The following is a 56,967-nucleotide window of genomic DNA, read 5'->3' as shown; positions in this document are numbered from 1 at the left end:
TGGACGGCACCACGATCTCGAACTTCTCGGGGCCGAATTCCTTCAGCGCCAGGAAGGCTTCGTTTTCCCAGGCCAGCAGCACGTCGCCCACGCCGCGCTGCACGAAGGTGATGGTGGCGCCGCGCGCGCCGGTGTCGAGCACGGGCACGTTCTTGAACAGGTTGCCGATGTATTCCTTGGCCTTGGCGTCGCTGCCGTACTTGCGCTTGGCAAATTCCCACGCCGCCAGGTAGTTCCAGCGGGCGCCGCCCGAGGTCTTGGGGTTGGGGGTGATCACCTGCACGCCGGGCTTGGTGAGGTCGTCCCAGTCCTTCAGGCCCTTGGGGTTGCCCTTTTTCACCAGGAACACGATGGTCGAGGTGTAGGGGGCCGAGTTGTGCGGCAGGCGCTTTTGCCAGTCGGCCTTGACCAGGCCGCCATGCGTGACCAGCGCATCGATGTCGCCGCCCAGGGCCAGCGTGGCCACGTCGGAATCGATGCCGTCGATGATCGAGCGGGCCTGCTTGCCCGAGCCGCCGTGCGACTGCTTCACCGTCACTTCTTGCCCGGTCTTGGCCTTCCAGTACCTGGCGAAGGCCTGGTTGTAGTCCACGTAGAGCTCGCGGGTCGGGTCGTAGGACACGTTGAGCAGCGTCACGGGGCCCTTCGTGGCGGCAGCAGCAGGGGCAGCGGGCGCCTGCGAGAACGTCGGCAACGCCGACAGGGCCAAAGCACCGGCCACGCCGGCACCCAGGGAAAGCTTGATAAAGTCGCGGCGAATGCTCATGGTGTCTTGCTCAAAAAGGCATATCGATGAAGCTGTGTATTCTCAATACGGCATATAGAAACTGGAACGACCAAGTTCTCAGTTCTAAATAGCTAAATCAACTAAGCAACCGCTTTCCCCACTTCCCGTTCAAAGGCAATCGATATGGCACGCATGATTCAGTGCATCAAGCTCGGCAAAGAGGCCGAAGGGCTCGACTTCCCGCCCTACCCAGGCGATCTGGGCAAGCGCCTGTGGGAAAACGTCAGCAAGGAAGCCTGGGCCGCCTGGCTCAAGCAACAGACCATGCTGGTCAATGAAAACCGCCTGAACCTGGCCGACCTGCGCGCCCGCCAGTACCTGGCCCGCCAGATGGAAAAGCACTTCTTCGGCGAAGGCGCCGACGTGGCCCAGGGCTACGTGCCGCCGCCAGCGGCCTGAGCGGCCTTCTCGCTGCTCTCATTTCCCCTGCCGTGGCCGCCGAACCGGCGCAATCGCGCCCCGAGTTCCTGAGCGGCTGCGGACTTCCCCAGGCCTGGGCCGGACAGCCGCAATGGCTGATTCTCGAAACCAGCTTCGGCCTGGGTCTTCATTTCCTGACAACGTGGCACGCATGGCGCTCCGACCCGGAGCGGCCGCGCATGCTGCACTTCGTCTCGATCGACGCGCGCCCGGTCTCGGCCGCGGCGTTGCTGCGCGCGGCGCAGGCGCAGCCTGAACTGGCGTCCCTTGCCGCGGAGCTGATCGCGCAGTGGCACGGGCTGCTGCCCGGCTTTCACCGGCTCGCGTTCGACGACGGCCGTGTGCTGCTCACCCTGTGCGTCGGCGATACGCAGGCGATGCTGCGCGCGCAGCGCTTCGAGGCGGACAGCATCTTCCTGACCGACCCCGGCCCCGGCCCGCAGGACGACCCGGCTTTGTGGTCGCCGGAGACGCTCAAGGCCGTGTCGCGCTTTGCACGCCAAGGCACGGCCATGGTCAGCGGAAGCACGGCCGAACCGGTGCGCGACGCGCTCAGGCAGTTCGGCTTCACGCTCGATGACGGCGGCGACCACCTGCGCGGCGTGTTCGCGCCCGCCTGGACGGTCCGCCGCCGCGAGCCGGCCCCCGAGCGCATCGACACGCCGGGCCGTTGCGCGGTGCTGGGCGCCGGCCTGGCGGGCGCGGCTGTAGCGGCAAGCCTGGCGCGGCGCGGCTGGCAGGTGACGGTGCTCGACGGCGCCGACCAGCCGGCTGCGGGCGCGTCCGGCCTGCCCGTGGGCATGCTGGCGCCGCATGTGTCGCCCGACGACGCGCTGCTGTCGCGGCTCACGCGCGCGGGCATTCGCGCCACGTGGTCCGAGCTGACGCGGCTGCTCGAAGAAGGCCGCGACTGGCGCGCCAGCGGCGTGCTGGAGCGCCGGCCCGATGGCGACACGCGCGTGCCCCCCGGCTGGACGGACAGCGGCCCCAATGAATCGTGGCCGGCGACTGCGGCGCAACGGGGCGATGCGGGCCTGCCCGCCGATGCACCCGCCTTGTGGCACGCACGCGCGGCATGGGTGCGCCCGCACCAGTTGATTGCCGCATGGCTGCGCCAGCCCGGCATCGCGTTCCGTGGCGGCTGCCGCGTGGCGCGCATGGCGCATGCCGATGGCGGCTGGCAGCTGTTCGGTCCGTCTGGCGAGTTGCTGGCCGAGGCGGACCGCGTGGTCGTCTGCGCAGGTTTCGAATCAGGCGACTTCGCACCGACGCTGCCGCTGCAGCCGGTGCGAGGCCAGGTCGCATGGGGCCGAATGCGCGACGGCATTGACTTGCCCGCCACGCCCATCAACGGCGACGGCCATCTGATCGCTCATGTGCCGCATGGCGAAGCTCCGCCCATCTGGCTGGCCGGCGCCACCTTCGACCGCGACAGCACCAACCTGTCGCCCACCGCCGCGGACAGCGACGCCAACCGCGACCGCCTGGCGCGGCTGCACCCCGGCGCGGCCCGCGCTCTGGCGCACGCGCAGGTCGACACCTGGGTGGGCATCCGCTGCGCCTCGGGTGACCGGCGGCCGCTGGTCGGGCCGCTCGATGGCGATGCGCCAGGTCTGTGGGCCTGCACCGCGCTGGGCTCGCGCGGGTTGAGCTTTGCCGCGCTGTGTGCCGAACTGCTGGCCGCGCAATGGCATGGCGAGCCCCTCGCGTTGCCGGCTGCGCTGGCAAAGGCTGTAGGTACGCAGCGCCTTCGACCGGGCCGCTGAGCCCAGGGGATTTTCTTCACGCCGGGCGAGCCCAACGACGTGCAGAAGCGGCATTCTGATTTTGCAATTCGGAGGAATTTACAACTCAATTGACAATTGAGCGAGTGGAGCCGTTTCTCTTTATTGTTCGAAATTTTCAATAGTTCTAATTTATAAATAATCTCGGCGAAAAAATCGAAAGACCGGGTCGAACTATTCATCGAAATGTGTGAATAAATTGGAATTTTCGCGCGATGTACCCCGTCGTTGGCATCCAAAATCCCGCCTACCCCAAGCGTCAGTCTTCCATGGAATGCTGATCGCAGTGCTTTTCTGACACAAACCAATTGCCGAAAATTTGGCGCGCACCGCTGCGGCGGCCGATTATTGTTTTTGGAATATTGCCATGGCCGAGTTTTTTGAATTTTTTAGAACCATCGAGTGGAACGCGATTGCAAAAATCGTCGCCATCGACATCATGCTGGGCGTAGACAATGCGGTGGTCATTGCATTGGCGTGCGCCGGCCTGCCAATGGCCTTGCGAACAAAGGCCATCTTTCTCGGCACTGCGGGCGCAGTCGGTCTTCGCGCCATCCTGCTGGTATTTGCAGGACTTCTTTTCGGCGTGATTGCCATCAAAGCCATTGCCGGCATCTATTTGATCTATATCGGCATCAAACTGCTGCTGGACAATGAAAACGGTGCTCATCTCACCGGCAATCCCACCACGATATTTGCAGCGGTAAAAACGATCCTCATCGCCGATTTCATGATGAGCCTGGACAACGTGCTGGCTGTTGTTGGCGCCGCCCAGTCCGCCGGCGCACATTCCACCGCATACGCCATTGCGGGCATTGCCTTGAGTGTTCCGGTCATCGTGTTTGGCGCGCAGGGAATCATGAAGCTCATGGACAGGTTCCCGGCCATCATCTGGGCGGGTGCCGGCATGCTCGGTTGGGTGGGCGCCGAAATGATTCTGTCCGAGCCCCTGCTCTCCTCCCTGGTTCACGCCGCCGAGGCGCACGGAACCTGGGTGCATATCGGTATCAAGGCGGCAGGTTTCGCGCTCGTTCTGTTCACGGTGTCCGTGATCAAGGGCATCCGCGGGTCTGCAAACAATTAAACAGCGGGCTTATTTCCCAATGAATCCGCGCACCATGGGCTCGTTGACGCCGGGCAATTCGAATTCAAGCGAATTGGGCACAATTGTTGCGCCATCTGCAACCAATATTGCGATCGCGCTTACCCCTGACATATGGAATGAGAAGGTGGTAATTCCACCCGATCTCAACTCCACGCTTCTTGCGTCGGAGCAGTCGAGCGCCATCATTGCGCAGGTAAAGAGCGTGAGCATAAGAACACTCACGCTCACCGATATATCGGCACTCGGCGCCGAATGCGAGACGGCGCTGCACAAGTCGCTCGGGGCTTTTCTCGATCGAATAGATCAAAGCGAATCACCAGCAGTTTTTCGTCTGGTGGCGTCGCTCGACACGGCAATTCGGGCCGAGAACCTCGACGGCCTTGCCGACAAGATCATTCAGGGAGATATCGGCCTGCTGAATCGGCTGCTGGGCGCATTGAGTCCCCGAAAGCTGACTGCAGCGCGCTCAGCCGCTTTCGAGAATCTGCGCATGCTGGTGGCGGGCAAGGCGCGCAAACTCAGTGCGGTCATTGAAACAATGGAAAAACAGGTCGAGGCGGAAAGAGCCAAGGCCATTGACGAGGCAAAAAACCTCGAGCGCCTGAAAGAAAATTACCGGCTTCGATTCTTCGAATTGGCATCAGCCACCGTCTTTCTTGCAACGCTGCTTGCCAAGGCGCGCCAGGAATTGGCCGAAATTGCGGCCGAACAATCAAATGGCGCACAGGGCACGCATCGGGCACTTGGCGGCCAAATCACCCTGCAAGAGGCGCAGGACAAGGTGCAGGCCCTCGAAAGCCGGGCACTGGCCGTCGAAGGCGTGTTCACGAAATTGCCCGCCGAGCAACTGGTGATCCGGCAGATCCAGGCGGCCGCAATCCAAACGGTGCAGGAGGTCACGACGACCACCGCGGGACGGTTCGCGAGCATCAAGATGGCGCTGCTGACACTGCACGCCGCCATGCAGGTTCAGAGCCTCCAGCGCACGGCGCAGCAAGGCGCCGACCTCGATCTGAACCTTTCCCGCGTTCGCGATCGCCTGAGCAAACAGGTGGTGGGCAGCGCGGCCCACGCGCCGGGCGACAACCGGTTGGCACAGGCCCAGCAGATCAAGGCGGCCACCCAGAACATCGGCGAGCTTGTCGAGATCGTCGAAAAGGCGCGCGCCGACAACACCGCCAAGTTTGCACAGGCACGCGCCACGCTGGCACAAGCCCGCGCGGACCTCACCACGCTGGGCGCGGTCATCCGTCCGGACCGGCCCTTCAAGAGCTGACCGTTCCAACCCTTCCACGCTCCCCCTCCCACTTCAAAACCGAAAGAGAAAAATGCCATCTTTGACCATGAACCTCACGAAGCCCGGCGAGAAGGGAGCCAAGCTCTCGCTCAACCTGGCAAAGGACGAAGTCTTCACCGTGCAGCTCCAGTGGGATGGAAGCGTCGACCTCGATCTGCATGCGCTGGCTTGCTTTGGCACGGCAACCGAGCAGCCCAAGGTGACCGACATCGAGCAAGTGCTGTCGACCTACAACGTGAAGCGCAACATCGATGGCCAGTCCGTCGGTGTGCTGAACCGGGCTGTCGACGGCACGTTCGAGATCTTGAACAAAGCGCTGGTGCACAGCTCCGACGCCACCAACGGCACACTGGACGGCGTGGACGAATGGATTCGGGTCGACCCGGCCAAGCTCCACCGGCCAGTTGGCGGCAACGTCGAAATTCCGCTCGTTGCCATGGTGCATCCGCAGAACGTGGGGCAGACGTTCGCCGGCGTGCAGAACGCCGAAGTGGTCATCCTCAACTCGACCGGCAAGGAACTGCTGCGCGCCAATCTGTCGTCGCAATTCGGCAGCTTCGTCGGCGTGCAAATGGGCTCGGTCATGATTGATCAGAGCGGCAAGGCCGAGTTTGTGCAGACCGCCGTCGGCTTCAACGGTGACTTCAATGCCGTTCTCGAAAACTTTTCCTGATCGCCTTGCCGGCATCCCCGCCGTCGAACCGTGAATCGATCGAACGACGCTGCGGAAAAACCCCGGCCAGCCGAGTTGGGCTCGGGGCGAAAGCCGCGGACTTTTGGCGACGGCAAGCCTGCGATCACAACGACCCCAACCAACTCAGCGACCGCCACGGTCTCTGCGCCGCAAGCTGTTGGGCAGGTCCCCAGACTCATGCCCGTCGGCGCACAGACAGCCCCGATCGCACAGACAGCCCCTATCGCGAAGCCCAGGCCGATCGGGCAGACAGCGCAGATCGCCCGAACGAAGCCTGCTCCCCTTGCCTCCCGTCAGGCACGTTCCGCCCCCAAGCCGATGCGCGGCGAAGTGCGCCTTGGCATGAAGGCGGGCATCAAAGAACTACAGCGAGCCTTTCCGCTGCAGGGGCGCGACACGCTGGACGCAGCGGCTGCGGTCATCGGCACGGTGGTGGCGCCGTCGTTGGGTTGGTCACAGGCTCAGAACATCGGGCTCGCCACGCAAAAGCGCTATGGCGCTTTGGTTCAGCGTCTGCTCGACATCGCATCCGCCGACGTGCTGCGCAGCGCGCCGCAGCATCTGTCCCGGCTTCTGGCCATTCTGGAAATGTGCTCGGAAGAACTGGGCCCCGCAACGGGCATTGGCGGTCTTTGGTGGCGCAAGGGCAAGCCGAAGGCGCTGGAAGTCCATCGCAACGAACTCGACCAGCTGAAGGCGACGCTTTCCGCGGCCATGAGCGCACTTGAAGCGCCGATGAACGATGTCATGGCCATTCGTGACGACCTGGCGGCACTGGCCGACGAACTGATGGCGACGGGCCTTGCGTGCGAGTGGCTGTCGCAGAGAAAGGAGTTCGCCCCGGAGGTTGCCTGCGTGTTGGTCGACCGCGCGCTTTCGCTGACGAAAACGGCGGGTCTGGCGCGCCAGGAGGAGCTTCGGTCCAAGGCGACGGCGATTCACCTCGACGCCCTCAGGGACCGGATTCAAGACGGCGTGCTCATCGGCTTGCCGACCTGGCTGGCCGGGCAGGCCACGCTCGCCGTTCAGCCCGGTGAGCCGAATGAAACGCAGCGCTTCGTCGCCCGGGACGAGCTGCAATTGATCATTGATCGTTTGAAAAACTGAAACCGCAAAGGGAGAAGAAACAAGATGGCACTGCAACTCAACCTGGAAAAGTCCAAGGCGACCCTGAAGCTTTCGCTGGAAAAGGCTGGCGTTCAGAAAACACCGGTGCTCGACATTGGCGTGGTGCTCGACGTCAGCGGCTCCTTTCAGGACGAACACGCCAACGGCACGACCACCGACCTGCTGACGCGCCTTGCGCCCTGGGGCCTGACCTTCGATCCGGACCGGAAGATCGACATCTTCACCTTCAGCAGCGGACCGCAGTCGGCCCACCTGGTGGGCCCGCTCAACGAAGCCAACTATCAGAACTATGTGGCGAACCACATCATCCGCAAGGTTCCGGGCTGGAACGGTGGCACGGACTACAGCTACGTGCTCGAACTCGCGCTGAGGGAGTTCGGCTGGATCGACGGGGGCGGCAAAAAGCCGGGTCTGCTGGGCCGCATGTTCGGGCAGAAGGAAACCGCCGAGAAAGAGAAAAAGCGCTCGCTGGTGCTGTTCATTACCGACGGCGACAACGACGACAAGGAGCGCGCGCGGCAGGTGCTGCGCCAGTCGGAGGCGCGCAAGGACGAGGTGTATTTCATGTTCCTGGGCGTGGCCAATGGCGGCGGCGGCTTCCCCTTTCTCGAATCGATCGGCGATGAGTTCGGCAACACCGGCTACAAGAAGATTGCGGACGTGCGCAAGTTCGTCAGGAAATCGGACGAAGAGATCAACGCGTTTCTGCTGGACCGCGAGCTGGTGGACTGGCTCAACCGGGAATGATCCGTCGCGAGGCGCTGCGCCAGCATCGCGCCATGCGACCGGCGCATCGCCGCGGACGAGGGCAGCAGGACCAAGGCCGGGCGGCAAGGCGGCAAGGCGGCAAGGCGGCAAGGTGCGATTTTTGATGCAAACGTGCGTCATCTCCACCGCAATGACCCGCTTGCCACGTGAACACGGGACAATGCACCGCATGGCCACCCAGTACGACATCCTGCATACCACCGTCTATCGCTACAACAAGCCGGTCACCTTCGGCCAGCACCGCGTGATGTTCCGCCCGCGCGACAGCCACGACCTGCGCGTGCTGGCCACCGACCTGCAGGTTAGCCCCAACGCCTTCACGCGGCTCATTCAAGACCCGCACTCCAATTCCGTGGCGCTGGTGCAGCCCATGGGCGAGGCGATGGAGCTGCGCATCGTGTGCTCTTTCACCATCGAGCATGTGCCCGCGCAGCAAGACCAGTTGGCGCTCGACCCCGCCGCGGAGTTTCTGCCCTTCGCCTACACCGTGCAGGAGCGACTGGACCTGGAGCACTACCTGCGCCCGCACCACGACGACGACGGCCAAGGCACGCTGATTCGCTGGGCCCATCAGTTCCTGTACACCGACAAGCCCAACAGCACGCGCGAGGTGCTCACGCGCATGAACGCGCACATTGGCCAGAGCCTGGAGTACAAGGCGCGCGACGAGGAAGGCACGCAAACGCCCCTGCAAACGCTGGCGCTGGGCAGCGGCAGTTGCCGCGACTACGCCCTGCTGATGATGGAAGCCACGCGCCGCCTGGGCATTGCCACGCGCTTCGTGTCGGGCTACATCTACGACGCCGCGCTGGACAACGCGGCGCAGACGCAAGGCGACTCGATGACCGGCGCCGGCACCACGCACGCATGGCTGCAGGCCTACCTGCCGGGCGTCGGCTGGCTGGCCTTCGACCCGACCAACAACCTGATGGGCAGCGGCCAGCTCATTCGCGTGGGCGTTTCGCGCGACCCCGCACAGGCCGCGCCCATCTCGGGCAGCTGGTACGGCGACGCCGAGGCCTACGAAGGCCTGGAGGCCACCGTGGTGGTCACGCGCCGCAAGAACTGACGCGCGCCGCGGCACCGACCTGCCGCCCATCTGCCCATCTGCCCATCTGCCCTCGATCTGCCGCGCCCGCGAGCAGCATCGCTGTCGCGCAGGCGATAGCCCTTGCGGGAAATCCCGCAACAACTCAAATCGCATCACCCCTACGCTGCGGCGCCGGCTCGGTGAAATAGCACGGTCGTTCTGAACGGCCGCGGGACGCAATGCTGCGCCGGTTTTTCTTCCAGGTCCCAAGAACCCACAAAAACGGAGAGAGACATCCCATGCATTCAGCGCGCCTGACATTCATTGCCCTCGCAGCCAGCCTCGTCGTCGCATCGTGCGGCGGAGGCGGCGATGGCAACAACGGCTTCGTGTTCACGCCCGTGGCCCAGGTGCCGCCGGCACCGCCCGCACCACCGCCCCCTCCGCCCGCCGTGGCACCGCCGCCCGGCCCGGCCCCCGAAGAAACCCGCCTGCAGGACAGCCGCACTTCGTTCGCGCCGGCCAACCCGGCGGCCACCACCTTCACCGCCATGGCGGCAGCTGGCGGCGGCGACACCTTCGACTACGCCGGCACCAGCCGCTGGGCCGGCATGCTGGGCGGCGCGCAGTACAACGTGGAGGTGCCGAAGAACTGGAACGGCAAGCTCGTGATGTACGCACACGGCTACGCCGGCGAAAGCAACCTGCTCCAGGTCAATGCACCGCCCATCCGGCGCCACCTGCTGCAGCAGGGCTACGCCTGGGCCGCGTCGAGCTACAGCAAGAACTTCTACGACGTGCGCGTGGGCGTGGAAGACACCAATGCGCTGGCGCTGCAGTTCAACACCATCGCCAAGGCCGGCGGGCGCGAGCTGGCCGCGCCCGACCGCGTCTACATCACCGGCCACTCGATGGGCGGGCACATCACGGCCGCCGCCATCGAGGACGAAACCTACGCCACCGCCAACCACAAGATGAAGTACAACGGCGCGGTGCCGATGTGCGGCGTGGTGGGCGACACCGAGCTGTTCGACTACTTCGCCGCCGCGCAGGTGGCGGCGCAGACGCTGGCCGGGCAGGCGAGCTACCCCACGCCCAAGTGGGCAGACATCGTGGTGCAGGTGACGGGCGTGCTGTTCACCAAGTTCGACACCAGCGCCATCACGCCCACATCGCCGCTGGGCCTGCAGTACGCATCGGTCCTGCAGAACCTCACCGGCGGCGAGCGCCCCCTGTTCAACCTGGGCCTGGGCATGGGTGCATCGTTCACCGCGGTGTGGGGCGTGTTCGGCAGCGACGGCACGGTGACGGGCATTCTGAACAAGAGCACGCTGGACACCAACCGCTTCACCTACAAGATCGACGGCGACACCCCCAACTCCGACGCGCTCAATGCCGCCGCGCAAAAGCTCACGGCCGTGACCGACGCCAACCGCCTGCGCACCGACGGCCTGCGCTGGATTCCGAAGGTGAACGGCGAGTTCAAGATTCCGGTGGTCACGCTGCACACGCTGGGCGACCTGTACGTGCCGTTCAGCATGGAGCAGATCTACAACAAGCGCGTGGCGGCCAAGGGCAACAGCCAGTGGCTGGTGCAGCGCGCCATCCGCGGCATCACGCACTGCGACTTCACGGTCAAGGAGCAGGAGGAAGCCTTCGACGCCATGGTCGGCTGGGAGCAAGGCGGCCCGGTGCCGGCGGGCGACGACGTGGTCACACCGGCCACTGTGGCCGCCCCGCTGTACGGCTGCGCGTTCACGCGCAACGCGACCGGGCCGGACGACGGCAGCACCATTCCGCTGGTTCGCGCCCAGCTGAACGCCGGCTATTCGTGCACCCCGCCGATCTGAGGCAGCGCCAAGCACCAGGCTGACTCGGCCCGCGGGCGGCACCGCCGCCCGCGCCTTGTGGAACGTGGCGTGCGCTGACACGCCCCGCAGCGTCGCGCTTGTAGCATCGGCCGTCCCACAGACGCAAACCTTCGACGCCCCCACCCATGATTGCGAACTTCAGCATCTCCGAAGACGACTACGCGGCCGCCATGAGCGTGTTCGGGCGGCCGACGCGGTGGCGGCGCAGGCTCCTGATCGGACTGCTCGCGGTGCTGGTGCCGGCTGCGCTGTTCGGCGGCGCGCTCGCGCGGCCCGTTGCGCTGGGCGGGCTGGTCGGCGTGGGCATCGTGCTGGCGATCTCGTTCATCGTCGCGCCCATGATGGCCCGCCGCCACTACCGCAGCTACAAGGCCATGCAGGCAGAGTTTGCCGTGGAGCTGCTGGACACCGGCCTGAGGCTCAGCTCGCCGCACGGTGCCGGCACGGTCGTCTGGGAGAACATGCTCAAGTGGCGGCAGAGCGATCGCTTCGTGCTGATCTACCCGATGCCCAGGCTGTTTCACATCGTGCCGAAATCCGTCGCGGCGCAAGGCTTCGACCTGCCGGGCCTGCTCGAGGGCCTGAACCGGCACGTCGGCCCCGAGGTCTGAGCAGACACCTTCAGGCGTTGGCCGCGCCGCCCAGCTGAAAACGGAACACCGCGCCCTTGTCGGGCTGCTGCACCAGGCGGATGTCGCTGCCGTGCAGTTGCAGGATGCGCTTCACGATCACCAGGCCCAGCCCGCCGCTGCTGGCGCTGTCGGTGCGCGAGCCGCTCATGAACACGGGCCGCATGAACAGCGCCTTCTGCAACTCGCCGGGAATGCCGGGGCCGGTGTCGCTCACCTGCACGGTGACGCCCGCGTTGTCGGGGCCGGAGCGCAACTGCACCACGATCTCTCCGCCCGTGGGCGTGTGGCGGATCGCGTTGTCCAGCAGGTTGGTCAGCACGCGCTCGATCATGCCGAGGTCGGCCGACACCACCGGCAGGCCGGGTGCGATGTCGGGCCGCAGCCGCTGGTGGCGCGCCTCGGCCGCCAGCTCGAACTTCTGGAACACGTCCTGCACCAGGTCGGCCAGCGCAAAGTTTTCCTTGTCGGGCTTGACCACGCCGTATTCGAGCCGCGCCAGCTCAAACGCCTCTTGCGCGAGCCGACCGACTTTGCGGCTCTGGCCGAGCGCAATTTCCAGGTAGCGCCGGCGCTCTGCTTCGTCCAGCGTGCCGGCCTTGAGCAGCAACGTTTCCAGGTAGCCGTGCAGAGATGTCAGCGGCGTGCGCAGGTCGTGCGAAATGTTGGCGAAGAGCTCGCGGCGCTGCTGGTCCTGCAGGGTCAGCTCGCGCCACTGCTCGGCGATGCGCCGGGTCATCTGCGTGAAGGCCTGGCCGAGCTGCGCGATTTCGTCGCTGCCCTGTGAAAGGCGCTCCAGCGTGGGCGCCTCGCCTTCGAGCGAGGCGATGCCTTCGGTCTCGAAGCGCTTCACCGCCAAGGTGAGCTCACGCAGCGGCCGCGTGATGAGCCTGAAGGCCGCCAGGCCCGCCAGCAGGCCGAGCAGCGCCACCAGCCCCATCGTCCACAGCGTGGTGCGCAACACGTTGTCGGCCCCCACGTTGGCCACCAGCACGTCGTGGTCTTCGCCCTGCAGCACCACGTACACATAGCCCGCCTCGCGCCCGCCCATGCGCAGCGGCGCCGCGCTGAACACCTTGCGCGCGTCGGGGCTGCGCGGGTCGTCACCGGCAATGGGCAGCGGCGCGCCGGCCAGCAGCTTGCGAATGGGTTCCAGCGCGACCCGGTCGCGCTTCAGGTGGCCGGGGGGCGCGGCCTGGGCCTCGATGCGGCCGTCCAGACCGAGCAGGTAGACCTCCACGCTGGGGTTGACCGCCATGAGCTTGTCGAACAGGTCTTTCACCGCGTCCTGGTTCAGGCCGCCGGGCTTCATGAGTTCGGAGTTCTCGGCAATGTGCCCGGCCAGCCCGCCCGACAGGCGCTGAATGACTTCCTGCTCGTGCATGCCGTTGGAGCGCACCTGCAGCCACACCGATGCGCCGCAGCACACGAGCAGCAACACCGCGAACACGGCCGACAGGCGTCTCGACAACGTGGCCCAGACCATCACGATGCGTCCTCCCCCGTGGCAGTGGCCGACAGCTTGTAGCCCCGCCCCCACACCGTGAGAATGCGCCGCGGCTCCGCCGGGTCGGCCTCGACCTTGGTGCGCAGCCGGTTGATGTGCGTGTTCACCGTGTGCTCGTAGCCGTCGTGCTGGTAGCCCCACACCTGGTTGAGCAGGTCGAGCCGCGAGAACACCTTGCCGGGGTTGCGCGCAAAGAAGTAAAGCAGGTCGAACTCGCGCGGCGTGAGCTCGATGAGCTTGCTGTCCAGGCGCACCTCGCGCGCCAGCGGCTCGATGTCCAGGTTGCCCAGCGTGAGGCTGCCCGACTCCATGCGCGCATTGCGCGCCAGCGCGTCGGTGCGCCGCAGCAGCGCCTTCACGCGCGCCACCAGCTCCAGCACGGAGAACGGCTTGGCCAGGTAGTCGTCCGCCCCCAGCTCCAGTCCCAGAATGCGGTGCACCTCGCTGGACCGCGCGCTGATGATGATGATGGGCGTGTAGCGCGTCATGGCGCGGGCGCGGCGGCAGATCTCAAGGCCGTCCACACCCGGCAGCATCAGGTCGAGCACCAGCGCGTCCCAGTTGCCGCGCTCCAGCTCGCGCAGCCCGGCATGGCCGTCGGCGGCGTGCTCCACCGCATAGCCCTCGTCGCGCAGGTGCATGCGCAGAAGTTCGGCAATGTGGGCGTCGTCCTCGACGATCAGCACGCGCTTGGCAGTGTCCATAGGCCGCCATTGTCCTGCGATAAGGCGTGGGGAGTTATCACGATTAATTGAACTTTGCGTGATGAATCGGCCATGCGGCGCGCCCAACAATGCGACCCATGAACAGCACAGCCACCGCCCCCCTCGATGCACCGGGTGCGCCTACCGCCCCGGCCGACAAGCGCCCCATCCATCCGCTGTGGATGCGCGTGACCCACTGGCTCAATGCGCTGGCGGTGGTGGTTCTGGTCACCAGCGGCTGGCGCATCTATGACGCGGCGCCGTTCTTTCCGTTCACTATTCCCACCGTCATCACGCTGGGCGGCTGGCTCGGCGGCGCGCTGCAGTGGCACTTTGCGGCCATGTGGCTGCTGGTGTTCAACGGCTTCGTGTACCTGGCCGTGAACATTGCCAGCGGCCGGCTCGCCGCCAAGTTCTTCCCGGTCACGCCGCGCGGCGTGGTGCACGACGCGCTGGCGGCGCTGAAGGGCAAGCTCTCGCATGCCGACCCGCGCCACTACAACAGCGTGCAGAAGCTGGCCTACCTGTTCGTGATGCTCGACCTGATCGTCATCGTGCTGTCGGGCCTGGTGCTGTGGAAGTCGGTGCAGTTCGCGGTGCTGCGCGACCTGCTGGGCGGCTACGAGTTTGCGCGCCGCATTCACTTCTTTGCGATGGCGGCCATCGTGGCCTTCGTTGTCGTGCACCTGGTGATGGTGGCGCTGGTGCCCCGCACGCTGCTGACCATGCTGCGTGGCGGCGCGCCCAAGAAGTAACCGAACAGCGAACGAGCCATCATGAAAATCTTCAAAGCCCCCACCCTCACCGGCATCGACGGCGGCGCCGTGCTGCACGAAGCCCGCGCGCTGATCAGCAAACAGCTCGACCAGCCCTCGCGCCGCGCATTTCTGCAGCGCTCGCTCACGCTGGGCGGCCTGTCGATGCTCACGGGGTGCAGCATCAGCGACAACGCGCAGGTGGAGGCGGCGCTCAGCAAAATCTCGCGCCTCAACGACAAGGTGCAGGGCCTGATCTTCAGCCCGTCTCAACTGGCGCCGACTTACACCGAGGCCGAAATCACCCGCCCCTTTCCCTTCAACGCCTTCTACGGCGAAGACGAGGTGCGCGAAGTGGACGAGGCCAGCTACAAGCTCGAAGTGACCGGCATGGTGGCCGACAAGCACGCCTGGACGCTGGCCGAGCTGCGCGCCATGCCGCAGCAAGACCAGATCACGCGGCACATCTGCGTGGAAGGCTGGAGCGCCATCGGCAAGTGGGGCGGCGTGCGCTTTGCAGACTTCCTGCGCCTGATCGGTGCGGACACCACGGCCAAGTACGTCGGCTTCAAGTGCGCGGACGACTACTACACCAGCATCGACATGCCCACCGCGCTGCACCCGCAGACGCTGCTCACGCTCACCTACGACGGGCAGCCGCTGCCGCCCAAGTACGGCTTCCCCATGAAGCTGCGCATGCCGACCAAGCTTGGCTACAAGAACCCGAAGCACATCAAGGCGATGTTCGTCACCAACACCTATTCCGGTGGCTACTGGGAAGACCAGGGCTACAACTGGTTCGGAGGGAGCTGAGGGGCTGCCACAGCCGCTCGACTGCCGAAGAAAGCGCGAGGCCGAGTTCCATGGGACCGGGCCGATCTTGAAAACGAAACCTCAATCAACTGAAAGACTCCCAATGAACAAGCTCACCGCTACCCTGCTCGCTACCTGCATGGCCTTTGCCGGCGCCTCGGCTTTTGCTGCTGACGAAATGGCCAAGGACGGCATGGCCAAAGACTCGATGGCCAAGGACGGCATGAAGAAGGACTCGATGGCCAAGGACTCCATGGCGAAAGACTCCATGTCGAAGGACGGCATGAAGAAGGACAGCATGGCCAAGGACTCGATGGCAAAGGACTCCATGGCCAAGGACGGCATGAAGAAGGACAGCATGGCCAAGGACGAAATGAAGAAGTAAGCGCGACGGCCGATGTCATTGACGCGCGGCCGGTTCCGCGTCAATGTCTCGCCAGCCGCGGCGCTTGCGCCACCAACGAATCGCATCCTTCAAGGAAAACCTGTCATGAAATCCCTCGCACTCACAGCCGGCACGCTGGCTGCCGCCGCGCTGGTGTGGCACGCAGTGCCCTCTTTCGCCGAAACCACCCGCCGCGTGCCCGCGCCCACGGCCGACCTGGTCGCGCCCGCTGCCGCAAAAACCGAAACCGCCGTGTTCGCAGGCGGTTGCTTCTGGGGCGTGCAGGGCGTGTTCCAGCGCGTGCAAGGCGTGAGCAACGCCGTGTCCGGCTATGCCGGCGGCGACGCCAAGACGGCCCGCTACGACGAAGTTGGCTCAGGCCGCACAGGCCACGCAGAAGCCGTTCAGATCACCTACGACCCCAAGCAGGTCAGCTACGGCAAGCTGCTGCAAATCTATTTCTCGGTGGCGCACGACCCCACCGAACTGAACCGCCAGGGCCCCGACACCGGCACGCAGTACCGCTCCACCGTGTTCGCCGAGAACGCCGATCAGGCCCGCATCGCCAAGGACTACGTCGCGCAGCTGAACCAGGCCAAGACCTTCGGCAAGCCGCTGGCCACCACCATCGAAACGGCCAAGCCCTTCTTTGCGGCCGAGGACTACCACCAGGACTACCTGACGCTGCACCCGAACCAGCCCTACATCGCGATCAACGACATGCCGAAGATCGACGACCTGAAGAAGCTGTTTCCGGAGAGCTACAAGGCGCAGCCAGTGCTGGTGAACGCGAAGCGCGGCTAGTCGAAACCCGGAACCCGCCCGCGCGCAGCACCCCTATGCAGCGCGGGCTTTGACGCCGGAAAACCGTTGGTGCCACTTCGCGATCAGAAAATGCGCCATGGCACCAAGCGCGACCACCAAGGCCGCGCCAATGCCCCAGACGACCCAGATGGCCACCGTCAAACCATCGCCCAGGGCGGGGACCAAGCCCTGAAGCGATTCGATGATCGCCATCAGGCTCGCCTTCAGCGCGATGAACCCGTCCGCAAACTCCGCAGGCACCCACGGTGCCAGCCACGCGGGCACCAGCTTTTCGGCATTCGGAACCGCGTTTTCGAAGTTCGCCGCATTCGATGTGGCCCACACGCTGACAGCGTTCAACCCGTAAGCAAAAAGCGACCAGAGCGCAAGCAGCGCGACGACTGCCATCCAACCAAGCACATAGACCATGCCAAACCTTTCATTGAGGGAGTCGGAGTCTGGTCAATATCCTGGTTCAGTAAAAGCAGCATAAAGCTGAATTAGCATTCGGTTTTTCCGAAGCTGGGTCCGCATGCTGAACTACCGACATCTCCACTACTTCTGGGTCGTCACCAAAGAGGGTGGCTTCGCCCGCGCGGCCAAGCGGCTCGACATGGCCGTGCAGACCGTCAGCGGCCAGGTGCGCGAGCTGGAAAGGTCGCTCGGCTATCAACTGCTCAAGCCATCGGGCCGCGGCGTCGCATTGACCGACGCGGGTCAGGCCGCCTTTGCCAGAGCAGAGGAAATCTTTCAGCTGGGGCAATCGATTGCCGACGAGGTCCGCGAGGCGGCAAGCGGCAAGGTGTTTCGGCTGGCGGTCGGCCTGTCGGACGGCATTTCAAAGCTGGCTGCACATGCACTGCTGGAGCCGGTGCTGGCAACGCCGCACCTGCGGCTGGTGTGCCACGAAGGCGAGTGCGAGCAACTGCTGGCCGAGCTGGCGTTGCATCAACTGGACGTGGTGCTGGCCGGGCAGGCCGCCCCGCGCAACCCGAACCTGCGCCTGACCAGCGAGCGCCTGGTGAACGCGCCGGTCGATTGGTACGGCACGGCGGCGCTGTCGCGCAAGGCCGATCGGGACGAGTTTCCCCGGTCGCTCGATCGCTTGCCCGTGCTGCTGCCCACCGGCCACTCCCCGCTGCGATCGGTGCTCGATGCATGGTTCGAGTCAGAGGGGCTGCGGCCCCGCATCGTGGGCGAGTTCGAGGACAGCGCGCTGCTCGCCTTGTTCGCTGCGCGCGGCCTCGGGGTGTTTCCCGTCAGTCGCCTGGGCGTGAACGACATCGGGTTGATGCGAGGCTTGCGCCTGCTCGGCCGGTGCGAGGACGTGAAGGAAGAGATACATGTCATTCGCTCGAGCCGGGGACGCCACCATCCCCTGATGATGCAGATCATGTCGGCCATGGAGCTGAAGAAAAAGATCCAGGCCGACGCGGTGCTGCGCCCTGCAAGGGCGTGAATGGCGCCGCTCTACAAGAGCCCGAGCCGCTTCGCCTGCGTCGTCAACTCGCCCCTGAAATCCGGATGCGCAATGGCAATCAGCTCCCCTGCCCTTTGCTTTGCGGACTTGCCCCGCAGCTGCGCCACGCCGTATTCGGTGACCACGTAGTTGATGTCGTTCTTGCTCGTGCTCACATGCGTGCCGGGCGACAGCGACAGCACGATGCGCGAGATGGTGTCGCCCTTGGCCGTGGAAGGCAGCACGATGAACGCCTTGCCGCCGCGCGATCGGTTGGCCGCGCGCACAAAGTCAGACTGCCCGCCCGTGCCCGAGTACGGCGCGTACCCCAGGCTCTCGGAGCCGCACTGGCCCAGCAGGTCGATCTGCATCGTCGCGTTGATGGCCACGAGGTTGTCGTTCAGCCCCGCCAGCGCGGGGTCGTTGGTGAAGTTCACCGGGTGCATTTCCAGCGCGGGGTTTCGGTCCATGAAGCGGTAGAGCTTGCTGGAGCCCAGCGCAAAGGTGGCAATCGACTTGCCCGGCAGGTAGTTCTTGCGCCGGTTGGTGACCGCGCCGCTTTCCACCAGCGTGAGAATGCCGTCGCCGATCATCTCGGTGTGAATGCCCAGGTCTTGCTTGCCCGTGAGCTGCATGACCACCGCGTCAGGGATGCCGCCGTAGCCGATCTGCAGCGTCGAGCCGTCTTCGATCAGCTCGGCCACGTGCTTGCCGATGGCCTGCTGCACCGGGCCGATCTTCGGCAGGCCGACCTCCATGACCGGCGCGTCGCTTTCCACCAGCGCGGCAATCTGCGAAATGTGCACATGGCAGGCGCCATAGGCAAAGGGCACGTTCGGGTTCACCTCCAGCACCACCGCGCGCGCCTTGGCGATGGCGGCCATGGTGTAGTCCGCGCCCAGGCTCAGGGCGAAGTAGCCGTGCGCGTCCATCGGCGAGGCCATGCTGAAGACCACCTCGGCCGGAATCTGCCCGCGCTCGATCTGCGCCGGAATTTCACTGAAGTAGTTCGGCAGAAAGTCGATCCAGCCCTCCTGCCCGCCCGCGCGCGTGGCGCCTCCGAAGAACAGCGCGACATGGCGCACATGGTCGACGGTCTCGGGGTCGATGTAGGCGTACTTGCGCATCGCAAGAATCTGCGCGACCTTCACGCCGAGAAAATCGCGCCGCTGCTCCGACAGCGCGGTCAGCAGAGAGGGAGGTTCGCCCACGCCGGTGGGCACGATGATCATGTCGCCGTTGCGCACCTGGCGCACGGCATCGGCGGGCGAACAGAGCTTTTGGCGGTACAGGTCCTGGGGCGTCGTCATGCGGGGGTCTATGCCTCTTTGTAGTCGCCGCGGCGCGCGGCCTGGTTGCTGCGGGTGCGAAGCACAAGCGCCTGCTGCGCGACCGACACGTTGGCCGCGTCGCCCTTCCATGCGTCGAGCGCGGGCTGCTGCACCGCACGCGAGAACGAAAAGGTCAGCGCCCACGGCATGCGCGACCTGAAGCGGATGTTCATTTCGTTGAGCCGGGCAGAGGCCAGCTGCGCCGACTGCCCGCCCGAGAGAAACGCCACGCCGGGCACTGCGGCGGGCACCGTGCGCAGCAGGCAGTTCACCGTGGCCTCGGCCACCGCTTCGACCGAATCCTGCGTGGCCGCCTTTGCGGCGGGCAGCACCATGTTCGGCTTCAGCAGCATGCCTTCGAGCAGCACGCCCTGCAGGCGCAATGCGGCAAAGGTCTGCTGGAGCACTTCTTCCGTGACCTCGGCGCAGCGTGCGAGCGAATGGTCGCCGTCCATCAGCACCTCGGGCTCGACGATGGGCACCAGGCCGGCCTCCTGGCACAGCGCCGCATAGCGTGCGAGCGCGTGGGCGTTGACGCTGATGCAGGCGCGCGTCGGCAGGCCCTTGTCGATGGCGATCACACCGCGCCACTTGGCAAAGCGCGCGCCCATGCCGGCGTATTCGGCCAGGCGCTCGCGCAGGCCGTCCAGGCCTTCTGTGACGGTCTCGCCGGGGTGGCCGGCCAGCGGCTTGGCGCCCATGTCGACCTTGATGCCGGGGATGATGCCCACGCCTTCCAGCGCCTTGGCAAAGGGCTGGCCCGCGTTGGTTTTCTGGCGGATGGTTTCGTCGAACAGAATCGCGCCGCTGATGCTGTCGCCCAGGCCCGGCGCGGTGACGATCAGCTCGCGCCAGTCGCGCCGCGCGGCCTCGGTCTGTGGAATGCCCAGCGCGGCAAAGCGCTTGTTGCAGGTGGCGTTGCTCTCGTCCATCGCGAGCAAGCCCTTGTCGCCGGCGACCAGCGCTTGCGCGGTCTCCATCAATGTCTGTGCAGTCATGGGTCGTGGCACCTTTCGTGCGGCCATCCTACGCCCTCTCCCACCATTCCATGGCGTAGCACCGCCACCTGATCGCTGACCGACTTGGCGCGCCATTCAATGCCGTGCGCCGGGTCTTTGCCCCGCCGATGTCAACGGGCGTTAACCTCCGCGCGGGGCACCGTCCTCAAAGGAGATCTGGATGAAGAGCAGGTCACCACAGTGTCATGGGCATCGTGTGGAAACACGGGGTTGGCTGGGTTGGCCGGGCGGGCTTGCGCTTGCCGCGGCCACGGTCTTTGCGCCTTCGGCATTTGCCGAACTGGGCGGCACGCCCACGCTGGGCACGGTCGCCCCGCAGCCGGTTCAACGACGCGCCGACGCCGCGTCGAACAAGATGGCCACCACCGAACAGGCAAGCACCGCGACGGATTGGCACACACGAGAAGCCACGCAGGCAGACGGCCTGGTCGAACGGGAGTACCTGACCGCCGACGGCAAGGTGTTCGCAGTGGCTTGGCGCGGCCCGCACCGGCCGGAGCTCTCGGTGCTGCTGGGCATGCCCTACGCCACGCAAATGTCCGCCAACGCGCGCGCGCTGCGCCAGCAAGGCCAGGGCTCTCACCGCACGACCTCGCAGAGCGACGAGGCATTTGCTGTGCGGGCGTCCACGCGCCAGCGCCTTTCGTCGGGCGTGGCATGGCTGCCTTCGTTGCTGCCGCCCGGCGTCGACCCGGGCGCGCTGTCCATTGCGCCGGGCTCCTGACCCTTTCAACGCCTGCCACCGGCACCCCTCCAAATGACACCACGAGACGCTCGCAATGCATCGGCCGCCAGGCCCGGCGCGTGGACGAACGCCATGCGCCTGATGCGCAGTACGGGTGCCATGGCACTGTGCGCGGCAAGCCTGCTGGGCGTCGTTGCCTGCGGCGGCGGCGGCGGTGGTGGGGGTGGCGGCGGGGGTGCCTTGCCGATCGGCTTCGCACTGCCCGGCGGCACGACGCCGGCCGCAACACCCGCACCGGCACCGACCCCGACGGCCACCTCGCAGAACGCCGTGTCCCTCACTGTCTCCCGCGGAACGGATGCCAGCGGCGTCAATCTTCCGCAGGTCAGCGTGCAGCTCTGCGCACCGGGCACGGGCACCTGCCAGACGATCGACAACGTGCTGATCGACACCGGCTCCACGGGCGTGCGAATCGCGGCCGGCGCGCTCAATGCGTCGCTGCTGGCCGCCTTGCCCCGCGAGCAGGTGAGCGGCGGCCCGCTGAACGCGTGCGAGCAGTTTCTCGACGGCTACACCTGGGGAACGATGCGCATGGCCGACGTCACGCTGGGGCCGAAGTCGGCGGCATCGCAGCCGCTGCAGATCATCGGCGACCCGGCGGCGGGCACTGTGCCGTCCGCATGCACGGACCACGGCACGCTGCAGGCCGAGAACACGCCCGCCGACCTGGGAACGAACGGCATCATCGGCGTCGCCGCCTTTCTGCAGGACTGCGGTGCCGCCTGCGCGCAGCAGGCCGTGTCGGCCACCTACTACGCCTGCCCCTCGGGCGGCACCTGCCAGAGCACGGCGGTTCCCGTGGCCATGCAGTCGCAGAACGTCGTTGCCAGCTTCGCGCAGGACAACAACGGCGTCGTGCTCAGCCTGCCCGCGATTGGCGCGCAAGGCCAGGGCACGACAGTCGGCACGCTGTACTTCGGCGTCGCCACCCAAGCCAACAACGCGATGAGCGGGGCGACGGTGCTGCAAACGAATGCGCAAACGCTCAGCGTCTCGGCCACCTACAAGAACGCGAGTTTCCCCGACAGCTTTCTGGACAGCGGATCGAACTTCTTCTTTCTGAGCGATGCGTCGATCACGCCGTGTGCGAGCAACAGCGCTTACGCGGGCTTCTATTGCCCGGCGAACACGCTGAGCCTGACGGCCAGTTTCACCGCGGCCGCCGGGCCCGCGTTGAACCAGGCCTTCTCCGTTGCGAGCGCGCAATCGCTGTTTGCCAACAACCCGGGTGCGGTGGCGGTCAACAACGTGGCCGCCACGAAAAGCGCGACCAACGCCATCGACTTTGGCCTTCCGTTCTTCTACGGCCGGCTGGTGGCCGTGCTCAACGAGGGGCAGACCGCGCTGGGCCAGCATGGGCCGTTCACCGCGCTGGCTTCGCCCTGAGGGGGGATGGACGAGGCCGAGGCCGAGGCTGCGGTCAGGCCACGCGCACCAGATAGTCGGGAAACTGCGGCTCGGGCAGCACCGCCAGCACCTTGAGCTGCTGCTGGGTGCGCTTGCGCGCGGCCTGCAGATGGGCCGTGAACGCCTCGGCGGCCGAAGCGAATTGCCCCTCGCACAGCGGCTCCACGATGGCCCGGTACTCGCCGAGCACCAGCGGGCTGAGCGGTTGCTCGAACATGCGCAGGAAGGTGCGATTGACGATCAGCGGCATCTGGCATTGCCGCAGGATGCCGAGCATCTTGGTGTTGGCGTGCTTCGAAAGACAGTCGCCATGAATCTGGCTTTCGATGCGCAGCAGCTCTTCGGTGCCGACCGCCGCCGGGTCGCTCAGGGCCTGGCGCAAGCCGAGCAAGAACTGCGCGTCCAACTTCGGGCCGCTCTCCAGCAAGGCGGCCGGCGCGAGCAGCAGCAGCAGCTCGAAGTCCTGTGCAATGGCGCGCGCGGTGAGCGGCCCGGCGCGCCAGGCGGCATAGGCGCTTTTTTCGACCAGGCCACGGTCGACCAGCCGGCTCAGCACCTCGCGCAACGCCACCCGGTTGACGTTGAAGTACGCCATGGCCCGCGCCTCGTCGATGCGAAAGTGGCCGAACACCACGGCGGCCGAAATCGACCGCTCGAACTCGCCGTGGATGCGCTCGCTTTCGGACGGAATGTAGATGGTCGCGCCCTGCGCGTCCTGCCCGAGCGAGGCTTCGTCGATGGCCAGCCGCTGCGGCTCCACCTGCTGGCCGCGCGGCGCCACCATGTAGCCGCGCCCCGAGAATTTTTGCAACAGCCCTTCTTCGTGCAGAAGATGAAAGGCCTTGCGCACCGGTACCCGGCTGGTGCCGAACACGTCGGCCACCGGCCCCTCCAGCAGGACCAGACCGGACACGATGCGCTTGTTGACGATGGCGTGCCGCAGCCGGTTGCGGATCACTTCGTAGCGCAGCTTGCGCTCGCCCGCTTCGGTGCCGGTGGCTGGCGGCGTCATTTGCTTCTGCTCACTGTCGTGCAGTCCTGTCTCTTGTTCTCGTTGGGTTTTCAGCCGCTGCGCAGGAACTCGGTCCATTTGCGCACCAGGTAGTTGTGCTCGTCCATCACGATGTTCCAAACGGCCACGTTGCTCATTCGCTGTGTGTAGGAACCGCCGTCGCGCACGCTGCCGCGGCGGATCAGGATATTACCGTCCGGCCCGGGGAGGTCTTCGCTGGCCGGCTCTCCCTCGTACCAGTAGCCCCATTCGGCAGCGCTCAGGTGCGCGCGCGTGCGCTGCGGGTTGGAGATGTAGAAGCCCTGGCGCGCCATGGCGGCGCCCGCCCAGCCCGAGTGCCACCAATTCAGGTAGCGGTAGGCCGCGTCGAGCTTGGGGCCCTGCGCGCGGCGCGAAATGCCCATGCCGCCGTACCAGGCGCGGTAGCCCTCGCCGGGACACGCGAGCCGGTAGGCCAGCCCGGCTTTCTCGTAGGCTGAGATGGCGGGCGACCAGTTGCTCTGAATGGCCACGCGAGCATCGATCATCATGCGCGCGGCATCGGTGTAGTTGCCCCAGAAGCCGCGGAACAGGCCGGCCTTTTTCTTGGCCATGAGCAGCGCAATCATCTGGTCGATTTCTTCGATCTCCAGGTTGCTGATGTCGCGGAACGTCATCTCGCCGCTGGCCCGCAGCGCCAGCACCGCGTCGAGTGCGCCGATGGCGGCATCGGCCTGCAGCGCCACGCGGCCAGTGCATTGGGGCGACACCAGCCACGACCAGCTTTCATGCGCGATGTCGAAGAGCTGCGAAACCTCGCCCGGCAGGTAGACGAAGCTGTCTGCGTTGTGCGTGAGCGGCAGCATGCTGATGCGCGTGGTGGGCGCATCGCCTACGCTGCCGTCCGCCTGCACATACAGCCGCGTCACCGGGTTGCAGCCTTGCCCGTAGCGCGAATCCGGCGCGAGCCGGCCTGTTTTGGGCAGCGCATTGACTTCGGGCCAGTGCACGAGCCGGTCCAGCTCGATGGCCTGCAGCGCGCCGGCCGGCCAGAGGTAGTCGATGCTGTGGAACCACTGGTCGTACACGTCGAAGCTGCCTTGCTCGATCACGGCCTGGCGTTGCGCGTCGAAACCGTCGAGCACTTCGAAATGAATACGCAGCCCCAGCTCCGCCATGGCGCGCTTGCGCACCGCCTCGGTGAGCGTGACCGACGTGCCCAGCACGCGCAGCTCGGTTCTCTTCGATCCCGATGCGGGCATGGCTAGGCTCTGGCCATGGCAAGCGCCGGGGCCGAACCTTCTTGCGCATAGAAGTTTTCGAACGCCCGCCATGACGCGGTCACGGCCTCTTCAGAGAGGCCTTGCGTGATGAAGACCAGGCGGGAATGTCGGTTGTCGTCGGGCCACGCGTCGAGGTGTTCAGGCGGGTGCATCAAGTGTCCGATCCCATGCAAGACAGTGGGTTGGCCCTGCGCGAACCCTTCTGCCGCAATGCCGAGCAGCCCCTTGATGCGCAGCAGTCGGTCGCCATGACGGTGCACCAGCAGGGTCAGCCACAGGGTGAGCGTGAACCATTCTATGGGTCGCTCGAACACCATGCAGAACGCGCTGGCCTGCGTTTGCGCGAGATGCCGCGCATGTTCACTGCCCTGTCGCGCGAGGTCGAAGGCAAGGCCCGCGTCGGACGGGGTTCGCATCGTGCCCGCGCTCACGCGTGCAATCCATCGCGCGATGTCGTCGGCAGGTTCGTGCGCGATGTCGTCGTGCCATGGCGTCGGTCCGGTCGGAGCTTCCAGCTGCGTGGCCAGCGGGTTGAGCCCGTCGAGCATCGCGCGCAACGCCGCCGCTTGCTCCGCGCTCACCAGGTCGGTCTTGCTGAGCCACAGGGTGTCGGCCGCGGCCACCTGCGCGGTCCATTCGGGGTGCAGCGCGTGCTGCTGTTCGGCATGCACCGCGTCGACGACGGTGGAAACGAAGGCGGGCCGAAAGTGGTGGCGCAGTTGCGCGTCGCCCAGCAGCGTGGCCAGCACCGGGCCCGGTGTTGCAAGGCCGGTGGTCTCGATCACCACGCGGCGGAACGGCGGCAGCTCCCCGCGCTGGCGGCGCGAGAAGAGGCGCATGAGCGCGTCCTTCAGCTCACCCCTTATCGAGCAACAGATGCAGCCGTTGTCGAGCAGCACGGTGTCCGCATCGATGGCGCCGACCAGCAGATGGTCGAGGCCGACGTCGCCGAACTCGTTGATGAGCACTGCGGTGTCTGCTGCGCCGCTGCCTTTCAGCCAGCGCCGCAGCAGCGTGGTCTTGCCGCTGCCCAGAAAGCCGGTGAGGATGCCGACGGGCAGCACGTCGAATGCGATGTCGGTCATGGGGCCTTCATGTCGTTGGGCCAGGGCATGGCCAGCGGATCGATCGAGCGCCCCAGCAGCTGCTCCGCCGCGCCCCACAGCGCGCTGAAGTCGGGCACCAGCACGCTCGCGCCCGTCGGCCCGATCAGCAGGTACGACTGGCCGTGAAAGTCGTGCAGCTCCAGCCTGAAGAGCTTCAGCAGCCGGTTGGCCCGCGCGATCTGCAGCAGGCGCTGGCGCCGCCCCTGCACGCTGCCGGCGGCCGCGTGGCTCCAGTGCGCCGCGCCTTGCAACAACCCACACATTCCACACATGGTGCATCGCCTTTCAGGGCATCACGTCGCCGGAGTTGGGCCCCAGCGTCTGGCCCACGTACAGGTTGCCACCGGGGTCTGACGCCAGCAACACCGCGGTGGGCGCCACCTCTTCGGGGCGCCCGAAGCGGCCCAGCGGAAGGCTGGCTTCCTTGGCCCGCTTCCAGTCGGCGCTGATGCCGTCGACCAGCGGCGTGGCGATGGGCCCGGGCGCAATGGCATTGACCAGCACGTTGAACGGCGCCATCTCCAGCGCCAGCGACTTGGTGAAGCCGATCACGCCCGCCTTGGCGGCGGCGTAGTGGCACAGCTCCACACCGCCCTTGATGCCCAGCTGCGAAGCCACGTTGATCACCCGCCCCCAGCGCTGCGCGCTCATGTGCGGAATGGCCCTGCGCGCGCAGAGAAACACGCTGCGCAGGTCAACGCGCAGCATGTCGTCCCACATCTGCGTCGGCATGCTTGCGCACGGCGACTGGGTCAGCATGCCGGCGTTGTTGACCAGAATGTCGATGCCGCCCCAGGCGTGCACGCAGGCGTCGATGGCGCGGTTGGCCACCGCTTCGTCGCTGATGTCGCCCACCACGGTCTCCGCATGGCCGCCGGCCTCGCGGCAGCGGCGCGCCACGTCTTCCACCCGCGCGCAGTCGAGGTCGGCCAACAACAGGCTGGCACCGGCTTGCGCATAGGCCAGCGCAATGGCGGCACCGATGCCGCTGCCCGCGCCGGTCACCACGGCGCGCCGTCCTTGCAGAAGTGTGTCGTTCATGTCGAGTTCCTTGCGTGTCAGTTGGGCCAGCGCACGGTGAGGCCGCCGTCTGCAATGACCGATTGACCGGTGATGTAGGAGGCGTCGTCGCTGGTCAAGAAGCGGATCAGCGCCGCCACTTCGCGCGCCTTGCCGACCCGCCCCAGCGGAATGCCGGTGGCCGCCTGCCGCAGACCTTCGGGCCCCAGCGAATTGACAGGGTCGAGCGACTGCGGTGTTTCGATCAACCCGGGAATCACGCAGTTGCAGCGGATGCCGCGCGGCGACAGCTCCATCGCCACCGCGCGGCACAGGCCGGTGACGCCCGCCTTTGCCGCCGAGTAGTGCACGTGCTTCTCCCACCCGTACACGCCCCCTGCGATGGACGACACCGCGACCATCGATCCGCCATCGCCCATGTGGCGGGCGGCCGCACGAAAGGTGCGCATCACGCCGCTCAGGTCGACGTTGATCACGTCCATCCATTGCGCGTCGCTCATGGCCGTGAGCGCGGACTGGCGCAGCAGTCCGGCGTTGGCGACCGCGTGGTCGATGCGCCCGAAGCGCTCGATGGCGGCTTGCGCGAAATGTTCGACCTGCTCGGTATCGCCCACGTCCACGGCCACCATGGCGCAGCGCCCGCCTGCCTCGGCCACCAGCCGTTCGGTCTGCGCCGGATCGTGCGGGTCGCCCGGAAAATAGCCGCCCACCACCGCCACGCCGATCCGCGCATAAGCCACCGCCAGCGCCTGGCCGATGCCGCTGGCGGCACCGGTGACCAACGCCACCCGGCCCGCTGAAGTTGTCGATGAAGTCATGTGGCGCGCCCCTTACTTGACGGACTTCGGGTCGACGTGCGGCACCAGCATCATCACCACGCCGGAAATGACGCAGGGCACCGCCCCCCAGTAGACGGCGGCCTGCACCCAGTCGGCACCGTGCGACAGCGTGTAGGTGATGCCGAAGCCCGCCGCAATGGCGCCCACCTGCCCCATGGCATTGACGAACGATCCGGCGGTTGCGCGAATGTGGCTCGGAAAGCTTTCGCCGACCAGAAACAGCACCGCCGCATACGGGCCGATCAGAAAGAACAGCCCGAGCGAGTACAGCGGCACGATGCGCCAGAAGTCGCCCTGCGGCGCCTGCAGCATCATGTAGAACGCGACCCCGCCCAGCACCCAGCCGATGGCGACGGCCGTGCGCCGCCCGATGCGGTCACCCAGCCAGCCGTGGAACATGTAGCCCAGAAAGCCGGCCAGATTGGAAATGATCAGCACCTGCAGGGCATTGGAGAAGTCCACGCCCTTGCCCGGTGTTCCGCCCGAACCGCCGAGCACCGACGTGCCCAGCACCGCGAAGATCACGATGGCGAACCAGTTCAAAAAGAAGCCCAGCGCCAGCGACAGCGTCGGCCGCAGCGAGGCGCCCTTGAACATGGCCGACATGCCCGTGTGGTGCCGCGCGGCCAGGTCCACGCCCTGGGACTGCGCCAGGCGCTGCGCGTCGCCCGTGCGCCCTTCCTGCTGCAGCCTGGCGATGCGCTGGCCGGTGAGGAACTGCGGTGTTTCGACCAGCCTGCGCCCGAGCACCGCGATCACGATGGCCGGAAACATCGCGAACACGAAGGACAGCGCCCAGCCACCGCCCGCGCCGAACCAGCGCTCGCCCAAGGGATACAGCGCCGCGACCAGCACCGCGGTCAGCACCGCCCCCACAGGCCAGCCGCCCTGCACCAGCGAGTAGATGAAGCCGCGCCGCCTGGTAGCGGCCGGATCGGTGTGCACCAGGGAGAACAGCTCGCTCAGGTAGGTGGCGTTGATGCTCTGCTCCGCGTAGCCCAGGCCGGCCAGCGAACGCACCAGAATCAGCAGCACGAAGCCCACGCCGGCCGACACGCCGATCACCCAGCCCGCGAACGCCGTGAGCCCCGAACACAGGGCCGCGCCCGCAACGGCAATGATGATGCCCTTGCGCCGGCCCAGCTTGTCCGCGATGGGGCCGATGCCGAACGCGACGATCACCGTGCCCAGCGTGACCCAGGTATTGAGGTTGGTCTGCTGGTCGGCGGTCCACTTGAAGTGGTCGCCGAGCCGGGGCAGCAAGGTGCCGAAAAGAATGAAGTCGTACACCGCGAAGACCCAGGCGAAGAAGCACACCCAGGTGGCGTAATGGACCTGCTTCTTGGTGACGACAGGGGGTGTCCAGGCGGCTGCGGCGTGTTCGGCTGCTGCCGCCTGGCCGGCGGCTGCTGCAGCCTGGCCGGCGGCTGTTGCGGCATGCGAAGGGGTAGAGGCGTTCATGGCTGTTGTTCGCTTTCTGCGGGTGGGTGCCGTGCGCTGCGCGTGCCTCAGCCGCGCGGGCTGCGGCGCAGGAAGTCGTCGGCAATCTGGTCGCAGGTCATGAAGCGCACGCCGTCGTGGGCCTTGAAGTGCTCGATGAGCCGCTCGAGCATCAGCAGCACCTGCGGCCTGCCGGACACGTCCGGGTGAATGGTGATGGGGAACACCGCGTAGTCGTGCTCGCGGTACACCCAGTCGAACTGGTCGCGCCACATCTGCTCGATGTCGCGCGGGTTCACGAAGCCGTGGCTGTTGGGCGACTTCTTGATGAACATCATTGGCGGCAGGTCGTCCAGGTACCAGTTGGCCGGAATCTCCACCAGCGAGGTTTCGGTGCCGCGCTCCAGCGGCTTCATCCATGCGTCGGGGTGCTTGCTGTAGTCGATGCGGGTCCACTTGTCGCCCACGCGCACGTAGTACGGATGAAAGTCGTTGTGCATCAGGCTGTGGTCGTACTTGATGCCCTTCTTGATGAGCAGCTCGTTGGTGATGGGGCTGAACTCCCACCACGGCGCCACATAGCCGGTGGGCGCCCTGCCCGCGAGCCGCGTGATGACGTCGATGCTCTTGTCGAGCACGGCTTCTTCCTGCTCGGGCGTCATGGCAATCGGGTTCTCGTGGCTGTAGCCGTGAATGCCCAGCTCGTGGCCCGCGTCGACCACGGCCTTCATCTGATCGGGAAAGGTCTCGGCCGAGTGGCCGGGCACGAACCACGTGGTGGTCAGGCCGTATTTCTTGAACATCTTGAGCAGCCGCGGAGAGCCCACCTCGCCCGCGAACATGCCGCGCGAGATGTCGTCGGGCGAATCCTCACCGCCATACGAGCCGAGCCAGCCACCGACAGCGTCCACGTCGACGCCGAACGTTACGAAGATTTCCTTGGTCATGTTCATTCACTCCTTGGGGTGGGTTGGGGACAGCACTTGATCTAGCGAAAAACCGATATGAGCCTTTGCCTTGGCACTCGCCGTCATCGCGTTCTGGGTGCGGTTCAGGTTCATCATTTCCATTTTTTGTACTTTGATATAAAAGTACATTTAAACGGAATGTAGGAGTTTTTTGTGTGCCTGATTTAGGGGTTAACCCGCACAGCCCATGCAACGCGTCACGCAACGCACCACGCCGCATCACGCCGCGACGGGCCTCGATGCGGCGTTTTTTCGGTTGTGGAATAGCGGATGGGCTTCGGCACCTTTGCGGTGTCGAATCGCCGCGAGCGCGCTGCTCGCAGCCCTGCGATCTGCAGCAGGAAGCTGCTAGATCACGTTCTTCTCAAGCAACGGCCGGTTCTCCAGAACGCGCGCAAAAGACAACGGCGAAAGATCAAGACTGCGGTATTCGCCGAAGCGAATCAGCTCCGCCACGCCGCGCCCCGCCGCCGGGCACTGCTGCAGCCCATGCCCGGAGAAGCCGTTGGCAAAGAACAGGTTGTCGCAGTCCGGGTGCAAGCCAAGGATCGCGTTGTGATCGAACAGGTTCATCTCGTAATACCCAGCCCATGCGCCGGTCATGCGGATGGCTTCGAAGGCAGGCACGCGTTCGGCCAATGCGGGCCAGATGAATTCGTCGAAGGCGCCGTATTCGACTTCGAGCGGGGCGTCGTCAGGGTCCTGGTCTTCGGGCGGTGCAAAGCCGCAGATGAACTGGCGGCCTTCCGGGCGCAGCCAGATGCCGGAGGTGTCGATCACCAGCGGGCAGCCGGGCAGCGTGTCGGGGCACGAAAAGCTGAACACGCTGCGGCGGCGTGCGCGCACCGGCAGGTCGATGCCGACCCATCCGGCCACCTTGGCCGCCCATGCGCCCGCGGCGTTGACCACCACGTCGGCGGCCAGCGTCTCGCCGTTGTCGAGCTGCACGCCGGTCACGGTGCGGCCGTTGCGCCGCAGGCCGGTCGCATGCGCCTGCACATAGCGCGCGCCCTGCGAGGCGGCCTTCTTGCGAAAGGCCTGCAGCAGGCTGTAGCCGTCGTACCAGCCCTCGCCCGAGAGGCCGAGCGATGCAAGTGCGATGCCTTCGGTCGAGATCCACGGGAAGCGCGCCTTCAGTTCATCGGGCGCGAGCAGCGCCACGTCCACCGCGTGCGCCTTCTGCATCGCATGGTTCTCGCGCAGCACGCCCTCGCCCGCCGGCGAGGCCAGGTACAGATAGCCCGGTTCGACCAGGCCGATGTCGGGCACGTTTTGCCCCACCTTCAAGGTCTCGCCTAGGTGGCGGAAGAAGTCGATTCCGTAGAGCGACATCTGGATGTTGATGGCGGTGGAGAACTGCTGCCGGATCGAGCTGGCCGACAGCGCCGACGACGCCTGCTTGTAAGAAAAGTCGCGCTCGAACACGGTGACCTCGAAGGGCTCCGCCTCCGGGTTCCGTGTCAGGAAGTAGGCGATGGCCGAGCCGATGGCCCCGCCGCCGATGATCACCACACGACGCATTGAATGCCTTCCTTGGTTGCTGCTCATGGCTGTTGCAGATGCATGTACGCCAGTTGCGCCGCCGCCAGGTCCCACAGCGCATGGCCCACGGTCTTGATCAGCACCGGCCCGGTTCTGGCCGCTTGCGATGCAGTGGCAAAGGCCTGCACGGTGGACCAGTCGATGCCCGCCTGAATCAGGTCGCCCGCCTCGGCGCGCGCACCCTCCAGCGTATCCACAAACACGGCGCATCGGCGCACCAGTTCGGGCGGCACCTCGGCCATGTCGGCGCGGTAGGCACCAACGGCTATCACGGTGGCGTCCGGCCGAACGCTCGATGGCACCACGGGACGCGACGCGTTGGTGGTGGCGACGATCAGGTCGGCCTCTTGGGCAACGCCGGCCGCATCGGCGATCGCGTTGGCGTCCACGCCCAGCGCGCGCATGTGTTGCGCGAGCTGTTCCGCATGCCCCTGTCTTCGCGCATGCACCCAGAGGCGGCGCACGCCCGCGACCTCTGCAAAGGCCTCGGCATGCGCGAGCGCCTGCACGCCCGCGCCGATCAGCAGCATGCGGCCCCCGACGCTGCGCCCTGCCCGCGCGGCACCGGCCAGCGAGAGCGCCGCGGTGCGCCGTGCGGTCAGCACGTTGCCGTCCATCGCAAGCAGGCGGGTGCCGGTGGCGGCGTCCATGAGCGTGACCTCGCCCTGCACCACCGGCAGGCCGATGGCCGCGTTGCCGGCGTGCACGCTCACGGTCTTGAGCGCGGCGAAGCGCGGGCCAGCGGCCGGCATGAGCAGCAGCGCGCCGCCACCGGCCAGCGGCACGGCAGTGCGCGGCGCCGCATGCGCCTCACCGCGGCGTTCGCTCTCGAACATATGCAGCAGCGCTTTGACCAACGCGCCGTAGGGCAGCGCGGCGGCCGTCTGCGCAGCGTTCAGCGTCCGCATGTGCGACCGGGTGTCAGGAGCCGGCCACGCGGACGCGCTTGCCGTCCTTGTAAGTGAAGACGGTGAAGTCCGGCTTCTGAAGATTTCCCTTGGCGTCGAAGCCGATGGTGCCGGTGACGCCTTCGAACTTGACCTTGCGCATGGCCGGCAGGTAGGCCGCGGGCTCCACCGAGTTGGCCTCGCGCATGCCGGCGGCCAGCGCCATCATGGCGTCGTAGAGGTAAGGCGCATAGGTCAGCACCTCCACGCCGAAGCGCGCCTTGTAGCGCTGCTCGAACTCCGCGCCCCTGGGGGTCTTTTCGATCTCCTTGCCGCCGCGCGTGCAGTACAGCAGGCCGTCGACCGCGCCGCCGCTGATCTTGGCGACTTCGTTGGTACACAGGCCGTCGGTGCCGAGCAGTTTGGCGGTGATGCCCAGTTGCTTCATCTGCCGCGCGATAAGGCCGCCTTGCGCGTCCATGCCGCCGTAGAACACCACGTCGGGCTGCTTGGCCTTGATGCTGGTGAGGATGGCCATGAAGTCGGTGGCCTTGTCGCTGCCGAACTCCTGCGCGACCACGGTGCCGCCCAGCGCCTTCACGCCGCGCGTGAACACTTCGGCGGCGCCCTGGCCGTAGGCGGTGCGGTCGTCTATCACCGCAATCTTCCTGGCCTTCAGGTCTTTCACCGTGAAGTTGGCAATGGCCGCGCCCACGTCGTCGTCGCTCGCCAGGATGCGAAAGACGTTGTCGTAGCCCTGCCTGGTGAAGGTCGGGTTGGTGGCGGTCGATACATTGGGCAGGCCCGCGCGGCTGTAGACGGCCGAGGCCGGAATGGCGGCGCCCGAATTGAAGTGACCCAGCACGCCCTTCACGCCCATGTCCGTCAGCTTGTTGGCCACCAACATGGCCTGCTTGGGGTCGGCCTGATCGTCTTCGGACTGGAGCACGAACTTGATCTTCTTGCCGCCGATCACCAGGCCCTGCTTGTTGAGGTCTTCCACCGCGAGACGGGCGCCGTTGTCGTTGTCCTTGCCCCAGTGCGCGGCGCCCCCGGTAAGCGGGCCGGCATGGCCTATGGTGACGGTCTGCTCGGCCTGCGCGAACGCGGCGGCGGGCAGCCCGAGGACAGAAGCCAGCGCAATGCCCAAGGCAAAGCGACGGGTGTGCAAGACGATCATGGGAAGCTCCCTCTTATCGTTGGCGGTGTGGCACGCAGAATAGAGTCGCGGCGGTCTGCGAAACAAACGCTAAATACTCACAACGTTGTGCGGCCCCGGAAGGAATCGATGAGAAAAGACATTCCCAATCTTGGTGCACTCCAAGCATTCGAGGCCTCGGCGCGGCTGGGCAGTTTCACGCGCGCGGCGGCCGAACTGGCGCTCACGCAAAGCGCCGTCGGCCGGCAGGTGGCCATGCTCGAGCAGCGCCTGGGCGTGCCGCTGTTTTCTCGGGTGCGCAGGCGCCTGACGCTTACCGACGTGGGGCGCGAATATGCGGCGCGCATCCGCCACCACCTCGACCAGATTCGCCGCGACACGCTCGAAATAAGCGCCGGCCACGAGATGGGCTTTGTGCTGGAGCTGGCCGTGGTGCCGACCTTTGCCACGCAGTGGCTTATTCCGCGGTTGCCCGATTTCAGCCGGCTGCATCCGAACATCACGGTGAACCTGTCGGCGCGCTCGCAGCCCTTTTCCTTTCAGGAAAACGCCTACGACGCGGCGATCTATTTCGGCGACCAGTTCTGGCCCAACACGCGCGGCGGGCTGATCTTTTCCGAAGGCGAGATGGTGCCGGTATGCAGCCGCGCATTTCGCGATGCCAACGGGCCGTGGGACGAAGCCGGCTTGGAGCGCTGCCGCCATGTGCACCTGAGCACGCGCGCCCACGCCTGGCGCGACTGGTATGCGCAACAGGGTTGGGAGTACACGGTGCATGCCTCGCGCGGGCCGCGCTACGAGCTCTTCACCATGGTGGTGGCGGCCACGGCGGCGGGGATGGGCGTGGGCCTGGCGCCGCGCATTCTGGTCGAACACGAGCTGCGCACCGGCGAGCTGGTGATACCAGTGGACCGGCACCTGGACGTGCGCCAGGGCTACTACTTTGCGTACCCCGAAGGCCGTCCGGCCTCCGGGGCGCTGGAGCATTTCAAGCAGTGGGTGCTGGGGCTGACACCTGCGTGATGCAGGACGTGATCTGCCCTGCCCCTACACCGGGTTCGGGTTGCGCTCCACAAAGCCCTGCTGGTGCCAATACGGATAGGCCCGCGTCGTCGCGCTGGCCGCGTCCAGTTCGGCCACCTGCGCGGGCGTGAGGTTCCAGCCCACCGCGCCCAGGTTCTGCCGCAGCTGCGCCTCGTCGCGCGCACCCACCACCACGCTGGACACCGTCGGGCGTTGCAGCAGCCAGTTGAGCGCAACCTGCGGCACCGTCTTGCCGACTTCCGCGCCCACCTTCTCCAGCGCCTCCACCACGCGGTACAGCAGCTCGTCGGGCACCGGCGGGCCCATGTCGGCCGTCACGTGCAGTCGGCTGTTGGCGGGCAGCGGCTGGCCGCGACGGATCTTGCCTGTGAGTCGACCCCAGCCCAGCGGGCTCCACACCACGGCGCCCACGCCCTGGTCTTGCGCCAGCGGCATCAGCTCCCACTCGTAGTCGCGGCCCACCAGCGAGTAGTAGGCCTGGTGCGCCACGTAGCGCGAATAGCCGTGGCGTTCCGACACGGCCAGCGACTTCATCAGGTGCCAGCCCGAGAAGTTCGACACACCGATGTACCGCAGCTTGCCCGCGCGCACCAGGTCGTCGAGCGTGGACAGCGTTTCTTCCACCGGCGTGCTGGCATCGAAACCGTGCAGCTGGAACAGGTCGATGTAGTCGGTGCCCAGGCGCTTGAGCGCGCCGTCGACCGCCGCCAGCAAATGGTGGCGCGACGAGCCCACTTCGTTGGCGCCCTTGCCGCTGCGGAAGGTGGCCTTGGTGGAAATCAGCAACTGGTCACGCGGGCGGCCCTTGATGGACTCGCCCAGCACCGACTCCGCAGCGCCGGCCGAGTAGATGTCGGCGCTGTCGAACATGTTCACGCCCGCGTCCAGGCAGATGTCGATGAGCTTGCGCGCTTCGGCCACGTCGGTGCTGCCCCATGCGCTGAAAAACTCGCCCTTGCCTCCGAAGGTGCCGGTGCCAAAACTCAACACGGGGACCTTGAGGCCCGATTTGCCCAGATGACGGTATTCCAAAATATTGCTCCTTAGCGCATGTGTATTCATGACATCGGCAAGCCGAGCGGCCCGCCGTCGAAAGGCATTGTTGGACGAAGCATGGAACCCTGCGGTCAGGTGGGCTTTGCGCTTTTCGGCTAAGTAACATCGAGCGATGCACATATCTCTTGAAAGCCCCAACCAGCCCGACGTCGTGCAACTCATTGACGATCTCGATGCGTACCAGAAGCCGCTGTATCCGCCGGAGTGCCACTACGGCATCGACATTGCGGCGCTCTCGGCCCCTGGCGTGCTGTTTGCCGTGGCGCGCGATGCGCAAGGCAACGCCGTTGGCTGCGGCGCCATCGTCGTGGGCCCGGCGTTCGGTGAACTCAAGCGCATGTTCGTGCGGCCCGAGAACCGAGGGCAAGGCATTGCAGCCAAGCTGCTGGCCTTTCTGGAAAGCCAGGCGCAAGCGACAGGCTGCACCAGCTTCATGCTGGAGACCGGGCCAAGCCAACCCGAAGCACTGGCCTTCTATGCAAGCGCGGGCTACGAGCGTCGCGGGCCTTTCGGTGCGTATGCGCCCGACCCTTTCAGCGTCTTCATGCACAAGACGCCTGCATGACCATTGCCTGAGCCGACCAGGCGAACGCCTGGGTTGCGGCTATGACGTTCTGCATATGCCTTCCGGCGAATCCAATTTCGACTTGGAATCAACTAGAGTTTTTTTTCTGTTGTCCGCTGGCGACGCCTTATCGATCGGCAACACGACGGCCGTCTGCAAAAACACCAAGAATCGATAGCCGGTATGGAGGCTGGTTCCGCCAATCCCGCCCTGTCTGCGACAGGTCCCGTGGCCTGACCCAGGCGAATTCTTCAGGGGAGTCCAGCAAGCACTGCGAACGCAGGGCTGCGGTCGACCGTGGAGAAGGGGCAGTGGTCATGAACAACTCTTTCATCAGCGTATGGAATGACGCGCTCGGCGCGTGGGTGGCCGCTTCGGAAAACACCCGCACCCGGGGCAAACCCAACCGTGCGGGCCGTCGGCCCCCGGCGTTGTTCGCCGTTGCGGCCGCTGCTTTCGTCGTGATGCAGGCCTGGCCCGGATCGGCGCTGGCCGACCTCATCCTGATGAGCAACACCTGCACCACGGGTGGCAACACGGTGGTGGGCCGGGTCAACCCTGGAGCGACGGCCGACGGACCTGGCGGCGTCGGTTCTCCCGCGCAAGATGGTTCGGGCTCCTATTCGGCTGTGGCAGGCTGCAGCGCGAGCGGCGGAGGCATCACTGCGGCGGTGGTGTACGGCACCTTCTCCAAGGTCACGGGCATTGGCGGAGCGGCCTTCGGCTTTCTCGCCACCGCTCAGCGCTGGGGTTCGTCCTTTGGCCTCGAATCGTCGGCCGGCGGCATATCGAGCATTGCCATGGGTTTCGGGGCCAACGCCTCGGCGCTGAACTCGGTCGCGATTGGCGGGGCCGGCGGGGACGGCACCACGCCCCTGAGCGTCGCGAACTCCACCACGGCTTCCGGCGCCGGGGCCGTTGCGATCGGCAGCAATGCGGTCAAGGGCGCGCAAGCGGCTGCGAGCGACTCCATCGCCATTGGCGGCCAGTCCAGCGTGACCGCCGCCGCGGCTGGTGGCATTGCCATTGGCCTGAGCGCGAATGTCAGCGCACAGAATGGCGTTGCTCTTGGCAATTCCTCCAATGCGCTCTCAACCAACGACATTGCGCTGGGCTTAAGTGCAACCGCCGGTTCGGCAGCTTCCCCAACGCTCGGGAGAAACATCGCAATGGGTTCAGGCGCAAACGCCGCCGGCGGTCAAGCGACTGCAATCGGCAGGTTGGCGAACGCCAGCGGACAGGGCTCTACGGCAATCGGAGGCAATTCGGTCAACGGGGCGCAAGCGGCGGCTGCCAACGGCATCGCCATTGGCGGGGAGTCTTCTGTGGCGTCCGGCGCAGACGATGGCATTGCCATTGGAAGGGGCGCCGGTGCGGTCCGCACGCTGGGCGTTGCCATCGGGAGCTTGAGCCGTGCGGGTGGCGTTGGCTCGACAGTCGTGGGCTATGCCGCCAATGCGGTCTTCGACAGCGACATAGCCATCGGGTCTCGCGCGCTCTCCAGCGGTTCTGCGGCCGGGGATTCGGCATCGGTGGCTGTCGGGCGGGATGCAAGAGCCGAAGGCCGTGGTTCAAGCGCATTTGGAACCCTGGCGAACGCTGCGGGCCTCAACGCCGTTGCACTCGGCTTGAATGCCTCGGCCGCGGGGCAACAAAGCTCGGCATTGGGACTGTTTGCGCATGCCGCCGGCAACGACGGTGTTGCCCTGGGCGCATTTTCCTCAGCGCTGGGCGATTCTTCGGTTGCCATCGGCTCGAACGCCACCGTCGTGGCGCAGACGACATGGGGCGTTGCCATCGGGAGCAGCGCGCTGGTCGAAGCCGACGCCGGCGTTGCCATTGGTGAAAGCGCAACAAGCGGGACTGTCGGGCAAAACATAGCGATCGGCTCCGGCGCCAATGCCAATTCCAGCACGGCCGAGGGCGGTGCGGTGGCCATCGGGCGCGGTCAAACCGCGACCGGCAACGGTGCGGTTGCCATTGGCGACCCCAACACAGCCAACGGTGACGGGGCCATCGCATTGGGGGCCAACAGCACGGCGGCCGGCAACACCGCGGGCACCGTGGCGGCGAACGGGTCGGTGGCGGTGGGCAATTCGAACAACGCGATCGGCCAAGGCGCTGTGGCCATCGGCAATTCGAACAACGCGATCGGGCTGGGAGCGCTGGCTTTGGGCGACAGCTCGCAGGCCAACGGCGCGCGGTCCATTGCCCTGGGCAGTTCAGCCAACGCCGCCTTCTCCAGTGACATCGCCTTCGGTAGAAATGCGCTTGCTGTCGGCGATGCCAGCGGCGCAGCTCCTTCAGTGGCCTTGGGCTCCGATTCGAAAGCCACCGGCGGTGCTTCCGTTGCAATCGGCCCCGGGAGCAATGCCGCGGGGCGACTGTCATCCGCATTTGGCTTCGCCGCAATTGCAGCCAATCAGTACGGCCTGGCCGTCGGAGCCCAGGCTCAGTCCAAGGGGATCGCCAGCATTGCGGTGGGCGGCAACTCCCAGGCCAACAGCCAAGACGATGTGGCCATGGGCTACGCCGCCATTTCCGGCTCGACCATTTCAACGACCCCTATCCGAAACGTTGCCATTGGCTGGACCGCGAAGGCCTCCGGCGGTTATGCCTCGGCAGTAGGCCCGGCTGCGAACGCTAGTGGCAGCGGTGCCACGGCGCTCGGCGGCAATGCCACCAGCGGGGCGGCGGCCGCCGCGCCCGACTCCATCTCGATTGGGGGCCAGTCCAGCGTGGTCACTGCGGCCACCTCCGGCATTGCCGTCGGCCGCGGTGCGACCGTGAACGGAGTCTTTGGCATTGCACAGGGGGACGGCGTGGTCAGCGGCGCGACGGGGCGCAATGTGGCCATCGGCTCCGACGCCACCACGGCCAACGGCGGCACTGCGGCAGGCGGTGCCGTTGCCATCGGGCGCAAACAGACAGCGGTCGGCAACGGCGCAGTGGCCATCGGCGACCCCAACACGGCCACCGGCACCGGCGCGGTGGCCGTCGGGGCGGACAACGTCGCGACCGGCGACGGTGCGGTGGCATTGGGCAACAAGTCGCAGGCGGTGGGCGGCAGCGCGGTGGCGCTGGGCGACACGGCGGCGGCGCTGGCGGCCAACACCATCGCCATCGGCGCCAGTGCCAATGCGAAGTACGCGAACAGCGTGGCCATCGGGTCGGGCTCCATCACCGGCGCGGCGGCACCCACGGGCACGGGCTTTCTGACAGGCACGGCCGCGCCGAGTTCTGAAGTGTCGGTGGGTGCGCCGGGGGCACTGCGCCGCATCACCAACGTGGCCGATGGCTCGGCACCCCAGGACGCGGTGAGCGTGGCACAGCTGAGCACCAGCGGCACGAGCCTGTCGACGGCGATCAGCACGGTGTCGAGCAATGTGACGAGCTTGTCGACCTCGACTTCGACGGGGTTGAGTACTGCGACGAGTGGCATCACGAGTCTGTCGACTGGGCTCAGCACGACGAACAGCAGTGTGGGCAGTTTGTCCACGTCTACGTCTAGTGGCTTGAGCACGGCCATCAGCAGCATCGGCAGCTTGTCGACTTCGACGTCAACGGGCTTGAGTACGGCAACGAGCAACATCGACAGCCTGTCGACCTCGACATCGACGGGACTGAGCACGACGAACAGCAATGTAGGAAGTCTGTCCACGAACCTGAGTACCACCAACAGCAATGTGGGCAGTCTTTCGACCTCGACGTCATCCGGCCTGAGCACCGCGACCAGCGGCATCGGCAGCTTGTCGACGGGGTTGAGCACGACCAACAGCAACGTCGGTAGCTTGTCCACCGGCCTGAGCACGACGAACAGCAGCGTGAGCAGCCTATCTACGTCGAGCTCGACAGGCCTGAGTACAACCACGAGCAACATCGACAGCTTGTCGACTTCAACGTCATCCGGCCTGAGCACCGCGACCAGCGGCATCGGCAGCTTGTCGACGGGGTTGAGCACAACCAACAGCAATGTCGGCAGTCTTTCGACCGGCTTGAGCACTGCCACGAGCAACATCGACAGCCTGTCGACTTCAACGTCGTCCGGCCTGAGCACTGCGACCAGCGGCATCGGTAGCTTGTCGACGGGCCTGAGCACCACCAACAGTAATGTCGGCAGCCTGTCGACCGGCTTGAGCACCGCAACCAGCGGCATCAGCAGCTTGTCGACGGGGCTGAGCACCACGAACAGCAATGTTGGTAGCTTGTCGACTTCAACGTCATCCGGGCTGAGCACGACGAACAGCAGCGTGAGCAGCCTGTCTACATCGAGCTCGACGGGTCTGAGTACGGCGACGAGCAACATCGACAGCCTGTCTACTTCAACGTCGTCCGGCCTGAGCACCGCGACCAGCGGAATCGGTAGCTTGTCGACGGGCCTGAGCACCACCAACAGTAATGTCGGCAGCCTGTCGACCGGCTTGAGCACCGCAACCAGCGGCATTGGCAGCTTGTCGACGGGGCTGAGCACTGCGACAAGCGGCATCAGCAGCTTGTCGACGGGGCTGAGCACCACCGACAGCAACGTCGGCAGTCTTTCGACCTCGACATCGTCCGGCCTGAGCACTGCGACAAGCGGGATCGGCAGCTTGTCGACGGGGCTGAGCACTACCAACAGCAATGTCGGTAGCTTGTCGACTTCAACGTCATCCGGGCTGAGCACGACGAACAGCAGTGTGAGCAGCCTGTCTACATCGAGCTCGACGGGTCTGAGTACAGCCACGAGCAACATCGACAGCTTGTCGACCTCGACATCAACGGGACTGAGCACGACGAACGGCAATGTAGGCAGTCTCTCGACCGGCTTGAGTACTACCAACAGCAACGTCGACAGTCTTTCCACCGGCCTCAGCACGACAGAGAGCAACGTCGGCATCCTCTCCACCGGCCTGAGCACCACCAACAGCAACGTCGGCAGCCTCTCCACCGGCCTCAGCACAACCAACAGCAACGTCGGCAGCCTCTCCACCGGCCTGAGCACCACCAACAGCAACGTCAGCAGCCTTTCCACCGGCATCAGCACCACCACCAGCAGCGTCGGCAGCCTCTCGACCGGTTTGAGTACGGCCACCAGCAGCATCGGCAGTCTTTCGACCTCGACCTCGTCCGGCCTGAGTACCGCGACCAGCGGCATCGCCAGCCTCTCCACCGGGCTGAGCACGACGAACACCAACGTCGGCAGTCTGTCCACCGGCCTGAGCACGACGAACAGCAACCTGGCCAGCCTGTCCACCAGCGTCGGCTCCATCGACAGCCTGTCGACCAGCATCGGCACGGCGGTGAGCAACGTCAGCACGCTGAGCACAACCATCAACAACATCAACAACGGCGGCACGAAGTACTTCCGCACCAATTCGACCGACACGGACGCATCGGCCGCGGGAACGGATTCGATCGCCATCGGCCCGCAGTCGACCGCCAGCGGCGCGAACGCATTTGCGGCGGGCAACGGCGCGAAGGCCACGGCCGACGGCGCGGTGGCGGTGGGCATGGGCGCACAGGCCACGGGCGCGAACGCGATCGCCATCGGCAGCGGCGCGCTGGCCACGGGCTCGCAGGCCATCGGTGCGAACGCGCGTGCGGGCGGCGGCGGCGCCGCGTTCGGTGACGCAGCGGACGCCGGGGGCACGCCGCTGAGCAAGGCACCGAACATTTCGCAAGGCACCGCCATCGGCTTTGGCGCGGTGGTCATGCAAAGCGGCGGCGTGGCGTTGGGCGCGGGCGCGGTGGCCTCCACCCCGGCGGGTGCCGCCGGCTTTGTGCCGAGCAGCGCCACGGCGCAGCAGGCCGCGGCCATCAGGGCAACCACTGGCACGCAGGCGGCCGTGTCGGTGGGCGATGCGGCCAGCGGCCAGTTCCGCCAGATAACAGGCGTGGCCGCCGGCACCGCCGACAGCGACGCCACCAACGTGGCCCAGTTGCGGGCCACCACCGGCGCGGTGGCCGCCGCCAGCGTGCAGTACGCCACCAACCCGGACGGCACGGTCAACTACAACCAGCTCAACCTGGGCAACGGCAATGCCCCCAACGGCACGCGCATCGGCAACGTGGCGCCGGGCATTCTGCCGGCCGATGCGGTCAACGTGGCCCAGCTGAACCAGGTCGCAAGCACGGTGGGGGACGTGGCCCGCATCGCCTATTCGGGCACCGCGATGGCCTTTGCGATGTCGGGCACCTACCTGCCCACGCTGTACCCCGGCGAGAAGACCGTGGGCGTGGGCCTGGGCAGCTACAAGGGCTACACCGCACTGGCGCTGACTTTCAAGAAGCTGTCCGACGACGGTCAGATGTCGTGGGGCGCAGGGGTGACGACCACGGGCAAGGACTGGGGCATCAACGCGGGCATCGGGTGGAAGTGGCGGTGAGCGGTGGCCCTCAAGCCGGGCCGGATGCTCGGCTGCGTTTGCCGCGTGCGAGGGTTTCGACCTTCTCGGGTTTCTTGCTGGTCTCTCGCGCCTTTGCAGTCCCCGCCCCTGCCGCGCGCAGGATGCGCCGGAATTTCGGGCACGCCATGTGGCTTGGCGCGGAACACACGGCGGCATGCCGCAGGCCGTCGCGCATCACGCTCAGGTTGCGGATGGTGCGGTCGAGCTCGTCGGCCTTGGCCGTGAGCATCAGCCGGTCGATGCGCGGCTGGCCGTCGGTGCCGAACATGCGCGCGATCTCGTCCAGCGAGAAACCTGCGGTGCGCCCCAGCGCAATGAGCGCCAGCCGCTCGAGCACGCCCGCGTCGAACAGGCGGCGCAGGCCCCGCCGTCCGCTCGAGGCGATCAGCCCCTTTTCTTCGTAGTACCGCAGCGCCGACGCCGGCAAGCCGGAGCGCTGTGCCACCTCACTGATGTCCAGATGCATCGTGCCCATGAACTCCCCCTTGACCTCAAGTCGACTTGAGCTCGCATAGTGCGGTTTCCGCCTCGCAAAGGCAAGCTGAAGGAAACGAGATCATGGAAACCACCCAGCCCACGGGCAACGAACAGTCGAGGCTGTGGAACGGCTCAGCCGGCCACGCGTGGGTCGATGCGCAGGCGTTGCTCGACCGCCTCTTTCAACCGTTCGAAGACCTGCTGGTCGATGCAGCGTGTACGGCCAGTGCGGCAGCGTCCACGCGCCGCGTGCTCGATGTGGGTTGCGGCACCGGCGGCATCACGCTTGCAGTGGCGAAGCAACTCGGTGCAGCAGGTCATTGCCGCGGCATCGACATCTCGCAACCCATGATCGACACCGCACGCACGCGTGCAGCGCAACAAGGCATGCCGGCCACCTTCGTTTGCGCCGATGCGCAGACGCATGCCTTCGTGCCAGGCAGCTTCGATCTGCTGATCTCGCGCTTCGGCGTGATGTTCTTCGACGAGCCTGTGCGTGCGTTCGTCAACCTGCGGCATGCCGCCGCGCGCGACGCATCGCTGTGCTTCATCGCCTGGCGCGGCGGTGCCGAGAACCCCTTCATGACCACCGCCGAGCGCGCCGCGGCACCGCTGCTGCCGAATCTGCCTTCAAGCAAACCGGGCGCTCCAGGGCAGTTCGCCTTTGCCGACCGCGCGCACGTCCAGTCGCTGTTGCAACAGAGCGGCTGGCAACACATCGCCATCGAGCCGATCAACGTGCCCTGCACCCTCCCCGAAAAGGATCTGCTCGGCTACCTGAGCCGCATGGGCCCCGTTGGCGCGGCGCTCCAACAGGCCGACGAGCGAACCCGCGCGCAAGTGATCGACACCGTGCGCGCCGCGTTCGAACCCTTCGTGCACGGCGACGAGGTGCGGCTTGTGGCCGCGTGCTGGTCGATCACCGCGCGCGCCGGAGGCATTGCTGCGTGAGTGCAACGACCGGCCGGCTCGCGCATGCGTTCTCTTCGCCGGCGCGGTACGGCCGGCCGGGCCGTCAGTTGGCTGGGGCGTCTGCTGCAGTTCGCGCGTCGAGTTCGGCGCGCATCGATTCAAGCGTTGTTTCGATCACAGCGAGCCGGCGGCTCATTTCCAGATTCACCATGCCGACCAAGGCAGCCAACTCAGTGCGGCTCGGGTTGACTTGTTCGGTGTCGCCCAGCTCGGCGGGCTCGATGAGCTTTTCGAGGCATGCGTAGGCATGCAGAACCTCGTTGAGATTGTTGGCGTCATCGCAAGCCTGAAGCGCCAGCGAGTCGATATCGAAAGAAGCGGGAGATTGCGCGGACGCGCAAGAAGACATAGCCATGAAGGCCTCCAAGAGGTTTGAAGTCACAGAGGTGTTTCAGGACGCCAATCCCGTGCACGTTTTTTTACGTGCGGCGCGGAGTGTATCGCTAGCGCCGACTGAAACTTGCTTGCCAAGCAAAGCCGTACAGCCGCACGACCTCGGTCAGCAACGGGTCGAGGCTCCAGGTGAACGCTGCCACGTCAATGCGCCGAACTTTGGGGTAGGCCTTCGGCACTGTGTCGATGCCTGTCAAAGGCAGCGTGTGCGGAATGTCGCGGCACCGGCCCGAACAAGTGACGACTTCTGTCCGTGGCGCTGAGCGTCCGAGCGCCACCAACTGACCCAAGGGAATTCCCTTACACCCTGGCCCATTCCTTGCAAACCCGATCAAAAATGACAGAAAATTTTCTTGTTTGACTTATATTTGTAAACTGATTTTCAGAAAACGCACACTTTCGGGCACACCGCACCCTTCATGAGCACCACCGTCGACACCCCAGGCACCACCGTGGCCCAGCGCATTGCGCAGGCATTGCCGCGGCTGACGCGTTCGCACCGCCAGGTGGCCGACTACGTGCTGCAGCACCGCCTCCAAGTGGCAATGCTGCCCATCGACGAGCTTGCCGCCGCAGTGGGCGTGTCGGTGGCCACGGCCAATCGATTTGCGCGCGCGCTGGGCTTCGACGGCTACGCCACCTTCCGCGCGGAGCTGGTGCGCGGCTTCGAGCCGCTGGTGGCGCCGGTGGAGCGCCTGCTCGGCAACCTGGAACGGCCGACAACGGTGGCCGAGGTGTTCTCCATTGCCCTCGACGAGAGCCGCCGCAACATCGAAAGCACACGCCAGACGCTGGACTACGCCGCCTGCGAAGCCGCGGTCGAGCGCATCGGCAAGGCGCGCTCCGTCTACATCGCCGGCTTTGGCGCCAGCGGCTGGCTTGCAGGGCTGCTGCAGCACGGGCTGGACGGCAGCTGCAAAGACGTGCGGCTGCTGCCGGGCGTGAGCGGCGTCACCTACGCGGCCCGCACGCTGATGCACGCAGGCCCGCAGGACCTGTTCATCGGGCTGACCTTTCCGCGCTACCTGATCGACACCGTGGCGCTCGCGCAGATCGCGCGCGACCAGGGCTGCGGCGTGCTCGCCCTCACCGACCGGCCCACCTCCCCGCTGGCACCGCTGGCCGACGTGGCGCTGTATTGCCAGACCGAAACCAGCTACCGCCCCAACTGCGAGACCAGCGTGCTGGCGCTCATCGAGGCGCTGACCAGCGCGGTGTCGCTGCGCGCCCCCAACCCGGTGCAGTCCGCCCGCCGCAGCCTTCAGGTGCTGCAGCCTTGGCTGCACGGTGCCAACGGCCTGCCGCGCATCAACGCGCTTGCTCCAGACACCCATGCGCCCCATGCGAGCTTGCGCAACACGACCGATGCCGCCGCCCCGAACGGCGACGGCAAGAAAAAGAAGAAGGCTTCCCGATGACCCAGATTCAGACCCAGACCCAGGCTCCGACCGCCACGCGCCATGTGCCCGTGATCGCCATCCACGGCGGCGCCGGCACCATCAGCGCCGCCACCACCAGCCCCGAGCAGGCGCAGGCCTACCACGACGCGCTGAGCCGCATCGTGGCCGCCGCGCAGGCCCTGCTGCTGGAGGGCGCCAGCGCGCTCGACGCCACCTGCCTCGCCGTCGAGCTGCTCGAAGAATGCCCGCTCTTCAACGCCGGCCACGGCGCGGTGTTCACGCACGACGAAACCCATGAGCTGGATGCCGCCGTGATGGACGGCGCCACGCTGGCCGCCGGCGCCATTGCCGGTGTGTGCCATGTGCGCCGCCCGGTGCGCGCCGCGCGCGCCGTGCTCGAAGACGGCGCCCATGTGCTGCTGGCCGGCGCGGGCGCCGAGGCCTTTGCGCGCGAACACGGGCTGGAGATGGTCGAGCCCTCTTTCTTCTCCACCGAGGCACGCCGCCAGCAGCTGTACCGCGTGCGCGACACCGGCCGCGTGGTGACGGACCACGATGGCGCATCGATGACCGCCGCGGCCATCTCTTCCGCTTCCCCGCTCGACGAAGACAAGAAGATGGGCACCGTCGGCGCGGTGGCGCTCGACATGCACGGCCACCTGGCCGCCGCCACCTCCACCGGCGGCATGACCAACAAGCGCGTCGGGCGCATCGGCGACTCGCCGCTCATCGGCGCCGGCACCTATGCCGACGACCGCACGGCGGCCGTGTCGTGCACCGGCAGCGGTGAGATGTTCATTCGCGTGGCCGCCGCCTACGACGTGTGCGCGCGCATGGCCTACGGCGGTGCCACGCTGCAGGCCGCCACGTATGCGGTGGTGCAGCAGTCGCTGCCCGCCCTGGGCGGCACCGGCGGGCTGATTGCCGTCGACCGCCACGGCAACCTGAGCCTGGCCTTCAACACCGAAGGCATGTACCGCGCCCACGCGCGCGGCACCGAGGCGCCGCAGACGGCCATCTTCGCCTGACGCCACCCTTTCGTCGCAGCGCCCCCGCCCCCCTTTTTTTCCGCACGCCCATGTCCACCCCTGCCCCCGCCCTTGCCCTGCCGGAAGGCCGCGTTCTCGCGGTCGACGACCTCACCGTTCGCTTCTCGACCTCCGAGCGCACGGTCGATGCCGTCAAGAAACTGTCCTTCCACATCAACCACGGCGAAACGCTCGCGGTGGTCGGCGAATCGGGTTCGGGCAAGTCGGTGACTTCGCTCGCGCTGATGCGTCTGGTGGAGCACGGCGGCGGCCGCATCCTCGACGGGCGCATGGTGTTCCGCCGCCGCAACGGCGAGGTGCTCGACCTGGCCCAGGCACGCGACCAGACGATGCGCGGCATTCGCGGCGCGGACATCGCCATGATTTTTCAGGAGCCGATGACCTCGCTCAACCCGGTGTTCACCGCCGGCGACCAGATTGCCGAGGCCATTCGCATCCACCAGGGCAAGAGCAATTCGGCCGCGCGCGCCGAGGCGCTTCGCATGCTGGAGCTGGTGCGCATTCCTGAAGCGCGCAACGTGCTCGACCGCTTTCCGCACCAGCTGTCGGGCGGCATGCGCCAGCGCGTGATGATCGCGATGGCGCTGTCGTGCAAGCCGCAACTGCTGATTGCCGACGAGCCCACCACGGCGCTCGACGTGACCATTCAGGCGCAAATTCTGCAGCTCATTCGCGAGCTGCAGAAAGAGATGCACATGGGCGTGCTGTTCATCACGCACGACATGGGCGTGGTGGCCGAAATTGCCGACCGCGTGCTGGTGATGTACCGCGGCGACAAGGTGGAGGCCGGCACGTCTGACGCCGTGTTTGCCGCGCCGCAGCACCCCTACACCCGCGCCCTGCTGTCCGCGGTGCCCAAGCTGGGTGCCATGCAGGGCACCGACCTGCCCGCCAAGTTCGAGCTGCTGCGCACCGAAGACGCAACCGATGCAACGCCCGTGGCCCAGGCCACGCCGCAAGACACGGTGCGCGAAGACGCAGGCCCGATCCTTCGCGTGCGCGACCTGGTGACGCGCTTCGACGTGCGCAGCGGCATCCTGGGGCGCGTGAAGCGCCGCGTGCATGCGGTGGAAAAGATCAGCTTCGACCTGTACCCCGGCGAAACGCTGGCGCTGGTGGGCGAGTCGGGTTGCGGCAAGTCGACCACGGGCCGCTCGCTGCTGCGGCTGGTCGAAAGCCAGAGCGGCGCCATCGAGTTTGGCGGGCAGAACATTCGCGAGCTGCCCACGCGCGAACTGCAGGCGCTGCGCCGCAACATCCAGTTCATTTTTCAGGACCCGTTCGCCTCGCTCGACCCGCGCGTGACGGTGGGCTTCTCCATCATGGAGCCGCTGCTCATCCACAACATCGCCAAGGGCGCAGAGGCGCAGCAGCGCGTCGACTGGCTGCTGCAGAAGGTCGGCCTGCCGCCCGAGGTGGCACAGCGCTACCCGCACGAATTTTCGGGCGGCCAGCGCCAGCGCATTGCCATTGCGCGCGCACTGGCGCTCAACCCGAAGGTGGTGGTTGCGGACGAATCGGTGTCGGCGCTGGACGTGTCCATTCAGGCGCAGATCGTCAACCTCATGCTCGACCTGCAGCGCGAGCTGGGCGTGGCCTTCTTGTTCATCTCGCACGACATGGCCGTGGTCGAGCGCATCAGCCACCGCGTGGCGGTGATGTACCTGGGCCAGATCGTGGAGATTGGCCCGCGCCGCGCGGTGTTCGAGGCACCGCAGCACGCCTACACCCGCAAGCTGATGGCGGCGGTGCCGGTGGCCGACCCGTCGCGCCGCCACAAGCCGCGCGCGCTGCTCGAAGGCGAAATTCCCAGCCCCATTCGCGCGGTGGGCGACGAGCCCGTGGTGCCGCCGCTGGTGCAGGTGGCACCGGGCCACTTCGTGGCGCGGCACAGCATCGGTGGCGCGTTCTGAGCCCATTTTTCAGACCCTGATTTCTTCAACCGGCAGGCCCCCCTGCTTTTTTTCCACGAACCGACTGGAGTTCTTCCATGACGCAATCTTCTTCCTCCCTGCGATGGGCATCCGCACTGCTGGGCCTGGCCGCGCTGGCCGCTTCGGGCACCGCCCTGGCCGCCAAAGACGTGGTGCTGTCGATCGGCTACCAGCCGGAAACGCTGGACCCGTACAACACCAACACCACCATCACCACGGCCGTGACCAAGACCTTCTATGAAGGCCTGTTCCAGTTCGACAAAGACCTGAAGGTGCAGAACGTGCTCGCCGAGAGCTACGACGTGTCCAAAGACGGCCTGGTCTACACCATCAAGCTGCGCACCGGCGTGAAGTTTCACGACGGCACCGACTTCAACGCAGAGGCCGTCAAGTTCGTGCTCGACCGCGTGCTGAACCAGGACAACAAGCTGCTGCGCTACAACCAGTTCAACCGCGTGAGCAAGGTTGAAGCGGTGAACGCCACCACCGTGCGCGTCACGCTGAAGGAGCCCTTCGGCCCCTTCATCAACTCGCTGGCGCATGCCTCGGCCGCCATGATTTCGCCCACCGCGCTGAAGAAGTGGGGCAACAAGGACATCGCGTTCCACCCCGTGGGCACCGGCCCGTTCGAATTTGTCGAGTGGAAGCAGACCGACTCCGTCAAGGCCAAGAAATTCGACGGCTACTGGAAGAAGGGCTTCCCCAAGGTCGACACCGTGCAGTGGAAGCCGGTGCTGGAGAACAACACGCGCGCGGCCATGCTGCAGACCGGCGAAGCCGACTTCGCGTTCCCCATTCCCTACGAGCAGGCCGACCTGCTGAAGAAGAGCGACAAGCTCGAAGTGGTGGCCACGCCGTCGATCATCACGCGCTTCCTGGCATTCAACATGCTGCAAAAGCCGTACGACAACCCGAAGGTGCGCGAAGCCATTGGCTACGCCATCAACAAGGAAGCACTGGCCAAGGTCGCGTTCGGCGGCTATGCCTTCCCGGCGCAGGGCGTGCTGCCCCAGGGCGTGAAGTACGCCGAGAAGATGGCCCCCATTCCCTACGACGTGAAGAAGGCCAAGGAGCTGCTCGCGGAAGCCGGCTACCCCAACGGCTTCGAGTCGGTGCTGTGGAGCGCCTACAACAACACGACCAGCCAGAAGACCATTCAGTTCGTGCAGCAGCAGCTCGCACAAGTGGGCATCAAGGTGCAGGTGCAGGCGCTCGAAGTGGGCCAGCGCACCGAGATGGTCGACGCATGGCCGGACCCCAAGACCGCCAAGGTCCGCATGTACTACACGGGCTGGTCGTCGTCGACCGGTGAAGCCGACTGGGGCCTGCGCCCGCTGTTCGCCTCGGAAGCCTGGGCACCCAAGCTGAACAACATGTCGTTCTACAAGAGCGACGTGGTCGACAACGCACTGGCCAAGGCGCTGGTGACGATCGACGAAGGCGAAAAGGCCGCGCTGTACAAGACCGCGCAAGAAGAGATCCGCAAGGACCTGCCGCGCGTGCCGATGGTGACCGAGCAGAACCTGTCTGCCCACGCCAAGCGCCTCTCCGGTGTGTTCGTGATGCCTGACGGCAACATCAACATCGACGCCATTGCGGTGTCGAACTGAGCCCGGTTCTTCGTTTCCTTGACTGACTGTCCAACGGGCGGTGGCATGCAGCCGCCGCCCGATTGCGACAAACGCATCCCATGCTGAATTACTTCCTCAAACGACTGTTGGGCCTGATCCCCACGCTGCTCATCGTGGCAGTGCTGGTGTTCATGTTCGTCCACATGCTTCCCGGCGACCCGGCGCGCCTTGCCGCCGGCCAGGAGGCCGACGAGCAAACGGTGGCCATGGTGCGCGCCGAGCTCGGGCTCGACAAGCCGCTGCCGCAGCAGTTCGTGAGCTTCTTCACCCACATGGTGCAGGGCGACTTCGGCACCTCGATCCGCACGCGGCGGCCGGTGTCGGTGGAGATTGGCGAGCGCTTCTTCCCCACGGTGATGCTCACCATCACCAGCATGGTGTGGGCGGTGATTTTCGGCATGGGCATCGGCATTGTTTCGGCCGTGTACCGCAACAAATGGCCTGACCGGCTGGGCATGACGCTCGCCGTGTCGGGCATCTCATTTCCCGCATTTGCACTCGGCATGCTGCTGATGCAGATCTTCTCCGTGCAACTCGGCTGGCTGCCCACGGTGGGCGCCAGCACCTGGAAGCACTACATCCTGCCCTCCATCACGCTGGGCGCGGCCGTGGCGGCCGTGATGGCGCGCTTCACGCGCGCCTCCTTCGTCGAGGTGATCCAGGAAGACTTCGTGCGCACCGCGCGCGCCAAGGGCGTGCGCGAGTCCGGCGTGGTGTTCAAGCACACGCTGCGCAATGCGCTGATTCCGGTGGTCACCATGATGGGCCTGCAGTTCGGCTTCTTGCTGGGCGGCTCCATTCTGGTAGAGGCGGTCTTCAACTGGCCGGGCCTCGGACGCCTCCTGGTCGATGCGGTGCAGATGCGCGACTACCCCGTCATTCAGACGCTGGTGCTGCTGTTCTCGCTCGAGTTCATCCTGATCAACCTGGTGGTGGATGTGCTGTACGGCTACATCAACCCCACCATTCGCTACAAGTGAGCACGCCGACATGACGCAAGCTTCCGGCGCGCCTGCCGACACCCTTCTTCCGACCTCCCCGGTTGCCACGCTGCAGAGCGCGGGCAAGATCCGCACGCCCTGGGGCGAATGCTGGCGCCGCTTCAAGAAGCAGCCCGTGGGCCTGGTGGCCGCGGCCTTCGTGGTGCTGCTGGTGTTCATCGCGGTGTTCTCGCCGTGGATCGTGCCCTTCGACCCCGAGAACTTCTTCGACTACGACATGCTCAACAGCGGTCCGTCGGCCACCCACTGGATGGGCGTCGACCCGCTGGGGCGCGACATCTTCAGCCGTATCCTGGCGGGTGCGCGCATCTCGCTGATGGCGGGCTTTTTGTCGGTGCTGGTGGGCGGCTTCATTGGCACGGCCTTCGGCCTGCTGGCGGGCTACTACGAAGGCTGGTGGGACCGCATCGTGATGCGCATCTCCGACGTGCTGTTCGCCTTCCCCGGCATTCTGCTGGCGCTGGGCGTGGTGGCCATTCTGGGCAGCAGCATGACCAACGTGGTGGTGGCGGTGTCGGTGTTCAGCGTGCCGGCCTTCGCGCGCCTGGTGCGCGGCAACACGCTGGTGCTGAAGCAGCAGACCTACATCGAGGCGGAGCGCAGCATTGGCGCTTCGGACTGGACCATCATCGTGCGGCACATTCTGCCGGGCACCATCTCGTCGATCGTGGTGTATTTTTCGATGCGCGTGGGCACCTCGATCATCACGGCGGCCAGCCTGTCGTTTCTGGGCATGGGTGCGCAGGCGCCCACGCCCGAATGGGGCGCAATGCTGAGCGAAGCGCGCGCCGACATGGTGACGTCGCCGCACGTGGCGCTGTTCCCGAGCCTGGCCATCTTCTTCACCGTGCTCGCCTTCAATCTGCTGGGCGATGCGCTGCGCGACGCGCTCGATCCGAAGATCGACCGCCAGTAAATCTTCTGCCCCATGTCTTCCAGCACGCAGCAAGACCCGCTTCCGTTCATCGGCAACCTGCTGCAGGGCGCGCGCAACGCCATCACCGATGTGGCCGGCGTTACCGTGGGCCACCGGACTCTGAGCGAGGGCGGCGTGCAGACCGGCGTGACGGTGATCCGCCCGCATGCCGGCGACCCGTTCCGCGACAAGGTGCCCGCCGCCGCGGTGGTGCTCAACGGTTTCGGCAAGAGCGTGGGGCTGGTGCAGCTGGAAGAGCTTGGCGTGCTGGAGACGCCCATTGCGCTGACCAACACCTTCTCGGTAGGCACGGTGGCCACGGCGCAGATCCGCGATTGCATCGCGAACAACCCGGAGACCGGCCGCGCGCTGCCGACGGTGAACCCGCTGGTGTTCGAGTGCAACGACGGCTACCTCAACGACATTCAGCGGCTGGCCGTGAGCGAAGCCGATTACCTGCAGGCGCTGCAGGGCGCCAGCGCCGACTTTGCGCAGGGCTCGGTGGGTGCGGGGCGCGGCATGTCGAGCTTTCAGTTGAAGGGCGGCATCGGCAGCGCGTCCAGGCGCGTGTCGGCACGCGGCAACTGCCAAGGCGGCTGCCACACGGTGGGCACGCTGGTGCTCGCGAACTATGGGCGCCAGCCGCAGCTGCTGCTGGCCGGCCATGCGGTGGGCGAGCGACTTGCCGCGCTGCAGGCCGCACGCAGCTTGCTGCCTATGGAAAAAACCAACGAAGCCGATGAACCCGAAAAGGGCTCGATCATCATCGTGGTGGCCACCGACGCCCCACTAAACGCCCGCCAGCTGCGCCGCCTGGCGCTGCGCGCGGGGGCGGGGCTGGCGCGCACGGGCTCGGTCTTCGGGCATGGCAGCGGCGACATCGTGCTGGCCTTTTCCACCGCCTACACCGTGCCCGACAGCACCGAACGGCCGATGCCGGCCGTGGCCATGCTGCACGACGGCCTGCTCGACGGCCTCTTCCAGGCCGCGGCCGACAGCACCGAACAAGCCATCCTGCATGCCCTGTGGCGCGCCACGCCCGTGACCGGGCGCGACGGCAACCACCGCGCCGCACTGCGCGAGCTGCTGCCGCCCTCTTCCCTCTGACCCGACTCTTCTTACCGTACCGCCCATGAAAGTCCTGATCTCCACCGACATCGAAGGCGTTGCCGGCGTCTACCACCACGAGCAGGTGCGCCCCGGCAACCCCGAGTTCGAGCGCGCCCGCCTGCTGATGACGCAGGAGGCCAACGCGGCCATTGCCGGCGCCTTCGACGCGGGCGCCACCGAGGTGCTGGTGAACGACTCGCACGGCGGCTTTCGCAACATGCCGCCCGACGTGCTCGACCCCCGCGCTCGCGTGGTGCAGGGCAAGCCGCGCTACCTGAGCATGGTGGCCGGCGTGGAAGAAGGAATGGACGCGGTCTGCATGGTGGGCTACCACTCGCGCGCGCAGGGCCGCGGCATTCTGGCGCACACCATCAACAGCTTTGCCTTTGCCAGCATTTCGCTGAACGGGCAGGAGCTGGGCGAAGCCGGGCTCTACGGTGCGCTGGCCGGTGAATACGGCGCGCCGGTGGTCATGGGCAGCGGCGACGACGTGTTCATCGCCGAGAACCGCCCGCTGTTTCCGCACGCCACCTTCGTGGAAACCAAGAAGGCCACGGGGTTCGGCAGCGGCATTTCGCTGTCGCCCGAGCAGTCGCGCCGCGCCATCCGTGCCGGTGTGGAAGAAGCGCTGGCTGCGCGTGCCGACGCCAGGCCGCTGGTCTTTGCGGGCGTGCAAACGGTGACGCTGCGCGCCCAGTCGCCCGCGCTGGCCGACCTGTTCTGCCAGTGGCCGGCTTTCGAGCGGCTCGACGGCGCCACCCTGCGCTTCACCGCCGAGACGGTGGAAGCGGCGGTGCGCATGCTGAACTGCTGCTCGGCAATGTCGTCGATGCTGCGCTGAGGCGGCACCGCCCGACGTTTCGCACCGTCGGTGCCGTCGCTCCTCGTCGCTCCTTACTGGAACGCGACCTCGCGCATGCCGATGCCGCGTGGTGCCTTCGCCGAGAACGCGCGCGAAGCATGGGCCGGCGCACCGCTGTGCCCTTGCCCGGGTTCCAGCTTGAACTGGCCCACGATTTCCGACAGGCTGCCCGCCTGCTCCTGAAGCGACTGCGCGGCGGCCGAGGCTTCTTCGACCAGCGCGGCGTTCTGCTGCGTGGCCTGGTCCATCTGCGTGATGGCCTGGTTGATCTGCTCGATGCCCGAGGTCTGCTCCTGGCTGGCGGCGCTGATCTCGCCCATGATGTCGGTCACCCGCTTCACGCTGCCCACGATCTCGTCCATGGTGCGCCCGGCGTCGGCCACCTGGCGGCTGCCCTCCTCGACCTTCTCGACCGAGTCGCCGATGAGCGTCTTGATTTCCTTGGCCGCCGCGGCCGAGCGCTGGGCCAGGCTGCGCACTTCGGACGCCACCACCGCGAAGCCGCGGCCCTGGTCACCGGCGCGCGCCGCTTCCACCGCCGCGTTCAGCGCCAGGATGTTCGTTTGAAACGCGATGCCGTCGATCACGCTGATGATGTCCACGATCTTCTTGGACGACGCATTGATCGAGCCCATGGTCTCCACCACCTGGAACACCACGCTGCCGCCGCGCACGGCCACTTCGGAGGCCGAGGTGGCCAGCTGGTTGGCCTGGCGCGCGTTGTCGGCGTTCTGCTTCACGGTGGAGGTCAGCTCCTCGATGGAGGCGGCGGTTTGCTCCAGCGAGCTGGCCTGCTCTTCGGTGCGCGAAGACAGGTCGTGGTTGCCGGTGGCAATCTGCGTGCTGGCGGTCGACACGTTCATCACCACGCCGTGCACCTGCGACAGCGAGCCCTGCAGGGCGGCGCGCATCAGGTCGAGCGCGCGCAGCAGGTTGCCGGTTTCGTCCTTGGCATAGGCGTGCTGTGGCGCGCCGGTCAGGTCCATGTCGGCAATCGACTGCGCAATGCCTTCCGCGCTGCGCAGCGGGCCGGTGATGCTGCGCGCCAGCAGCCAGGCCAGCAGCGCGCCGGCCACCAGGCTCACGGCCGAGCACACGATCAGCAGCATGCGGGTCTGCGATTGCAGGTCCATGGCGCGGCCCGCGGCGGCGTCGAGCTGCTCGCGCTGGGTGTCCACCACCTGTTGCACGCCGGCCAGGTAGGCGACCGAGGTGGGCTGAAACTGCTGGTCGAAGGCGCGGTTGGCACCGGCCAGGTCGCCCGTGAGCTTGAGCTTGCTCACCTCTTCACGCGAGGCCAGGTAGGCCTTGCGCAGGCCGCCCACCTTTTCCAGCAGCGCCTTCTCTTCGGGCTTGGTCAGCTTGCCTTCGATGAATTTCTGCAGCTCGTTGGTGTCCTTGATGGACTTGGCCGTGGCGGGCGCGAAGTACTCGATCAGGCTGGCGTCGCTGCTCTTGGCGATGGCCGCGGCGCGCTGCACGCCCGAGGTGGTGTGGCGCAGCCAGTCGGAGCCGGCGCGCTCGGTCTTCACGTTGTCCTGGATCATGGTGTCGATCTCCTGGCTCAACTGCTGCAGCTTCAGCACCGCGGCCACGCTGGTGGCAAGAAAAAGCGCCAGGATGGCACCCAGCACGATGGCAAGGCGTTTGCCAATTGAGACGTTGCTCAAAAACATGGTCGGACTCCGGGACTCAAGGGGGATGGATGGGGCAAGAGTGCCCCCGGGGACACGGGCGGCACCATCGAATCTGAAAGAAACGGCCAGGGCGGCCGCTCTCCTTGGCTGGTTATCGGCAGTTCGGGTGAAAACTTTAGGCCACTGGCGCATGCCGGTGCTCTGCACACGCAGTTGTCGTTCTGTTCCTAGAATTCGGGCTCCGCAACCCCGTTCGCGGCCCGCTCGCCTTATCCAGAATAAGCATTCAACCGTCCCGCAACCCGCATGGATGCTGGTGAATAAGCTAATCCGCATAAAGCGCGAACCAAAAAATAGTTTGTTTCCATAAGGCGTGCTTTCAGAATCTCGGCTTCTTGCTGGGGCGATGGACGCACTGCACTTCAAGACACATACGCACGATGTACCAATACACAGAATTCGATCGACAGTTCGTTCACCAACGGGCCGCCCAATTTCGCGACCAGCTCGAGCGCTGGCAAAAGGGCCGCCTGCACGAGGAAGAGTTCCGCCCGCTGCGGCTGCAAAACGGCTGGTACGTTCAGCGCTATGCACCCATGCTGCGCGTGGCCGTGCCCTACGGCGAGCTCTCCAGCCGCCAGCTGCGCGTGCTGGCCCGCATTGCCCGCGAGTACGACGAGCCGGAGGCCGAGGTCTACAAAAAGGCCATCGAAACCCAGGGCCAGCTCGGCAGCCTGAAGCTGCCCACGCACTACGCCCACTTCTCGACGCGCCAGAACGTCCAGTACAACTGGATTCCGCTGTCCAAGTCGGCCGACGTGATGGACCTGCTGGCCTCGGTCGACATGCACGGCATT

The 56,967-nt window shown here is 66.2% G+C and carries 50 protein-coding genes and 2 pseudogenes (2 of these 52 cut by a window edge); 31 read left to right on the top strand and 21 right to left on the bottom strand.

Features of this window, described 5'->3' with window-relative positions:
* Positions 1-766: the 5' portion of a sulfate ABC transporter substrate-binding protein gene (locus VLK31_RS11385; RefSeq protein ID WP_409168500.1), read on the bottom strand. It extends 299 nt beyond the left edge of the window; the window shows 766 of its 1,065 coding nt (coding positions 1-766); it begins with the start codon at positions 764-766; the stop codon falls past the left edge of the window.
* Positions 767-910: 144 nt separating this feature from the next.
* On the opposite strand from VLK31_RS11385, the gene VLK31_RS11380 reads away from it, so the two are divergent.
* From VLK31_RS11380 to VLK31_RS11335, 10 genes are all read left to right on the top strand, one after another.
* Positions 911-1,186, top strand: a complete 276-nt coding sequence (locus VLK31_RS11380) for an oxidative damage protection protein (protein ID WP_093432262.1) — start codon at positions 911-913, stop codon at positions 1,184-1,186.
* Positions 1,187-1,218: 32 nt separating this feature from the next.
* Positions 1,219-2,973, top strand: a complete 1,755-nt coding sequence (mnmC, locus tag VLK31_RS11375) for an FAD-dependent 5-carboxymethylaminomethyl-2-thiouridine(34) oxidoreductase MnmC (protein ID WP_409168499.1) — start codon at positions 1,219-1,221, stop codon at positions 2,971-2,973.
* A 337-nt stretch (positions 2,974-3,310) separates the two neighbouring features.
* The gene (locus VLK31_RS11370; protein WP_409168498.1) at positions 3,311-4,075 is read left to right on the top strand and encodes a TerC family protein; all 765 of its coding nucleotides are present in this window, start codon (positions 3,311-3,313) and stop codon (positions 4,073-4,075) included.
* Between the two features lie 19 nt (positions 4,076-4,094).
* A complete protein-coding gene (locus VLK31_RS11365; protein WP_409168497.1) occupies positions 4,095-5,372 on the top strand; it encodes a hypothetical protein in 1,278 nt (425 codons plus the stop codon).
* Positions 5,373-5,439: 67 nt separating this feature from the next.
* Entirely contained in the window at positions 5,440-6,066 is a 627-nt protein-coding gene (locus VLK31_RS11360; RefSeq protein WP_409168724.1) for a TerD family protein, read from the top strand.
* A 339-nt stretch (positions 6,067-6,405) separates the two neighbouring features.
* Positions 6,406-7,194, top strand: coding sequence for a hypothetical protein (locus VLK31_RS11355; protein WP_409168496.1), 789 nt, complete (start codon positions 6,406-6,408; stop codon positions 7,192-7,194).
* 24 nt (positions 7,195-7,218) lie between these two features.
* Entirely contained in the window at positions 7,219-7,962 is a 744-nt protein-coding gene (locus tag VLK31_RS11350) for a VWA domain-containing protein (protein WP_409168495.1), read from the top strand.
* 190 nt (positions 7,963-8,152) lie between these two features.
* Positions 8,153-9,052 carry a transglutaminase N-terminal domain-containing protein gene (locus VLK31_RS11345; RefSeq protein WP_409168494.1) on the top strand — a complete coding sequence of 300 codons (900 nt, stop codon included), beginning with the start codon at positions 8,153-8,155 and terminating at the stop codon, positions 9,050-9,052.
* Between the two features lie 260 nt (positions 9,053-9,312).
* Entirely contained in the window at positions 9,313-10,863 is a 1,551-nt protein-coding gene (locus tag VLK31_RS11340) for an alpha/beta hydrolase (protein WP_409168493.1), read from the top strand.
* Positions 10,864-11,009: 146 nt separating this feature from the next.
* Positions 11,010-11,495, top strand: a complete 486-nt coding sequence (locus VLK31_RS11335; RefSeq protein ID WP_409168492.1) for a YcxB family protein — start codon at positions 11,010-11,012, stop codon at positions 11,493-11,495.
* Positions 11,496-11,505: 10 nt separating this feature from the next.
* Here VLK31_RS11335 and VLK31_RS11330 read toward each other — a convergent pair whose 3' ends face one another.
* Both VLK31_RS11330 and VLK31_RS11325 read right to left on the bottom strand, forming a co-directional pair.
* A complete protein-coding gene (locus VLK31_RS11330) occupies positions 11,506-12,999 on the bottom strand; it encodes an ATP-binding protein (RefSeq protein ID WP_409168723.1) in 1,494 nt (497 codons plus the stop codon).
* Positions 12,999-13,724, bottom strand: a complete 726-nt coding sequence (locus VLK31_RS11325) for a response regulator transcription factor (RefSeq protein WP_409168491.1) — start codon at positions 13,722-13,724, stop codon at positions 12,999-13,001. The genes VLK31_RS11330 and VLK31_RS11325 overlap by 1 nt, the downstream gene beginning before the upstream one ends.
* A 98-nt stretch (positions 13,725-13,822) precedes the next feature.
* On the opposite strand from VLK31_RS11325, the gene VLK31_RS11320 reads away from it, so the two are divergent.
* The 4 genes from VLK31_RS11320 to msrA all read left to right on the top strand — a co-directional run bounded on the left by VLK31_RS11320 (position 13,823) and on the right by msrA (position 16,481).
* Positions 13,823-14,479, top strand: coding sequence for a cytochrome b/b6 domain-containing protein (locus VLK31_RS11320; protein ID WP_409168490.1), 657 nt, complete (start codon positions 13,823-13,825; stop codon positions 14,477-14,479).
* A 21-nt stretch (positions 14,480-14,500) separates the two neighbouring features.
* Positions 14,501-15,292, top strand: coding sequence for a molybdopterin-binding protein (locus VLK31_RS11315; RefSeq protein ID WP_409168489.1), 792 nt, complete (start codon positions 14,501-14,503; stop codon positions 15,290-15,292).
* Between the two features lie 103 nt (positions 15,293-15,395).
* Positions 15,396-15,677 carry a pentapeptide MXKDX repeat protein gene (locus VLK31_RS11310; RefSeq protein WP_409168488.1) on the top strand — a complete coding sequence of 94 codons (282 nt, stop codon included), beginning with the start codon at positions 15,396-15,398 and terminating at the stop codon, positions 15,675-15,677.
* A 105-nt stretch (positions 15,678-15,782) separates the two neighbouring features.
* Complete coding sequence (msrA, locus tag VLK31_RS11305) at positions 15,783-16,481, top strand: peptide-methionine (S)-S-oxide reductase MsrA (protein ID WP_409168487.1); 699 nt, start codon at positions 15,783-15,785, stop codon at positions 16,479-16,481.
* Between the two features lie 33 nt (positions 16,482-16,514).
* Here the strand turns inward: msrA and VLK31_RS11300 are convergent, their stop codons facing one another.
* Positions 16,515-16,910 carry a hypothetical protein gene (locus VLK31_RS11300; RefSeq protein ID WP_409168486.1) on the bottom strand — a complete coding sequence of 132 codons (396 nt, stop codon included), beginning with the start codon at positions 16,908-16,910 and terminating at the stop codon, positions 16,515-16,517.
* 103 nt (positions 16,911-17,013) lie between these two features.
* Between VLK31_RS11300 and VLK31_RS11295 the strand changes: the two genes are divergently transcribed.
* A complete protein-coding gene (locus VLK31_RS11295; protein WP_409168485.1) occupies positions 17,014-17,940 on the top strand; it encodes a LysR family transcriptional regulator in 927 nt (308 codons plus the stop codon).
* An 11-nt stretch (positions 17,941-17,951) separates the two neighbouring features.
* On the opposite strand, the gene VLK31_RS11290 is transcribed toward VLK31_RS11295, so the two are convergent.
* Entirely contained in the window at positions 17,952-19,250 is a 1,299-nt protein-coding gene (locus tag VLK31_RS11290; protein WP_409168484.1) for an acetyl-CoA hydrolase/transferase family protein, read from the bottom strand.
* Positions 19,251-19,258: 8 nt separating this feature from the next.
* Positions 19,259-20,269: a class I fructose-bisphosphate aldolase gene (locus VLK31_RS11285; RefSeq protein ID WP_409168483.1), complete on the bottom strand. Its 1,011-nt coding sequence runs from the start codon at positions 20,267-20,269 to the stop codon at positions 19,259-19,261.
* A 217-nt stretch (positions 20,270-20,486) separates the two neighbouring features.
* Here VLK31_RS11285 and VLK31_RS11280 point away from each other — a divergent pair, with 217 nt between their 5' ends.
* A complete protein-coding gene (locus tag VLK31_RS11280; RefSeq protein ID WP_409168482.1) occupies positions 20,487-21,014 on the top strand; it encodes a DUF2844 domain-containing protein in 528 nt (175 codons plus the stop codon).
* A 33-nt stretch (positions 21,015-21,047) separates the two neighbouring features.
* Positions 21,048-22,421: a DUF3443 family protein gene (locus tag VLK31_RS11275; RefSeq protein ID WP_409168481.1), complete on the top strand. Its 1,374-nt coding sequence runs from the start codon at positions 21,048-21,050 to the stop codon at positions 22,419-22,421.
* Positions 22,422-22,455: 34 nt separating this feature from the next.
* On the opposite strand, the gene VLK31_RS11270 is transcribed toward VLK31_RS11275, so the two are convergent.
* From VLK31_RS11270 to VLK31_RS11220, 11 genes are all read right to left on the bottom strand, one after another.
* The gene (locus tag VLK31_RS11270; RefSeq protein ID WP_409168480.1) at positions 22,456-23,454 is read right to left on the bottom strand and encodes a GntR family transcriptional regulator; all 999 of its coding nucleotides are present in this window, start codon (positions 23,452-23,454) and stop codon (positions 22,456-22,458) included.
* A 50-nt stretch (positions 23,455-23,504) separates the two neighbouring features.
* The gene (locus VLK31_RS11265) at positions 23,505-24,695 is read right to left on the bottom strand and encodes a PotD/PotF family extracellular solute-binding protein (RefSeq protein WP_409168479.1); all 1,191 of its coding nucleotides are present in this window, start codon (positions 24,693-24,695) and stop codon (positions 23,505-23,507) included.
* Between the two features lie 2 nt (positions 24,696-24,697).
* On the bottom strand, positions 24,698-25,801 hold the full coding sequence (locus tag VLK31_RS11260) for a CobW family GTP-binding protein (protein WP_409168478.1): 1,104 nt from the start codon (positions 25,799-25,801) through the stop codon (positions 24,698-24,700).
* A complete protein-coding gene (locus VLK31_RS11255) occupies positions 25,798-26,094 on the bottom strand; it encodes a hypothetical protein (RefSeq protein ID WP_409168477.1) in 297 nt (98 codons plus the stop codon). Before VLK31_RS11255 ends, VLK31_RS11260 begins: the two co-directional genes overlap by 4 nt.
* 13 nt (positions 26,095-26,107) lie before the next feature.
* Positions 26,108-26,863 (bottom strand): SDR family NAD(P)-dependent oxidoreductase, encoded by a 756-nt coding sequence (locus tag VLK31_RS11250; protein ID WP_409168476.1) that lies wholly within the window; start codon positions 26,861-26,863, stop codon positions 26,108-26,110.
* 17 nt (positions 26,864-26,880) lie between these two features.
* Entirely contained in the window at positions 26,881-27,660 is a 780-nt protein-coding gene (locus VLK31_RS11245; RefSeq protein ID WP_409168475.1) for an SDR family NAD(P)-dependent oxidoreductase, read from the bottom strand.
* 12 nt (positions 27,661-27,672) lie between these two features.
* Positions 27,673-29,142: an MFS transporter gene (locus tag VLK31_RS11240; RefSeq protein WP_409168474.1), complete on the bottom strand. Its 1,470-nt coding sequence runs from the start codon at positions 29,140-29,142 to the stop codon at positions 27,673-27,675.
* Between the two features lie 47 nt (positions 29,143-29,189).
* Positions 29,190-30,068, bottom strand: coding sequence for a polysaccharide deacetylase family protein (locus VLK31_RS11235; protein WP_409168473.1), 879 nt, complete (start codon positions 30,066-30,068; stop codon positions 29,190-29,192).
* A gap of 369 nt (positions 30,069-30,437) precedes the next feature.
* Entirely contained in the window at positions 30,438-31,610 is a 1,173-nt protein-coding gene (locus VLK31_RS11230; RefSeq protein WP_409168472.1) for an NAD(P)/FAD-dependent oxidoreductase, read from the bottom strand.
* A 23-nt stretch (positions 31,611-31,633) separates the two neighbouring features.
* On the bottom strand, positions 31,634-32,539 hold the full coding sequence (locus VLK31_RS11225; RefSeq protein ID WP_409168471.1) for a delta(1)-pyrroline-2-carboxylate reductase family protein: 906 nt from the start codon (positions 32,537-32,539) through the stop codon (positions 31,634-31,636).
* Positions 32,540-32,552: 13 nt separating this feature from the next.
* Entirely contained in the window at positions 32,553-33,698 is a 1,146-nt protein-coding gene (locus VLK31_RS11220) for a branched-chain amino acid ABC transporter substrate-binding protein (protein ID WP_409168470.1), read from the bottom strand.
* A gap of 108 nt (positions 33,699-33,806) precedes the next feature.
* Here VLK31_RS11220 and VLK31_RS11215 point away from each other — a divergent pair, with 108 nt between their 5' ends.
* Positions 33,807-34,700: a LysR substrate-binding domain-containing protein gene (locus VLK31_RS11215; RefSeq protein WP_409168469.1), complete on the top strand. Its 894-nt coding sequence runs from the start codon at positions 33,807-33,809 to the stop codon at positions 34,698-34,700.
* A gap of 24 nt (positions 34,701-34,724) precedes the next feature.
* On the opposite strand, the gene VLK31_RS11210 is transcribed toward VLK31_RS11215, so the two are convergent.
* A complete protein-coding gene (locus VLK31_RS11210) occupies positions 34,725-35,753 on the bottom strand; it encodes an aldo/keto reductase (protein ID WP_409168468.1) in 1,029 nt (342 codons plus the stop codon).
* Positions 35,754-35,889: 136 nt separating this feature from the next.
* Here VLK31_RS11210 and VLK31_RS11205 point away from each other — a divergent pair, with 136 nt between their 5' ends.
* The 3 genes and pseudogenes from VLK31_RS11205 to VLK31_RS11195 all read left to right on the top strand — a co-directional run.
* A complete protein-coding gene (locus tag VLK31_RS11205; protein ID WP_409168467.1) occupies positions 35,890-36,342 on the top strand; it encodes a GNAT family N-acetyltransferase in 453 nt (150 codons plus the stop codon).
* A gap of 41 nt (positions 36,343-36,383) precedes the next feature.
* Positions 36,384-38,534 (top strand): annotated as a pseudogene (locus tag VLK31_RS11200) (ESPR-type extended signal peptide-containing protein); the annotation flags it as partial.
* 87 nt (positions 38,535-38,621) lie between these two features.
* A pseudogene (locus VLK31_RS11195) lies at positions 38,622-42,707 on the top strand (beta strand repeat-containing protein); the annotation flags it as partial.
* A gap of 10 nt (positions 42,708-42,717) precedes the next feature.
* Here VLK31_RS11195 and VLK31_RS11190 read toward each other — a convergent pair.
* On the bottom strand, positions 42,718-43,203 hold the full coding sequence (locus VLK31_RS11190) for a helix-turn-helix domain-containing protein (protein ID WP_409168466.1): 486 nt from the start codon (positions 43,201-43,203) through the stop codon (positions 42,718-42,720).
* An 83-nt stretch (positions 43,204-43,286) separates the two neighbouring features.
* Here VLK31_RS11190 and VLK31_RS11185 point away from each other — a divergent pair, with 83 nt between their 5' ends.
* On the top strand, positions 43,287-44,156 hold the full coding sequence (locus VLK31_RS11185; protein WP_409168465.1) for a class I SAM-dependent methyltransferase: 870 nt from the start codon (positions 43,287-43,289) through the stop codon (positions 44,154-44,156).
* Between the two features lie 64 nt (positions 44,157-44,220).
* On the opposite strand, the gene VLK31_RS11180 is transcribed toward VLK31_RS11185, so the two are convergent.
* Complete coding sequence (locus VLK31_RS11180) at positions 44,221-44,532, bottom strand: hypothetical protein (protein WP_409168464.1); 312 nt, start codon at positions 44,530-44,532, stop codon at positions 44,221-44,223.
* A 457-nt stretch (positions 44,533-44,989) separates the two neighbouring features.
* Between VLK31_RS11180 and VLK31_RS11175 the strand changes: the two genes are divergently transcribed.
* The 8 genes from VLK31_RS11175 to VLK31_RS11140 all read left to right on the top strand — a co-directional run bounded on the left by VLK31_RS11175 (position 44,990) and on the right by VLK31_RS11140 (position 54,452).
* The gene (locus VLK31_RS11175; RefSeq protein WP_409168463.1) at positions 44,990-45,988 is read left to right on the top strand and encodes a MurR/RpiR family transcriptional regulator; all 999 of its coding nucleotides are present in this window, start codon (positions 44,990-44,992) and stop codon (positions 45,986-45,988) included.
* The gene (locus tag VLK31_RS11170; RefSeq protein WP_409168462.1) at positions 45,985-46,998 is read left to right on the top strand and encodes an isoaspartyl peptidase/L-asparaginase family protein; all 1,014 of its coding nucleotides are present in this window, start codon (positions 45,985-45,987) and stop codon (positions 46,996-46,998) included. The genes VLK31_RS11175 and VLK31_RS11170 overlap by 4 nt, the downstream gene beginning before the upstream one ends.
* Before the next feature lie 50 nt (positions 46,999-47,048).
* On the top strand, positions 47,049-48,932 hold the full coding sequence (locus VLK31_RS11165; protein WP_409168461.1) for a dipeptide ABC transporter ATP-binding protein: 1,884 nt from the start codon (positions 47,049-47,051) through the stop codon (positions 48,930-48,932).
* A gap of 77 nt (positions 48,933-49,009) precedes the next feature.
* Positions 49,010-50,563, top strand: coding sequence for a glutathione ABC transporter substrate-binding protein GsiB (gene gsiB / locus VLK31_RS11160; protein WP_409168460.1), 1,554 nt, complete (start codon positions 49,010-49,012; stop codon positions 50,561-50,563).
* An 80-nt stretch (positions 50,564-50,643) separates the two neighbouring features.
* Positions 50,644-51,564: a glutathione ABC transporter permease GsiC gene (gene gsiC, locus VLK31_RS11155; RefSeq protein WP_409168459.1), complete on the top strand. Its 921-nt coding sequence runs from the start codon at positions 50,644-50,646 to the stop codon at positions 51,562-51,564.
* A 10-nt stretch (positions 51,565-51,574) separates the two neighbouring features.
* The gene (gsiD, locus tag VLK31_RS11150; protein WP_409168458.1) at positions 51,575-52,501 is read left to right on the top strand and encodes a glutathione ABC transporter permease GsiD; all 927 of its coding nucleotides are present in this window, start codon (positions 51,575-51,577) and stop codon (positions 52,499-52,501) included.
* Between the two features lie 12 nt (positions 52,502-52,513).
* The gene (locus VLK31_RS11145; RefSeq protein ID WP_409168457.1) at positions 52,514-53,608 is read left to right on the top strand and encodes a P1 family peptidase; all 1,095 of its coding nucleotides are present in this window, start codon (positions 52,514-52,516) and stop codon (positions 53,606-53,608) included.
* A 25-nt stretch (positions 53,609-53,633) separates the two neighbouring features.
* Positions 53,634-54,452, top strand: coding sequence for a M55 family metallopeptidase (locus VLK31_RS11140; RefSeq protein ID WP_409168456.1), 819 nt, complete (start codon positions 53,634-53,636; stop codon positions 54,450-54,452).
* A gap of 53 nt (positions 54,453-54,505) precedes the next feature.
* On the opposite strand, the gene VLK31_RS11135 is transcribed toward VLK31_RS11140, so the two are convergent.
* Positions 54,506-56,149, bottom strand: a complete 1,644-nt coding sequence (locus VLK31_RS11135) for a methyl-accepting chemotaxis protein (protein ID WP_409168455.1) — start codon at positions 56,147-56,149, stop codon at positions 54,506-54,508.
* 401 nt (positions 56,150-56,550) lie between these two features.
* Here VLK31_RS11135 and VLK31_RS11130 point away from each other — a divergent pair, with 401 nt between their 5' ends.
* Positions 56,551-56,967, top strand: the beginning of a protein-coding gene (locus tag VLK31_RS11130; RefSeq protein WP_409168454.1) for a nitrite/sulfite reductase. Its footprint extends 1,362 nt past the window's final position; 417 of the gene's 1,779 nt are visible here — the first part of the coding sequence; it begins with the start codon at positions 56,551-56,553; its stop codon lies beyond the right edge, outside the window.

Source organism: Variovorax sp. H27-G14, from assembly GCF_046156345.1.
Classification (GTDB): domain Bacteria; phylum Pseudomonadota; class Gammaproteobacteria; order Burkholderiales; family Burkholderiaceae_C; genus Variovorax.
Note: the sequence above shows the minus strand (reverse complement) of the source record. Positions and strands in the feature narration are given on the sequence as shown.

Excerpts from the sequence above, each read along its gene's own strand:
- VLK31_RS11215 (WP_409168469.1), top strand. The coding sequence starts at position 33,807 with ATGAGAAAAGACATTCCCAATCTTGGTGCACTCCAAGCATTCGAGGCC.
- VLK31_RS11235 (WP_409168473.1), bottom strand. The coding sequence starts at position 30,068 with ATGACCAAGGAAATCTTCGTAACGTTCGGCGTCGACGTGGACGCTGTC.
- VLK31_RS11360 (WP_409168724.1), top strand. The coding sequence starts at position 5,440 with ATGAACCTCACGAAGCCCGGCGAGAAGGGAGCCAAGCTCTCGCTCAAC.
- gsiD (WP_409168458.1), top strand. The coding sequence starts at position 51,575 with ATGACGCAAGCTTCCGGCGCGCCTGCCGACACCCTTCTTCCGACCTCC.
- VLK31_RS11245 (WP_409168475.1), bottom strand. The coding sequence starts at position 27,660 with ATGACTTCATCGACAACTTCAGCGGGCCGGGTGGCGTTGGTCACCGGT.
- VLK31_RS11345 (WP_409168494.1), top strand. The coding sequence starts at position 8,153 with ATGGCCACCCAGTACGACATCCTGCATACCACCGTCTATCGCTACAAC.
- VLK31_RS11255 (WP_409168477.1), bottom strand. The coding sequence starts at position 26,094 with ATGTGTGGAATGTGTGGGTTGTTGCAAGGCGCGGCGCACTGGAGCCAC.
- VLK31_RS11220 (WP_409168470.1), bottom strand. The coding sequence starts at position 33,698 with ATGATCGTCTTGCACACCCGTCGCTTTGCCTTGGGCATTGCGCTGGCT.
- msrA (WP_409168487.1), top strand. The coding sequence starts at position 15,783 with ATGAAATCCCTCGCACTCACAGCCGGCACGCTGGCTGCCGCCGCGCTG.
- VLK31_RS11295 (WP_409168485.1), top strand. The coding sequence starts at position 17,014 with ATGCTGAACTACCGACATCTCCACTACTTCTGGGTCGTCACCAAAGAG.
- VLK31_RS11240 (WP_409168474.1), bottom strand. The coding sequence starts at position 29,142 with ATGAACGCCTCTACCCCTTCGCATGCCGCAACAGCCGCCGGCCAGGCT.
- VLK31_RS11315 (WP_409168489.1), top strand. The coding sequence starts at position 14,501 with ATGAAAATCTTCAAAGCCCCCACCCTCACCGGCATCGACGGCGGCGCC.
- VLK31_RS11175 (WP_409168463.1), top strand. The coding sequence starts at position 44,990 with ATGAGCACCACCGTCGACACCCCAGGCACCACCGTGGCCCAGCGCATT.
- VLK31_RS11275 (WP_409168481.1), top strand. The coding sequence starts at position 21,048 with ATGACACCACGAGACGCTCGCAATGCATCGGCCGCCAGGCCCGGCGCG.
- VLK31_RS11310 (WP_409168488.1), top strand. The coding sequence starts at position 15,396 with ATGAACAAGCTCACCGCTACCCTGCTCGCTACCTGCATGGCCTTTGCC.
- VLK31_RS11165 (WP_409168461.1), top strand. The coding sequence starts at position 47,049 with ATGTCCACCCCTGCCCCCGCCCTTGCCCTGCCGGAAGGCCGCGTTCTC.
- VLK31_RS11260 (WP_409168478.1), bottom strand. The coding sequence starts at position 25,801 with ATGACCGACATCGCATTCGACGTGCTGCCCGTCGGCATCCTCACCGGC.
- VLK31_RS11290 (WP_409168484.1), bottom strand. The coding sequence starts at position 19,250 with ATGACGACGCCCCAGGACCTGTACCGCCAAAAGCTCTGTTCGCCCGCC.
- VLK31_RS11145 (WP_409168457.1), top strand. The coding sequence starts at position 52,514 with ATGTCTTCCAGCACGCAGCAAGACCCGCTTCCGTTCATCGGCAACCTG.
- VLK31_RS11365 (WP_409168497.1), top strand. The coding sequence starts at position 4,095 with ATGAATCCGCGCACCATGGGCTCGTTGACGCCGGGCAATTCGAATTCA.
- gsiC (WP_409168459.1), top strand. The coding sequence starts at position 50,644 with ATGCTGAATTACTTCCTCAAACGACTGTTGGGCCTGATCCCCACGCTG.
- VLK31_RS11225 (WP_409168471.1), bottom strand. The coding sequence starts at position 32,539 with ATGCGGACGCTGAACGCTGCGCAGACGGCCGCCGCGCTGCCCTACGGC.
- VLK31_RS11140 (WP_409168456.1), top strand. The coding sequence starts at position 53,634 with ATGAAAGTCCTGATCTCCACCGACATCGAAGGCGTTGCCGGCGTCTAC.
- VLK31_RS11270 (WP_409168480.1), bottom strand. The coding sequence starts at position 23,454 with ATGACGCCGCCAGCCACCGGCACCGAAGCGGGCGAGCGCAAGCTGCGC.
- VLK31_RS11340 (WP_409168493.1), top strand. The coding sequence starts at position 9,313 with ATGCATTCAGCGCGCCTGACATTCATTGCCCTCGCAGCCAGCCTCGTC.
- VLK31_RS11325 (WP_409168491.1), bottom strand. The coding sequence starts at position 13,724 with ATGGACACTGCCAAGCGCGTGCTGATCGTCGAGGACGACGCCCACATT.
- VLK31_RS11355 (WP_409168496.1), top strand. The coding sequence starts at position 6,406 with ATGCGCGGCGAAGTGCGCCTTGGCATGAAGGCGGGCATCAAAGAACTA.
- gsiB (WP_409168460.1), top strand. The coding sequence starts at position 49,010 with ATGACGCAATCTTCTTCCTCCCTGCGATGGGCATCCGCACTGCTGGGC.
- VLK31_RS11300 (WP_409168486.1), bottom strand. The coding sequence starts at position 16,910 with ATGGTCTATGTGCTTGGTTGGATGGCAGTCGTCGCGCTGCTTGCGCTC.
- VLK31_RS11135 (WP_409168455.1), bottom strand. The coding sequence starts at position 56,149 with ATGTTTTTGAGCAACGTCTCAATTGGCAAACGCCTTGCCATCGTGCTG.
- VLK31_RS11250 (WP_409168476.1), bottom strand. The coding sequence starts at position 26,863 with ATGAACGACACACTTCTGCAAGGACGGCGCGCCGTGGTGACCGGCGCG.
- VLK31_RS11350 (WP_409168495.1), top strand. The coding sequence starts at position 7,219 with ATGGCACTGCAACTCAACCTGGAAAAGTCCAAGGCGACCCTGAAGCTT.
- VLK31_RS11380 (WP_093432262.1), top strand. The coding sequence starts at position 911 with ATGGCACGCATGATTCAGTGCATCAAGCTCGGCAAAGAGGCCGAAGGG.
- VLK31_RS11205 (WP_409168467.1), top strand. The coding sequence starts at position 35,890 with ATGCACATATCTCTTGAAAGCCCCAACCAGCCCGACGTCGTGCAACTC.
- VLK31_RS11330 (WP_409168723.1), bottom strand. The coding sequence starts at position 12,999 with ATGGTCTGGGCCACGTTGTCGAGACGCCTGTCGGCCGTGTTCGCGGTG.
- VLK31_RS11185 (WP_409168465.1), top strand. The coding sequence starts at position 43,287 with ATGGAAACCACCCAGCCCACGGGCAACGAACAGTCGAGGCTGTGGAAC.
- VLK31_RS11170 (WP_409168462.1), top strand. The coding sequence starts at position 45,985 with ATGACCCAGATTCAGACCCAGACCCAGGCTCCGACCGCCACGCGCCAT.
- VLK31_RS11335 (WP_409168492.1), top strand. The coding sequence starts at position 11,010 with ATGATTGCGAACTTCAGCATCTCCGAAGACGACTACGCGGCCGCCATG.
- VLK31_RS11285 (WP_409168483.1), bottom strand. The coding sequence starts at position 20,269 with ATGACTGCACAGACATTGATGGAGACCGCGCAAGCGCTGGTCGCCGGC.
- VLK31_RS11190 (WP_409168466.1), bottom strand. The coding sequence starts at position 43,203 with ATGGGCACGATGCATCTGGACATCAGTGAGGTGGCACAGCGCTCCGGC.
- VLK31_RS11230 (WP_409168472.1), bottom strand. The coding sequence starts at position 31,610 with ATGCGTCGTGTGGTGATCATCGGCGGCGGGGCCATCGGCTCGGCCATC.
- VLK31_RS11265 (WP_409168479.1), bottom strand. The coding sequence starts at position 24,695 with ATGCCCGCATCGGGATCGAAGAGAACCGAGCTGCGCGTGCTGGGCACG.
- VLK31_RS11180 (WP_409168464.1), bottom strand. The coding sequence starts at position 44,532 with ATGGCTATGTCTTCTTGCGCGTCCGCGCAATCTCCCGCTTCTTTCGAT.
- VLK31_RS11320 (WP_409168490.1), top strand. The coding sequence starts at position 13,823 with ATGAACAGCACAGCCACCGCCCCCCTCGATGCACCGGGTGCGCCTACC.